This window comes from Halobaculum sp. MBLA0143 (genome assembly GCF_041361465.1).
Lineage (GTDB): Archaea > Halobacteriota > Halobacteria > Halobacteriales > Haloferacaceae > JAHENP01.
Window position 1 is genome coordinate 2710240 of sequence record NZ_JBGKAC010000001.1, and the last position, 56899, is coordinate 2767138.

Genomic DNA, 56899 nt, shown 5'->3' on the forward strand with positions numbered 1-56899 from the left:
CGCCCTCGAACTGCTGGACGTTCTCCGTGTTGGTGGACTGTTCGTCCGTGCCCGCGAACGTCCAGATGGCGTACGCCGCAGACGCCGGGTCGCCGTTCTCGTCGAAGTTGACCGCGGAGGAGGCGCCCTGGTAGTTCACGTCGTCGCCGTTGGCGGCCGCCTCGACCCCCTCGACGAGGTTGTCCGGAGTGACCTCCATCCCGCCGGGGTTGGCGACGCGGCGCATCTGGTCTTTCACCGCGCCACCGGAGTTCTCCCCGGCGGCGGCGTTCGCCAGCAGCTGGACCGCGACGGAGTCGTACGACTGCGAGGTGAACACGCCGGGTGCCTCGCCGTACTCGTCCTCGAACTTGGAGGTGAACGCCTCCTGTGCGGGACCGCCGGCGGCCGGCGCGGTTCCGGTGACGTTCGCCATGTCGTTGCCGACCTGCGCCGGCAGCGCGCCGTCGCGCAGGCCGTCCGGGATGAGGATCTCCTCCTCGCCGTCGCTGACGCCGTAGTAGTCCCGGAACAGCTGGGTTCCGTCCTCCGGGTAGCCGATGACGATCAGCGCGTCTGGACCGCCGCCGCCGCCACCACTGTCGCCGGCCGTCGTTCCTTCGGTCGATTCTCCGCCACCATCGCTGCCGCCGCCTTCCGAAGAGCAGCCGGCCAGAGCCGCGACTCCGGCGGCGCCAGTCGCCTGAATGAACCGTCGACGGTGTACCGTGTTGTCGTCTGCCATACGTACCGTCTTACGACACGCCTCTATTATAAGTGTACCTCCGTCCGCAATCCGTATTCGGGGGGTAGACCGCAAGAGAGTCGTGTGGTGGCGGCGGTGGCACGGCGGCGAACGAGGGGCCGGCGGGTCACGGGGTCGCGCGGGAGCGACGACGCTTTGCCGTTGGCCGTCCGACGGTCGGACGTGAGCAGTGACAGCAACGTCCCCGAGCGTCCGCCCGGCGGCGGCCTGATGGCCGCCTTGGACGTGCGGCGCAACGCGCTGGTCGGTGTCGTCGTCGGACTCGCGTTGGCGGTCGTCGTCTACCTCGTCCGTGTGTTCGAACTCCTGGGGCCGGTCGGCGGCGGCCGGAGCTACCCCGTCGTCGGCGAGGCGGGCTGGTTCGCCGTGTTGGGGTTCGTGCTCGCGGTGACGACCGCGTTGCTCGTCACGGCGTTGTTGACGGCGCTGCGGGTCTACCAGCTGGCGGCCGGGGAGTGAGCCGAGCGGCCGCCGTCGCCGCGTTTCGGCAGTCTGAAGGGAGACCCACGCCTCGCCAGAGACGAATGACCACCGACGACGGAGCCGCCGACGGCGACGAGCCGGCGGCGGAGCCGGAACGCGGGGAGGAGGCGCCCGACCTCGCGGAGCTCGCCGAGGGGTTGGACGACCTCCGAGAGTCCGTCGAGCAGTTGGACGACCGGACGGTGGAGAAGCCGACTCTGGAGGCAGAGCTGAAGCGGTACGTCCGCCAACAGACGACACGCCGCCGCGCCCGTGGGTGGGGGCCGTACCTCGTGCTGCTGTACGGCACCGTGATGACGGTCGCCGCCTTCCGGTTCCTCGACGGCTGGTTCGCCATCGGCGCGATGGTGATCCTCTTCCTGTCGACGCTGGGGCTGTACACGTTGTTCGTCGTCGTTGGACTCGGCTTGAACTTCCTGGGGCTGCCGCGGCGGGCGGTCGACGAGATCCGACGGCGGAGGTGACCGGTCGTGGTGGCCACCGCAGGCGTGGTGTTGTTCGACGCGACCGCCGCGGGCGGGGTGGTGCCGGGCGCGACTCCCGGCGACAACGGGTGGCTCGCCGTCCTCGCGGCGCTCGTGACGCAGTTGGCCGACGCCTGGTTCCTGATCTGTCTGTTGAGCCTGGGTTACTGGCTCGCGCCGCGACTCGCGGGCGACCCCCGAGCCGTGGCGGCGTCACTGGTCGGCGTCGCGCTGACGGCGCTCGCGGTGTCGCTGGCGGCGAAGGCGGTCGTCGCCGTCCCGCGGCCGCCGGGCGCCGCGGTCGCGACGGCGCCAGGGTGGCTCCCCGACCCGTTCGCCAGGGCGTTCCGGGACGCGGCGACCGACGGCGGCTACGGGTTCCCATCCGGCCACGCGCTGGCGGCGACGGCCGTGTACGGCGGACTCGCGTCGTTCCTCGACGTCGCTACCGCCCGTCGTCGTCGGGCCGTCGCGGCGACGCTCGTCGTCGCCGTCGGCGGCTCGCGGGTCGTGTTGGGACTCCACACCGTCGGCGACGTCGTCGGCGGGGCGGTTCTGGGGCTGGTGACGCTGTGGGGGTGTGCCCGGCTCGCCCGCCCGGGGCTGCGTCCGCGACCGGATCGGGTGTCGTTCCTGGCGGCGGTCGTCGGCGTCGTCGCGGTCGCGGCCGGGCTCGCACGCGGCAGCGAGCCGACGGCCGTCGGCGCGGCGGTCGCCGTCGGCGGCGGTGCCGGCGGCTACCTCGTCTGGCGGCTCCGCGGCCGCGACCGGACGCCAGTCGGCCCGGGTGGCGCCGCCGTCGGGCTCGCCGTCGCCGGCGTCCCGTTCGTCTACGCCGCGACCGTCGTCGAACGGGGTGTGCCGGTCGTGTTGGGGTTGTTCGCCGACACCGTCTGGCTGCGCGTCGCCGCCACGATCCCGACGGCCGCGGCGGCGGTCGCGCTCGTGGTGGCGTGGCCGACGGTCGTCGGTCGTCTGCGGGCCAGCCCGACGGGCGAGCGGTGACGAGCAGGGCGTCCGTGTCGCACCACGGCAGTTAACACTCGGGGGACCGGAGCGACGCGGGTCGAATGATCGAAGAACTCGTGGAGACGTGGCGTCTCGCAGACGCGCGGCTGTTCGCGGCCGAGGCGGACCGGGAGCGACACCCGGAGACGGACGTGGTCGGGGCGCTGGAGGCCGCACTCGACGAGCTCCAGGTGGAGACTGACGATCCGAGTGGCTACGCCGTCCCGTTGTTCGAGGCGGAGACGCCGACGCCCACTCGGGAGTACGTCGTCTACCGCCCGGACAGCGGCCAGGTGGGGTGGCGTGACACGGGGTTCGGCGTCTCCGGCACCGTACGGTTCACCGACGCCACGGACCACGCTCGGACGGTGCTCGGGCGACGACTCCGGTTCTGGCTGCCCGACGAGCGACCGGGCGTGGCGACGACAGTCGACGACGACGACCTGCCGCCACGGCGGCTCCCGCCGACGGACTCGGTCGACCCGGAGGCGTTGTTCGACACCGTCGCCGACGCCGTCCGGCGGGCCCGCGACCGAGAGCGGGCTGCCACGCGGACGGCCTACGAGCGGCGCGCACCGGCAGAGCGACGGCGGGGCGCCGTCGGCCCGTTCGCGCTCGCCGACGACGTGCGGGCGCCGACGGCCGACGGGGCCGTTCGCTACCGGTACGTCGGCGACGGCGACGGCACGGAGCTCCGGAGCGAGGGGTTGTACGCCGACACGCGGTGTCTCGCGGACGGCGGCGGCGACGGCTTCCCGCTCCCGGTGGACCTGACGGCCGTCGAGGACCCGTACGTCACGCTCCAGCCGGACTGGGCGGCCGTCGACGGGGCGACCGACCGGGTCCGACGGCGGTTCGCCGACGGGGTGCGGCTGTGGCTCGCGCCCGTGCTCAACCCCGTCCCGTTCGAGCGCCGGCTGTCGGCGGTGTCGTCGGTCCGGGCGACGCCGGACGACAGGGCGCTCGTCGCCGGACAGCGGTCCCTGACGTTCTCCGCGAACCGGTACGACCTCCCGGACGTTCGGGTGGATCTCGACCGCCACCAACGGGACGCGCTCGTGTGGGCCGACGGCGCGGACGACCTCGCGTTGATCCACGGCCCACCGGGGACGGGGAAGACCCGTACGCTCACGGCGGTCGTGCTCGCGGCGGTACAGAAGGGCCAGACGGTGTTGGCGACGGCCCACTCCAATCAGGCGGTCGACAACCTCCTGGCGGGCGAGTCGACGCCGGCGTCGCCGGCACCGGGGACGCTCCACGCCGCCGCCGAGCGGGACGACCTCCAGTTGGCCCGGATCGGCCGCAACAGCGACCACCCGGTCGTCACTCGGGAGTACACGGACGCGAGCGTCGCCGCCGCGGACGTGGTCGGGGCGACGACGAACGCCGCCGCGGCGTTCGAGACGGATCGGTTCGACCTCGCGGTCGTCGACGAGGCGACCCAGGCGAGTCGGGCGGCGACGCTGCTCCCGTTGGACTGCGCCCAGAAGCTGGTCTTGGCGGGGGACCACCGACAGCTGCCGCCGTACGCGCCCGGCGAGGACGGCCACGAACGACTCCGGCCGTCGTTGTTCGAGACGCTGTTGGAACGGTACGGGCGGACGGCGGCGACGCTGTTGGGGCGACAGTACCGGATGCACCCGGAGATTGCCGCCTTCCCGAGCGAGGCGTTCTACGACGGTCGGCTGGAGACCGCGCCGGCGGCCCGTGACCGGACGGTCGGTGACCGCCGGCCGTTGATCGGGCTGGAGACGGACGGGGAGGAACGCGCCGTCGGGGAGTCGTACGCCAACGACCGCGAGGCGACGGTCGTGGTCGAGGAGACGCAGCGACTGTTGGCCGCGGGGTTGGAGGCGGGAGAGATCGCGGTCGTGACGCCGTACAGCGGCCAGGCGACGGTCGTCGAGGAACGACTGGCAGACGCCGGCGTCACCGGCGTCGCGGTCGACACCGTCGACGCCTTCCAGGGGGGTGAGCGGACGGCAGTGATCGTCTCGTTCGTCAGGACGGACGACGACGGCCGGACGGGGTTCCTGACGACGGCCGGGGTCGGGCCGCGCCGGCTGAACGTCGCGCTCACCCGGGCGCGTCGACGGCTGACGCTCGTGGGCGACTTCGAGGCGTTGGCGACGAGTCCGCCGGGCGTCACCGACGACGCCTCCGACGTGTACGCCGACCTGGCGGCGTCGCTCCGGCGGCGAGGGCTGATGGAGTCGGCTCAGGGCTGAGGCGTCGAGCGGTGCCTCTGTACGCGCCCCCGCCACTTGGCGTAGAGGAGCCCCGTCGTAGAGATAGTGAGGAGGGTCGCGGTCGAGAGCAGAAACTCCGACATGGCGGTGTCGTACTGGAGCGCTGCGAGCCCGGCGTGCCACACGACAGCTGTGATGGCGGCGAGGCCGAAGGCTGCGTTCGTCGCAACGAACTCGTAGAACACGAGCGCGCAGATGGCGAGTCCAACCGCAGCCATTCCACTAACGTTCGGGAAGGCCCCAACGATCGGGGAAGACACCGTAGCGATACCCAGAAACGAGACGACGAGCGTGTACCCAGATAGATTCGCCAGGAGACGCCCCGCGTGCTGCTTCGTGGTGATGAGTGGGATGTCGGTGACTCCATCTGTACCGTGGTGTTTGTTGTCGACCGGTCTGGTGTCCTCCTCTCGTGTCAGTAGCTCAGCCGAGTTGCACAGTAACGCAGCAGCGACGATCAGTACCCACACTGGAAACTCGATGCCGAAGCTAGAGACGGTACACACCGGGCAGAGTGGCTTCGCCAGTGGTGTCAGAGATGGGGGAAGATATGCCGCGACTCCCGATTCGGCCGTTGCGAGGAATCCAGACAGTGTGACCAGTGTGAGATTTCGATTCCAGACTGCGTGGACGAACGCGACTGCGAGCGGAATCCGAAGTTGAGCTGTAAGAAGCAGTAGCGTAGGACTGTTCGTACCGGCGAGAAAACCGAGATAGTTCTCGGCCCAGCTCATCGACGTTCTACCGTAGTATGCATTTAAAGATAGATGCAATTCGCCGATTAGCACTAACAACCCTGCGACTGCCGCAGTTCCGAGGCTGAGGGCTCCAGCTGATCGAGAGACGGTACGACGGAGATTCATGTGATTGTGTCAGTAGTACTTACTGTTACCGAAGTCGAACCCCTCCTGTCTGTGCAGAATGTCTGCAGAGGAGCCCTGGGCGTACTTGTATTCCCCGTAGTTTCTCGTCGCCATATTCAGTAGATAGAGTTCGTCTGTGCCGGACGAGTTGTTGATTCGGTGATACACCGGACCACCGGAGTCACGCTGCTTCTGGGTCGCCGACGTGCGGACTTGACCGAGTTCGTCGACTGGAGTACCGAGTCCACACTTGTCTCTGAACGTCAGCCTCGCAGACACGATAACACCGGATGTCGCGCACGTATTCCGCCCTCGTTTGTACACTGTCGCAGCGGGATACGACGCCAGTGTGTCGATTCCGTCACCGGTTACCCGGCCGACGACTTCCGCTCCCGATTCGGCCGAGACCCTGGGGCTGAAGTCCTGCAAGTCCGAGGATGTGAGCGTCAAGAGCGCGGCATCGTAGCTGGTGAACGCCGCCGCGACGTAGCCGAAAGGCGTCACTGAGTCACTGTTGTTTCCGACTCGGCCCCATCCGTAGTCGCTCTCGGTGAGTCCTGGCCTGTTACACACGTCACCACTGATAACGTGGCGAGCAGTGAGCATGTATCTCCCACCGTTGTACTGTACGGGACAGCAGAGTGTCCCAGCCTCGACGGTGTCTTGGCTACTCTTGATGTTCTTCATGCCCTCGAACGCCATTCCGCCGAGGAACTCACTCTCGCCGTCACCGTCCACATCGTCCCGGCGACTGTTGTAACAGTCCGTCTGTCTGGGCCGTTCCGCTTCGACAGTCCGAACCGGGATTCCTTCGACAGAACTTGGGACCGCATCCAGTGCCGATACGTCACCCTCCGGGTCGGCAGCCACGCGGATGCGCTTCCCGCGAAGGTCGCCGACCGCGGTGTCACTGGACTCGATTCCGACAGAGTGGATGCTCCCCCGTCCGAGCTGCTGCCGGCTCAGCGCTTCTTTGACCGTGATCGCCCGTTCCTTGTGGCGGTACCACTGCTTGCTGACCGCCACGGTCTCACGGCTCTCGTCGCCGCTTGCGAGGATAGTGACCCGTTTCTTCCGGCCGCTGTCGCCGACGACTGTCGTCGGTACGCCCGCGAGCCCGGACACCGTCGCACCCGTCACCGCCGCCAGCGTCTGCCGTCGTGAGACCCCCGAACATGAGTTGTTTCGGTCGCTTATGTGTGGACGCTAGTCCACAACAGACAAATATAACTCTTGCTATAGCGTTGTGCTGACCTAAGCCGGGGCGGACTGATAGATCGCCAGCGCGCTGTTGACGACGTACGCGACGACGACGATCAGGGTGAAGTGCATCGTCGTCACCATCGCGGTGCGACGGTTGTCGAGGCCGTACGCGACCTTGACGGCGAGCGAGTCGACCACGAGCGCCAGGAGGACGGTGACGAGGATCGGGAGGACACTGGAGGCGATTCCGGCGAGCGCCATCGCCACGCCGGGGACGGCCGCCCGAGGGAGCTCTATCTCGCCGGTGACGTAGTAGGCGGCAGTGTTGGCCAACAGCGTCGACAGCACGGCCAGCAACAGGAGTCCGCCGGCGATCTGGACCCCGGACACCTGGAGGAGTGTCGAGTACACGGCTCACCCGACGAGCCCCAGCGCCGTCAGTCGCTCGGTGACGGACGCGACCGCCGTCGCCGGCGAAGTAGTCGCTTATACGCTCGGACGGTGTACTGGGAGCCGATGCCGATGAAAGGGAGCGGGACGGCGGAGCTACAGGAGATCGACCGACACGACCACGGCGTCGGCTGGCTGGCGTACCCGGGCGAGGAGATGCAACGGGCGAGCCACGCCGTCGTCCACGACGGGGAGGTGTGGGTGCTCGACCCGGTGGACGCACCCGGCGTGGACGACCTGCTCGCGGAGTTGGACGGCGAGGTCGCCGGCGTCGTCGTCGGACTCGACCGTCACAAGCGCGACTCGGCGGCCGTCGCCCGTCGACACGACGTACCGGTCTACGTCGCCGACTGGATGACGGGCGTGGCGCCGGAACTGGACGCGCCCGTCGAGCGGTTCGGCGAGGAACTGACCGACGGCGTCCGGGCGATTCGCGTGCGCGACTCCTCGCTCCCTCCCTGGCAGGAGGTCGCGCTGTCGTTCGAGTCGTCGCGGACGCTGTACGTCGCCGAGGCGCTCGGCAACACCGAGTACATGGTGACGAACGACGAGCAGTTGGGCGTCCACCCGATGCTGCGGCTCGTGCCCCCGCGGTCGGCGCTCTCTGGACTCCGGCCGGAACACGTCGTCGTCGGTCACGGGCCGGGCGTCCACGAGCGCGCCAGCGAGGTGACCGAAGAGGCGTTGTCCGTCGCGCGCAGCAACACGCTGTCGCTGTACGGTAAGACGGTGAAGTCGTTGCTCGGGTGAGGGGAAACCGGCACGGGTTTCCGTCCCGGTCACGCAGTGTGTGTGTGGTCACCATCACCCGCGGACTGCTGTCGGTGCTCCGCGAGCGGGCCGCGACCCGTGATCCCGACGGCGTCACGGTGGCGCTGGACGCCACGGCCGCGGGCGACCTAGACGGCGCACCGGGGCTGGAGCCGACGGAACCGGTACTGACACACTTCTACCTCCCGGAGGCCGGCGCGTCGGTCTCGGCCGTCTTCGGCGTCGACATCGGCCGCCCGAGCGGCGCCGCGTTGTTCGTCTCACACCCGACCGGCCGCCAGGGCGTGTCGGAGACCGACGACCTCGCCGCGGCCGTGCTCGTCGCCACCCCGCCGTACGAGGAGTCGGACGTGCAGGCCTACGACCGCCGTGGCCGTCGACTCGACCTCGCGGTCGTCGACGCCACCCCGCCCGAGGAGTCGCTGGCCGACGAGCGCCCCGTCGCCGACGGTCCGGCAGACGACCCGGCAGACGGTCCGGCAGACGACGACTGAAACCCGGAACGCTCAAGTATTTAGGCTCGCCTAAATCGTGCCATGACGACGAACGCCGGGCGAGCGGACGACCGGGACGCGGACGGCCCGGACGCCGAGAACCGGGACGCACCGACGCTGACTGCCTGTGACGCCGGCGCCGACCGGACGGTCCTCCTGGAGTCGGACAACACGGACGGGTGGATCGCGTCGGATCTGACGGTCGACGCGGACTCGTTCCGCTGACCGCGCCCCGAGTCAGCTCTCGAGTGTGTCGAGCAGCTCGTCGAGTGCCGTCTTCGCCGCCTCGTCGACGGGGCCGTGCGGGCGCCGTGGGTAGCCCGCGGGCGCCCCCCGTCGGCGCATGGCGTACTTCAGCCCGGCGACGCCGTGTGTCGCCGTGACGGCGTGGTTGAGTTCGACCAGCTCCGTCGCCGCCGCCCGGGCGGCCGCCGGGTCGTCGGCGTGCGTCTCGTACACGTCCGTCGCCGCCGCGGGGGCGACGTTCGCCAGCGCCAACACCCCGCCGGCGGCGCCCGCGTCCAGCGCCGGCGCGAGCACACTCCCGCTGCCCACTAGGAGATCGAAGTCGGCGTCTGTCGTCCGCTGCCGGGTCCGAGTGAACGACCCCACGTCGCCCGCGGAGTCTTTCATGCCGGCGACGTTCGGGTGGGTCGCCAGGTCGGCGACCGTCGCCGGCGCCAGCCGGACGCCGGTGTACTTCGGCACGGAGTAGAGGTACACCGGGAGTTCGGCGGCGTCCGCGACGGCACGGTAGTAGTCGGCGAGGGTCGCCTGGTCGTGCTCGTAGTAGAACGGCGTGACGACGAGTGCGGCGTCGGCGCCGGCGGCGGCCGCTCGGGCGGTCGCGTCCAGCGTCTCCCGCAGCCCGGGGTGGCCCGTGCCGGCCACGACGGGCACGCTCGCGGCGTCTGCGACGACCTCGATCACTCGCGTTCGTTCGTCGGCGGTCAACAGCTCCGCCTCCCCGTTGGAGCCGCAGGCGACGAGGAAGTCCACGCCACGGGTCTCCAGCCACGACACGAGTTCGCGGAGTCGGCGCTCGGACACGTCGCCGCCCTCGTCGAACGGGGTGACGAGCGGCGGCCCGATTCCCTCCATACCGGACGGCTCGCCGCCCGCCGACAAGAGCGTTGTCCCGCCGGCGTCTGACGGACGGCATACGTCTGACGCAGCTTTAACTTCACCCCGGCGTAACCGATAACTGGGCGCGCGAACCGGTCCGCCAGGACCCGAGGGTCACCCCACGACGGCCGCAGTTCGACTTTCGACCGCGCGCCCACACACCCGACACCCCACCCCTCTCGACGGCTGCGGCGACGGCCGGTCGTCACACCCACGCGGCCGGGCACCCCGTCGCCGCAGTACGTCGTCCCACTCTCGTCGCAGCTACGCCGACGCTCTCTCGATCCGTTCGACGGCGGCAGCCACGTGCTCCCCCCGTTCCGTGAGGACGTAACGGTCGCCACGCTTCTCCACGAGGCGGCCGCGGAGCCGGCCGAGGTGGTAGTTGAACCGTCCGGAGTCGCGGGCCCCGACCCGACGCCGGAGGTCGGAGAAGCGCAGTCCGTCGCCGGCGGCTGCCAGCGTCGCCACCGTCTCCACCCGGGTCTCGTCGCTCAACAGGTCGAACACGGCCGTCTCGTCAGTCACCGAACACCACCTCCCGGATCGTCACCTCGGCGACGGTCGGGTCGCCCTCCGCCGTCCGCCAGGCCAGCTCCGGCACCACCGCGTACGACTCGGCGCCGTCGCCCAGCGTCAGCCGCGCCGTCTCGCCGGTGGCGAACGACTCGGCGACGCTCTGGCGGGCACCGCGCTCGAAACGGTTGCGGTCGGCGACGCTGCGCCCGGTCCGGACGGCGACCACCTCGACGGACAGCCCGTCGGCGCTCGTCTCCAGATCCACCCGCAGCGGCACCGTGTTCCGCGGGTCGTCGTCGAGGAACGGGAACGTCAGGAGGGCGTCTTCGGCCGACTCCAAGCGCTCGACCGTCTCGTCTAGTTCCGTCGGCGCGGACGGCGCCGGCCCGCCGGCGCCTGGCGTCGGGTCGCCCGGCGTCGCCGTGCCGGCTGGGTCGACGCCGCCCGGCGGGTCCGGGGCGTTGCCGCCCGGCGCCGGACCGTCCGGCGGCTGCTCGGGCAGCCCGCCGAAGGCGCTCTCCAGCGAGTTCCGGATTCGCTGGCCGACGTGACGCTCGATCTGTTCGTCCAAGTCGAGGTCCGCTCGCGACTCGTCGGAGAGTCCGCGGTGGAGCACCTCCTCCCAGGAGAGATCCAACGCCTGCTTCCGTTCGCGCATCCGTTCGAACACCTCGTCGTCGTCGACGGTGACGCGAATTTCTCTCGCCATGTGAGTTCGTACACACACGCGTTCTCAAAACACTTGTGGCCGGGTGGAACTGTCACCTATCGACAAACCACCGTCTTGGCGGGTCGACCCCGGGTTTCGAGAGAGATCGATCCTCAGAGTCGGGGCGGTCTTCGATTGTCAGCCCGGCATAGTGTGAGTCGAGTGTGAGCCATGTGTGAGCCGCGTGCGAGTCGTCTGCGACACGGAGCGACACGGAACGAGACGGAACGGGAGGGTGAGGCGGGGAGTGACGGGGAGCGGTGCGTCGTGACGGTCGGTCACACTGACACACCGTCTTTATATCCACTCCGGGATACAGCCGGGTATGAGTGAGACGGACGGCTCCGACGCGCAGGAGCTCGGGATCACGGAGAGCAAGGAACACGCCACGGGCGAGTGGTACGCGGAGGTCGTCCGGAAGGCGAACCTGGTCAGCTACGGCCCGGACAACATGTCCGGGTTCGTCGTCACCCGACCCCGCGGGTACGCCCTCTGGGAGCGGCTCCAGGCGCACTTAGACGGGATGTTCAAGCAGACCGGGGTCCAGAACGCCTACTTCCCGATGTTCATCCCGGAGAGCTACCTCGAACGCGAGAAGGACATCGTGGAGGGGTTCGACCCCGAGGTGGCCTGGGTCGACGAGGCCGGCACGGAGGAGCTGGAAGAACGGCTCGCCGTCCGACCGACCAGCGAGTCGATCATCAACCCGTACCTCTCGCAGTGGGTGCGGAGTCACCGCGACCTGCCGATGCGGGTCAACCAGTGGTGTTCCGTCGTGCGCTGGGAGGCGACGGAGACGAAGCCGTTCTTCCGGACGAAGGAGTTCCTCTGGCAGGAGGGCCACACCGCCCACGCGACGGAGGCAGACGCTTGGGACGAGACGACGACCCGGCAGGACCAGTACGAGTCGCTGTACGAGGACGTGTTGGCGATGCCGGTGCTCCGGGGCCAGAAGCCGGACCACGACAAGTTCCCCGGCGCCGACACGACGACGACCGTCGAGGCGCTGATGCCCGACGGGAAGAGCGTCCAGGGCGGCACCTCGCACTACCTCGGTACCTCTTTCGCGGAGGCGTTCGACATCACCTACGCCGACGAGGACGAGGCGGAGAAGACGGCCCACACCACCTCCTGGGGGCTGTCCTGGCGCGCGCTCGGGGCGTTGGTCATGACCCACGCCGACGATCAGGGGCTCGTGCTCCCGCCGACGATCGCGCCCGAACAGGTCGTGATCGTCCCCATCTGGCAGGCAGACACCAAAGACGAGGTGTTGTCGTACGCCGAGGGGCTCGCGGACGACCTCGACGAGGCGGGCGTCCGGGTGGAGTTGGACGACCGCGACACGCGTAATCCCGGGTTCAAGTACAACGAGTGGGAGCTGAAAGGGGTCCCGCTGCGGCTGGAGGTCGGCCCCAACGAGGTGGCCGACGACGAGGTGACGGCCGTCCACCGACCGGACGGGGAGACGGTGACGCTGGACCGCGACGGCGTCCACGACGAGGTGGAGAGCCAACTCGACGAGGTGTACGCGAAGCTGTACGCGGACGCCGAAGAGACGCTGGACGACGGCGTCCGGGAAGCGGAGAGCCGTGACGAGATCCTGGGCACGATCGGTCGCCACGGCGGCTACGTCCGTGCCCCGTGGTGCGGCGAGGAGGCGTGTGAGGCGGAGATCAAAGACCAGATCGCCGCCGAGATCGTGATGGTGCCGTTCCCCGAAGACGACGACCGGCACGGCGGCTCCGAGGACGACTGTGCCGTCTGTGGGGAAGAGGCGGTCCGGACGGCCTACTACGCCAAGACGTACTGAGCTACGGTGACTCCGTGCGGTACCGGGTGGTCGCCCGGCCGTCGAACCGCGGACCGGCGCCGATCCGGTCGAACCCCGCGTCCTCGACGGCCCGACGGGCCGTGTCGTCACCGTCGACCACGAGCAGTTCCACGGCCATCCCCTCGCCGGCGGCGAACCGCATCGGCTCGCCGAGCAGCTGCTGGCAGGCGGCCTCCGTCCCGCCGAGTTGTGTGACGTGGACCGTCCCGTCGGTGGCGTCGAAGCTGACGAAGCCGACGAGCGGCGTCTCGTCGTCGCTCGTGTCGGCGTTCGGGTCGCTCACGGTGTCGTCCGCCACAGCCACCCGGACGGTCCGGTCGTGGATCGTTCGGCGCATCGCGTCCGCCGGGGCGTCTGCAATCTCCGCGATGGCGGGGGCGTCCGTCTCGACGGCGTCGCGGACCTCCATACACACTGCTACGACGGTCTCGAACCTAAACCTACGGGCCGCAGAGACCGTCGGACTTAGGCGGTGGCCGCCGTATGTCGACCGTGAGCGTCAGAGAGGAGTTCGACGCCTGGGCGGCCGACGGCCGCGACCGGGGAATGGAGGAGAGACACTGGCACACCGCCAGAGACGTGCTCGCTGCGATGCCCGTCGAGGACGGCGACCGGGTGCTCGACCTGGGCACCGGCAGCGGCTACGCGCTGCGTGCCCTCGCGGACACACACGAGCTGAGCCACGGGGTGGGACTCGACGGTGCCCCGGAGATGGCCGGCAACGCCCGCTCGTACAACCAGAGCGAGGGCGCCGAGACGCTGTCCGTCACCGTCGGCGAGTTCGGCAGCCTCCCGCTGGCCGACGACAGCGTCGACCACGTCTTCTCGATGGAGGCGTTCTACTACAGTTCCGACCCCGTCAAGACGCTACGGGAACTCCGGCGCGTGCTCGTCCCTGGGGGGACGGTCCACATCGCGGTCAACTACTACGAGGAGAACGTCCACAGCCACGACTGGCAGGAGAACATCGACGTGGAGATGACTCGCTGGAGCGGGCCGGAGTACCGCGAGGCGTTCCGCGAGGCCGGACTCCACGTCGCCAGCCAACGCAACGTCCCGGACCGGGAGACGGAGATTCCGGCGACGGAGGCGTTCCCCACGGACAACTGGGACACCCGCGAGGCGATGGTGGAACGCTACCGGGAGTTCGGCACGCTCGTGACGGTCGGCGTCGCGCCGTAGTTCGGTTACAGTGTCGCGCCGCAGTCGAGCTACAGCGTCCCTTTCGTGCTCGGCGCGTTCGACCGGCGTGGGTCGCGCCGCGTCGCGTCGTCCAGCGTCCGGGCGAGCGCTTTGAACAACGCTTCGACCTCGTGGTGGGCGTTCTCCCCTCGTTCGATCTCCGCGTGGAGCGTCACCCGGGCGTTCGTCGCCAACGACCGCGCGAAGTGTCGCGCCATGTCACTCGTGAGTTCGCCGACGGTCGGCTGTGAGAACTCACCACGGAACTCGACGTGTGGGCGGCCGGAGAGATCCACCACGACGGACGCGACCGCCTCGTCTAAGGGCACCCGGCGGTCCGCGAACCGCCGGACACCGACGCGGTCGTCGAGCGCCTCGTCGAAGGCGTCGCCCAGCGTGATCGCCACGTCCTCGACCGTGTGGTGGTCGTCGATCTCCAGGTCCCCGTCACACTCGACGCGGAGGTCGAACAGTCCGTGTCTGGCGAACGAGTCCAGCATGTGGTCGAAGAAGCCGATACCGGTGGACACGTCCGCGTCGCCGTCGCCGTCGACGGTGAGATCGACTTCGATCTCCGTCTCGGCGGTCTCGCGAAGGACGCTCGCGGTGCGGGGGGCGGGGGTGTCGTCGTCGGTCACGCTCGGGACTCCGGGCGGGGGCTACCTGACGGTTGTGCTCGGCCGGGCGAGGCAGTCCCGGACGGTCGTCGGTGTACAGTTCACTCCAACGCCGCACGCGCCTCGCTCAGCGTGAACTGCTCTTCGTACAGCGCAGTGCCGACGACGACCGCCGCGGCACCGGCGTCACGCAGCGCGACTACGTCGTCGACGCTCGCCACGCCGCCGGAGGCGATCACCGGGATCTCGACCGCCTCCGTCACGGCCCGAACCGCGTCCGTGTTCACGCCCGCGAGCTGCCCCTCTACGTCCACGTCGGTGAACAGGATCGCGCCGGCACCACGGTCCTCGTAGCGGGCGGCCGCCTCGGCGGGGTCGAGCCCGGTCGTCTCCGTCCACCCCGACACGACCACCTCGTCGTCTCTCGCGTCGAGACTCACCGTCACCGTGCCCGCCCGGCGGTCGTCGATCTCGCCGACGATCTCCGGGGTCTCGACGGCCGCGGTGCCGAGGATCACTCGGTCGACGCCGGCGTCGACCAACGCCACCGCCTCGTCTGCGGTCCTGATTCCGCCGCCGACCTGGAGGCTCACGTCGTCGCCGACGGCGTCGACGATCCTGTCGAGCGCGGTGTCGTTGACCCGTTCGCCGGTGAACGCGCCGTCTAAGTCGACGAGGTGGAGCGTCTCCGCGCCGGCGTCGATCCACCGGCGGGCCGTCTCGGCCGGGTCGCCGTAGGCCGTCCCCGTCTCCGGGTCACCGCCGACGAGCTGCACCGTCTCGCCGTCCTTCACGTCGACCGCCGGGATCACCTCGAACTCCGGGAAGTGCACACTCCGACGGGGACGCGCCGAGACGAAAAGTCACCCGGCTCGCTCGTGTGTATCCGCCAACTCCGCCAGATCCGCCGCGACGATCAGTTCGTCGTACTCCTCGCCGCCGAGAGTGGTCGTCTGGCGTCCCACCTCCTCGAACGTCCGGGCGTCGTAGAACACTCGCCCCAGTTCGTTGTCCGCGAGCACGACCGCCGAGACGCGCTCGTAGCCCGCCTCGTGGAACTCTGTCGCCACGCGTTCCAACATCGCCGTTCCGACACCCTCGCCCCAGTAGTCCGGGAGGACGTACACTCGACTCACGACGACGTTGCCGACGGACTCCCGGTAGTCGGCCTGGAGGTAGCCGACGACCTCGTCGGCCGTCTCGTCGTCCGCCTCCGCGACGACGAACGATCCCGTCTCGCGGTCGATGGCCGCGCGGAGCGACGCCGGCGCGTACCACTCGTCGACCGTCGCGTCGATGGCGCCGGCCGACAACACGTCGCCGTAGGCCGCGTGCCACGTCTCTCTGGCGACGGCCGCGATCCGCTCGGCGTCCCCGCGCCGTGCCGGTCGGATCTCCATACCGAGCGCTCGAACGCCCCCGACAAAGCTCCTCGGGTTCTGTGAGGTGTGTGAATACGGCCAGTAGCCGAGCGGTGACTACTCACAGTGTACTCACAGCACTGCCCGGACGACTGCCGTTCGCACCCGCTCGTCGTCTGCCAGTGCACGCGCCTTCTCGTCTCGTTCGTCCGGGCCGTCGGCGTCTCTGTCGATGCCGGCCGCGTGCTCCAGACTCTCTCGGAAGGCGAGCACAGTGAGTCGTGACACGCTCGTTCCGTCCGCGACGAGACTGTACTCCCGCGCGAGCAGGTGTTCCGACCGCATCGTCTCGCCGTCCGTAACGAGCCGTGCGTCTGGCCCGACTGTGGCGTCACCCAACCGAGTGTTCAGCGTCTCGACCAACGTCGAGAGGTCGTCACCGTCGAGATCGAGCAGGAACGTTCCGTCGACACCCATCCGACAGAGATCGCCGACGAGCGACGGAAACACCCGTTCGACGTTCGGCCGTCCACCCTCCGACTTCATCAACAGATCACACCGCCCTCACGCCTCGAACTTCGACAGTTCGTTCGACTCGTGCCGGTAGAGTGGATCGATCGGCTTGCTCTCGATATCGACGACACGTACCTCCCGACCCGTCGGAGCGAACACCGCCGCCAGAAACGTCGTGTCGCGTTCCCCTTCCGCGACGATCACCTGCCGTTCCCGCGTCGCCACGCCGCTCACATCCCACGTAGGTCTGTCTGCATCTCCTTCGACAACGACTCCGCCTCGTCGTAGTCGTACGACTCCGGCAGGGTTCGGTCCATCTGGACCAGCCGGAACTCCTCGCGCAAGAACGCCTTCTGTGACGGCTCCACGAAGTCGAAGAAGGACCGAATCGCGTCGATGTCGTGTGTCGTGAGAAACACCTGCACGTCGCGGTCCCGCACCACGTCGACGAACCAGTGGACGAACTCGTGGATGTACCGCGGGTGCATGTTCGTCTCCGGCTCTTCGAGTAACAGTAGCTCCGGGGTGTCCGCCCAGAGTTCCCACAACAGCCCTACGAGCGTCTTGAACCCCTCTCCGGTGAACTCGTAGGGGACTTGGTACTTCTCGCCGTCCTCCTCGTACACCATCTGGTCCAGCGAGAGCGTGTCGAGGTTGTCGACGAGTCCGTTGTCGATCAGGTACTCCTCGATGTCCGACAGTCGTACTGCCGCGCCGTTCTCGCCGAAATCGACATCCTCCGCGGTGAGCGCGAGGTCGTCGCGGAGACCGACGGTGCCAATCGACTCCGGGTCGTCTGGGAACAGGTGGCCATCGTGGAGAGTTTCTCGAAGAAGAGCCTCGAGCGGCGATTCGATCATGCTGCCGAAGTTCTCCGGAACTGCGCTCCTCTCGATAGCGGTCGCGTCTGCTATCTCCGCTGTGATCTCCGAGATGGCGGCTGTTGTTACTGACTCGACGAACCCCTGTGGCGTCTGTTCGACGTACAAGAACGTATGCGAGCTGTCGTCGACTGTGAGAGCAACTGATCGAGTCGAAACGGCGTCAGACCACTGCTCTCTGAGCCCCGACTCGACGTTCTTCTCTACGACACCCATTAGATCGAGGACCGTCTCCTCGCCCAATTCCGACTCGACCCCGTCGACGATTGATGCTACTCTGTAGCTTAGACTCCGGAATTCGTGACGAGCGACCAGATCCGCCACGAGCGCACCCTCGTCCACACTCTCCGGAACCCACATCTCCACCTCGCGCCGCCCAGTCTCACCCTCACTTTCGTACTCCAGCGTGATCTCCGCAGACTCCGCGCCGGCGGCGATCAGCGACTCCACGCGCTCGCTGTGGCGCTCGATCCGCGTCGGATCGATTCCGATCTCGGTCGCCTCCAGCAGCGAGGTCTTCCCAGAGTTGTTCCGGCCCGTCAGGACCGTCACCTGGCCGGGGTCGAACGCCAGCGAGGAGACGCCCTTGAAATCGGACACCTCGACGTGGGTCAGCTTCACGGCTGTTGTTCGGTACTCCGTCGTCGCACAGTGTAAACCTCGGCCCACGAGCGGAGGCAACGCGGCGAAACGGCAGTCACTCCCCGGCGCACTCGCTCGCCAGCCGCCCCAACACCGGAATCTCCTCCAACCGCTCGTCCTCCAGCGCGTCCCAGTCGATCCCGGTCGGCCGACAGAACTCGCGGTCGTCGTCGCCGGGCGTCAGCGTCCGCTCGGGCGTGCAGACCACGTCCACGGGTACGTCGTGACGGTCGAACGACGCCGCCGGCGCCGTGCGGACCTGCGACTCGTGGATCGTGGTGGCGACGGTCGTCTCGTCGTCGACGGCGTCGAACGCCGACAGCACGGCGAACTCCAGGTCGCTGTACCCCTCGCCCTTCCCGATCCGGCCGCCGTCGGGCGTCACGAGGACGCTCCCGGAGACGATCAAATCGACGTGTGACACCGCCTCCGGCGCGACCGGGTCGCCGTACTCGGAGATCCCCGAGACGGTCGTGGCGTCGTCGATCTCGTCGGGCGGGATCGCGGCCGGATCGAGTTCGAGGAACGGCTCCGGCTCGCGTAGGCGCGGGACGGCAGCGTAGACGGTCTTGCCCGCCCGCAGCGCCGCGCGCCGCACCGGGAGCTGCGGGGCGTCCGGGTTCGCCTTCACCGTCTCGGCCGTCTCCCAGGCCGTCGTCTCCTGGAGTCGGTCGGCGGCCGCGTCCGCCCCGGCGAAGTTCGGGATGCGGCCGTGTGGCGGGAACGGGAACCGCGCCTCGCCGGCGTCTTCGAGGTGGTCCCAGACGCGCTCGCGGAGGGTGTCTTTGTCCGTGGTGTCGTGGTCGTCGGTCACGGGTAATCTTCTGGGCGGGAAGTCATACGTACGCTGATCGAGTGCTACCACTCTACAGATGAACACCAACATCAGCGAGATTCACATCTACCCGGGCTATGCGATTGGGTTTAACAGTGAGTTTCGGCCAGATGAGTCGTCCACAGTGTTATGAATTAACTGGTGGACCGAACTTCAACGGTGGAGATAAGTGCGATGGCACATACAGTACGTGTATGCCGCGAACCGAAGAGATGGAGTTCGAGGTGGTGGGTAGTGAGAACAACCACCTGTGGTTCCGTGTCCTCTACGGATCAGACAAGGGGATGCGTGTCTCCGTCCCGGTTCGCCACCCAGAGTACGATACCAGTGAGATTTCGATCCTCAACAAACTCACTGAAGGAGACATTGTAGCTGCGACTCTGATCAACGAGAACGGAGAGTATGCCGGTTGGCGGGTCGAGTCGATTCGGACGACCTCGCCCGATTCGGACGTAACTGCCCCTTCGACCGCAGACTAACTACTTTCCCTCGGAGTCGTCGTGATTGGGTTCAGCGTTGCTGTCCAGCTCTGTCCGCTCGCGAGAGACACGGTGACGAAACTCCGTCGGGAGTTCACTCTGCTCCGACTCAATAGCAACCGCGTAGTCGGTAAACAGGTACTCAACGAAGTCCTCCGCCTGTGATTCGTACGATCGGTTTGCTAAGAGTGTAGCGAACACGGCAGGGACGAGTAGCTGCCACGCTTCCGCCCACGACTGGTATACGTTTGGAGTGTTGTATTTCCAGCAGATATCCGAGTTTCCGAGTAGTACAAAACATTTTGAGAATTCCGATCCCTCGAAACAGAAAACGAGTAGTGTCGAAAGAGCGATCAAACCACTGAACCACCACATGGCGATCCAACTGCCCCGGTAGAAGTTTCGCAGTGCTTGGATTCGAACTGCACGGTTGGGTGCGGCCTCCGAGTCGACCTTGCTGATCATCAGGTGATAAAGCACTTGAAAGTCGTCGAAGTCGGGCGAAACACCGTGTGCGTCGACGAGGTGTTGCCGGATGCTTCCAGTAAGCACTGCATCGTCTAGCTCTCGCCCTTCTGGAGGGCCTGCCCACCCGACGAGTGGGTCGAGAAGCGCCCTACTGTAACGACGGTGGGCCAACAACCCAACCTTCTCTTGCAAACCGGACCTGTCGGTCGTGTCGCCGGCATCGGATTTGTTCTCTTTGTTATCATCAGATTCGTTTTCTGTAGAGAGGTCTGTCGTGGAGTCGATTGTCAGGTCGAACGTCTCACGATTGCCAGTTGCGACAGAGGCGTGGCGCTGAATAAACCCACCAATCACGAATGCACCAATTAGCGACACCCCGATCGCAACGACTCCAACGTCCTGAACGCTGACGTGTGAAAATCCGTAGATCCCTCCGAGAAGAATCAGCCCGGGAATTAGATTCCCGAGAAGGTCGTATGCGGTCAGACCTCGAAAGTATCGCCCGAAAGTAGACACGTTGGATGTAATCTTACGTTTCTGCGTGTCAACAGTTTCGGTTCTGGTCGAGGAATGATTCTGATACGACACTTCTAGCACAGAGAGTGCACACTCGTCGTGGCACTTAACCACACGACACGCCACTGTACGTGCGTGACAGTAGCACGCGACGCGGCCGGTCCGGCCGCGGCTCTCCGCGCGTTCGCCTCGCAGGTCCACCCGGTGTTCATGCTGCCGCCGTTGGCGGGGTCGGTGTTCGGCGCGGTGCTGGCGGCGGGGACGGTGCCGGACCTGGGCGGGTCGTTCGAGCCGGTCGCGGCCGCGGTCCACGTCGCGGCGATGTTCTTCGCGGTGTACACCGCCCACGTCAAGGACGGCTACGTGGACTTCTACCGCCGCGAGGAAGACGACGACCACCCGTTGTCGGAGTGGGGCTGTCGGGCGGGGCTCGTCGGCGCGGCGGTCGGATTCTTCGCGGCGCTCGCGGGCGTGACGCTGTTGGGCGGCCCGGTCGCGGCCGCGCTCGCGCTGCCGACGTGGGTCGTCGGCTACCTCCACGCCCCGCAGTTGGACACGAATCCGGTGACAGCCACCGGGGGGTACCCGGTCGGGATCGCGCTGTGTATCCTCGGCGGGTACGCCGTCCAGACCGGCGGGCTGGCGGCCGCGCCGGTCGCGTTCGCGGGGGTGTTCCTCGCAGTTCTCACCGGCGTGAAGGTGATCGACGACGCGACGGACTACGAATACGACCGGTCCATCGACAAGCGGACGGTCGCGGTCGTGTTGGGTCGGGAACGGTCGCGTCGGCTGGCGTACGGGCTGATGGGGTTGGGACTGTTCGCCGTCGTCGCGTTCACCGTCGACGGACTGTTCCCGCCGGCGTCACCCGCGGGTGGGCTGGCGTTCGCCGTCGTGGCCGTGCTGGCGGCCGACCGCGACCCGAAGACGGCGACGATGCTGCTCGTCCGCGGGGCGTACCTCCTGTTGGCCGGGCTGGTCGTCGCCGTGTTCTTCCGCCCGCTCGCGGGCGTCCCGTTGCCGGACGTGACCGTCCTCGGACCGTACACCTACCTGGCGACGGAGGTCGTGTTCGGGAGCGCCGCGTTCGCGTTGTTGACGCGGGCGGGGGCCGTGCGGCGCGCCCTGACGACCGTCGCCGCGCTCTACCCGGTCGCGTACCTCTGGGACTGGTACACGCTCACCGTCGGTGTGTTCGCCATCCCGATGCGGACGGGCGTGGAGCTGTTGGGTATCCCGTTGGAGGAACACCTGTTCATGCTGGTGGTGCCGGCGTTCGTCCTCGGGATCCACGAGACGATCTACGGCGACGGTCGGCCAGAACGAGCCACCGACGACGAGCGAGAACGGGGGCCGGAGCCGGAGCCGGACGCTTCGGTGACGGAGACGCTGGACTGACTACCGGGGCGTCCACTCCTCGCAGGCGTCCATGTCCTCCATCACCTCGTCGTGGTAGCCGCAGTACGGCTGCATCCCGTCCTCGGTGCGGACGTACTGGAAGTGGGCGCAGCTGCCGCAGTAGGTGTCGGCCGGCGACCCCGTCGCGTCCGGCTCGCCGCTCGGGCCGCCCCTGTTCGTCGGACCACTCGGGGCGCCAGGACCGCCGGAGCCACCCGTCCCGCCGGTGTCCGTCGAACCGCTCGGACCGCTCGGGCCACGCGGACCGCCGGGCGACGACGCGCCGCCGACGCGGTCGACGCCCGTGTCGGTCGTGTCGTCGTCTCTCTCCCGGAGCCCGGTGATCCCCGCCGGCGTCGCGCCGCCGTCGCTGGCGCCGGCGCCGACCCCCCCGTCGTCCGCGACGTGGGCGTCGGCTCGGTTGGTCTGGGTCTCGACTTCACCGTCCGGGGTGTCGCCGAAGAAGCCGACGCCGCCGGTCGTCGCCGACTCCTCGTTCTCCAGCTTCGACTTCGACACCTCGATGGTCTTCGTCTCGCCGCCACGGTTCACCTCGAGCTCCACCGTCCCGCCGGGGTCGTTGCGGGACGTGAAGTTGGCGACGCCGACGAACAGACACCAGAACGCCGTGATGACGCCCAGGAAGTACACCGCGATGGTCTGGAGCGTGAGGTCGCCGGGCGCACAGTTGGCGCCGGCCCACCGACAGGGGTAGGCGTGTGCGAACAACGACACGCCCAACAACGAGACGCCGGCACCGACGACCGCCGCCGCCCGGGTCACCCGTCCGGCCGGCAACACGGCGAACACGCCCAGGAACACCGCCGGCACACCCACGCCGGCCAACACACCCGCGAGCCACCGCGCGCGTCGAATCGTCTCTATCGACCCCGTCTGTGTCGTTGCGGCGGCGATGGCGACGACGACGGACAACGAGCCCGCGAGGAACATTCCCACCCCGAGGTAGAGTCGGCGCAGGTCGGCCGTCTCGCCGACCTTCCCCTCGTACACGTCCGCGAGGCTGGTCATACGGTTCGATACGACTCCCTCCCACAAAACACTGCGTCAGACGCTCGCACGACACCGCCGACAATCCGGGTCGGCACGGACCGGAAGGCATTACACCGGGCGACCGCGAACCGCGAGGTATGAGCGACGACGACGGCGACGAGGCGGAGCCGGCGGTGGAACTCGGCGAGGGGCCGGACGTGGAGGGCGCTCCCGTCGCACGGGTCGCCTCCCGGCTCACCTGGCCCCAGGAGCGCTCCCGCATCGAAGACAAGGAGGGCGACGCCGTGATCCGGACACCCGACGGTCCACGGGAACTGTCGGCCGTGCTGGCGGACGTCGAAGAGACGTACTTCGACCGACGGCAGGCGTTCCTGGCCGAGGTACGGGACGTGATCGGCCACGGCCCCGTCGAGACCGCCGAGTGAGCGGGCCGAAAGAGCCGAGTCGTCCCGCGACGACCGACCACCGTGAGCGAGAAGGTGGACCTCGCAGACGGCTTCGACAGCTTCGACGAACAGTGGGCGCCCCGGCTCGCTGCCGCGCCGAACGACCACACGGTGAAGCTCGCCCGCATCGAAGGGGCGTTCGTCTGGCACAGCCACCCGGACAGCGACGAGCTGTTTCTGGTCCGGGACGGTCGCGTCAGGATCGAACTGCGCGACCGTGACGACGTGACCCTGGAGACCGACCAACTGTTCGTCGTCCCGGCGGGCGTCGAGCACCGTCCGGTCGCCGACGGGGAAGCGGAGATCCTCCTGTTCGAGGCGGCAGACGTAGTCAACACCGGCGACGCCGACACCGACCGGACGAGCGAGACCGTCCCGTTGGAGTAGCTACTCGCGGAGTCGGCTGCCGAGTCGGCGACGTTCTCGCCGGAGGAGCCCCTCCCAGACGGACAACAACGCCGAGTTCAGCCGGTAGCTGACGTTCACGTCCCGGACCCAGGCGTCGTCGCCGAACAACGCGAACTGCGCCCGACGGGCTCGCTGTGACAGGGTCTCCCGTCGGCCGGCGTACGCCGCGGCCGACTCGCGCAGCGTCTCCGTCAGGAGGTCGTCGGGGACGGACAGCCCACAGGTCGTCGCCACGTCCCGGAACCACTCGACGTGGAGCACGGCGTCCGCCAGGAGGAATCGCTCGGCGAACCCCAGTTCCGGGACGACACTCGACAGTCGTTCGTCGTCGACACGGACGGCCTCGGGTGTCGAGAAGGACGGGCGCGAGACCGTCCGGTCGGCGCGGTCGGCGTACGGGGCCGCGACCCGAGACAGCCGGCGGTCCGCGAGCGCGATCGGTCCGGCCAGCAGCGCCCGGTACCAGCCGGGCGTCCACCGGAGGAACGGCCGGGCGAAGGCGGCGTCACCCAGCAACACCGCCGCGATCGTCCGGGCGAGCGGCGGCGACACGTCCGTCCGGTCGTCGCGCATCGCCGCCGTTCCTCGTTCGAGGTGGTCCGGGAGCGGTCCGGGGTCGACGTCGAGCGCCCGGGCGACACGGAGCGTGTACTCCGTGCCGGCGCGGAACCAGTCGGCGAAGTCGGCCGGCGAGGTCAGCGAGACGAGCGGGCGGAGTGTCACGAGCGGGGTTGGCTCGCCGGCGTCAGGTGTCTGTCGATCCCTGGCCTCGCCCCGTGTCGGTGTCGTCGCGGGTCGTCGTGTCGTCGGTTGCGAGGTCGATGTCGTCACCGCTGTCGTCGTCCGTCTGCTCGTCTGTCGACGGGTCGCCGTCGGCCAACGGGTCGGTGCCGATCTCGACGCCCTCGTCGGACTCCGGGACGAACGCGGAGCCGTCCGCGAGATCCGGCAGAACGTGTTTGAGGAACTGGACGCCGGAGACGACGATCAACGGACCGAGGAACAACCCGTACCACCCGAAGTACGCCGCCCCGAGCACGTAGCCGAACAAGACGAGCCCGGAGTGGAGCGACCGGCCAGAGACGTACGGCCGGACGACCGTCTGCGGGAGGATGTCCAGGAACAGGAACGCGACGACCAGGAACGCGACGGGGAAGCCGAGCCAGGCGTCCGTGCGGAGCGCGTTCCAGAACAGGACGGCCGTGACGGGGACGTACACGAGCTTCCCGACGACGATGGGGACGAACGTGGCGAGCCCGGTGAGGACACCCAACAACGTCGGCACCGGCGGCGACACGGCCGTCGGCGCGATCAGGTCGTAGGCGTTGTACACCGCGACGGAGGCGATCGTCACGCCGACGACAGTGAGGACGTTCCCGAAGTACACCGTCTCCAGGTCGGCGTCGACCCCCCGGAGGAAGACGTGCGCCGTGGAGTCGCCGGCAGCCACCTCCGACCGGAACCACTCCTCGACGCGGTGCCCGTCTCGCAGCAGGAAGAAGGTGAGTGCCAGCGCGAGCGACAGGCGGAGCAACACGCCGCCGACGAACCCGACGGTGCCGAGCACGGTCGCCAGCCCGTCCTGGAGGTTGGCCACCTGGAACTGCGACAGCAGCGTCGTCGGGTCGTCGAGAGCGTTCGTGACCGCCGTCGGCTCGCGGACGAACTCCGACAGCACGCGCTGTGCGGTCTCCGTACCGAACGCCGCCAGCAGCCCCTGGACGGCCAGCCCGGTGCCGTACAGCAGGATCGCCAGGAGCGGTACCGCTGCGACGAGCACGGTCGCCACCGCCGTCTCGACCGTGCTGTCCGTGTACGGCGCCAACCGACGGTAGATCGGTCGGACGGCGTAGTAGACGAACAGCCCGAACACGAGCGTCCCGACGAACGCTCGGACGACGAAGCCGACGACGGCTGCCAGCACCAGCGCCACGATCCACCACCCCGCGCGCCGCCGGTCGATCCCGGCGCTCGTCACCGTGTCACCCATTCGCTCGACACGTCGACACCCCACCACTTCACAGTTCGGTCCGGCCGTCGCCGACTGTGACGGCCGGCGGGCTCACGCTCCGTGACGGGGGATCGACCCGAAACGGTGGGGCGGAGACGGGGGACTCCCGTCAGTTTTATTTTGTCGTGTTCGTCTACGTCCGAACGGGTGGTCACAGTGCCAGTCGCTCCGCACTACCCCTCCGACGAACCCGACAGAGAGCGTCGTGCGCCGGACATCGGCGACGTAGTCGATCGGATTCTGGATCGTGAGGACCCGTCGCCAGTGGTGGCTAGGACGTGACGGCCGGCCACTCCCGCCGGCTGTCTCGGAGCGTGACAGTCGGCCACTCCCGCCGGCTGTCTCGGAGCGTGACAGTCGGCCACTCCCGCCGACTGTCTCGGCCACCGACGACTCCGAACCCGACCGACAGCCGCCGCTCCGCGGCGAGTCGAAACGCTTAGCAGTCGACTCCGGCAACGCGCGAGTATGCGAAAGCTGATCGTCCGCGGCGACCCCGGGATCAGGCGGGACGCCGTCGTCGAGTACGACGGCCAGGAGCTCCAGGTCTTCTCCGTCCAGGTGCAAGGGGAGTTCCACGGCCCAGACGAGCCCCAGCTGTGGTGTACCGTCGGGACGGAAGACGAGCGGGAGACGTTCGAGCGCCGGCAGTTCGTCCCCCACTGGCTCGACGTGGAGAGCGTCGACGCCGAGGCCGTCACCGTCCTGCAGCGCGGCGGCGAACTCAACGTGTAGTCGGTCGTCGTTCGAGACCGACTCGACGCCCACTCTCTCGTCCGTGAGGCGTTCCTCGTCCCGTCGGGTGAAGGTCTCCACTAAGACTAAATATTTCCCACACGACCGGGATACTGTCGACGAGAGAAGACACGGACACAGCCCCCGAGAAAGCCGTACGTGACCAGTGTCGGTCCCGCCGAGGACCGCAGACGATAGCGATTGAGCCGTCACACCGGAAAGCTCTCGTCCGCCGGGCGACCCCCGGCGGCAACCGTTCCTCCCTTCCCCCACTCCCGACGAGACAGAGTGACCGTGCCGGAGAGTCACTCGTCTCCCGGCAGCTTCGACCGATCGACTCGGTACAGCGTGACGCCGTTCTCCTCGACGACCGGCTCGACGCCGGCGATCCGGTCGAAGTCGACCCGCGACATGCCGTAGCGGTTCCGTTCGGCCTGGCCGACCCAGACGTAGCTCACGTCGTGCTCTCGGAGCACGGTCACCGCGGCCGTCCGATCCGTGTACGCCCGGTCGACGATCCGTACCCGGTCGTAGAACGCCTCTCGCCCGCGGTATCCCACTTCGTGGCCCCAGCCGGCCAGCGTCGGCAGTCCGGTGAGACTCGCGGCCGGGCTCGACCTCCAGGAGTACATCCCCGGCGGATTGCCGAAGCCTTCTCCCGGCGACCAGCCCGCCCCCGGCGCCGACAGCAACACCGGTCGCCCCGGCCTGTCGTCGAGGTAGTCCACGCCGGCGGCGACTCCAGGGTGGAACTGCTCGACGTGTGCCGTGGCGTCCAGCGTCGGCTCCTGGGGGTAGTCGTAGTCGTAGGCGCTCGTCGGCGCGTCGCCGTTCCCGGCCGCGAACTGGTTCGGCACCGTCACGACGGCGTAGCCGCCGGCCCCACAGACGGCGATGGCCAGGACTGCGGCCACGGCCACGTGTCGCCCCCTCGCGGTCGGCCAGACTGCGAGGGCTGGCGTCTCGACGCGACGCCACAGCCCGGCGGCGGCGACGCCCGCGGCGACGGCCCAGATCGCCCACACCTGCGAGTACGTCTTGAACACGGTGTTGAGTCGCCCCGGACCGGCCTGTTCGGAGACGTACACCACCTCCACGATCAGCGCCAGCCCCGCGCCGCCGGCGAGCAACACCGCCTCGAAGCCGGCGCGGTCCGTCCGGGCGGCGATCCACCCGCCCAACAACACCGGGCCGATCAGCCCGACGGCGGGGAACGACAACTGCGCCGCGACGACCCACAACACACCGATCGCCGCCAGGAACTCCCAGGGACGACGGTCGCCGGTACGATCCAGGAGGTAGCTCCCGAACACGAGCAGGAACGCACCGTGGACGATCGCCAGCCCGCCCCAACTGCTCCGGTCTGCGGCCGCCAGCACCGCAATCTCCCGTGAACTGCCGGAGGCCGCCGTGCCGACGAGGAACGGCGCCGCGAGCACGGCCGCGAGCACGCCGGCGACACCGACCAGTCCGGTAGCGACGACCGGACGGGCGAGTTCCGCGCCGAGCCGTCCGTTCTCGCGTTCCGAACCCGTCGTCACGCCCCCGTCCGTCGCCGGCCGGCCGACGAGTCGCGCCACCGGCCCGCGGGCCGCCCGCGGCAACAGCCTCCACGGCGGCGTCGGCGACAGCGACAACGCCAGCCACGCCAGTCCGAACACGGTCGGAAACGCCCAGGTGTGGACGACCGCCTGCAACGCGCCGACGACCGGGACGAGCCCGAACAGGACGGCACGACGACGGCCCGTCGTCGGCGCGTCGTACAGCACGAACGCGAGTGCGGCCGCCAACAACAGGAACGTCGGCCCGATCATGTGAGCGTGGAGGTCACCGTTCAGGAACGCGAACAACGGGAACTCGTTGATCGTCCCCGGAATCACCCGGCTGGACGCCCACATCGCCCGCCTGGGGAACCAGTACCCGCTAGACAACCACTCCGTGACGTTCAAGCCGACGTGCGGCTGGATCTGGGCGACCGCCCACGACTGGAGGCCAGCCGGGAACGCCTGCAACAACAGCCGCCCGCCGGTCTGGACGTTGCCCGCGAGCCCGACCGCGAACGCCGCTCCCCACGCCGCCAGTCGCCGGCTGTACCCCCGCGCCGCCGCGACGGTCCCCGCCAGGTCGAACGCCGCCGTCACGTACGTGGCGAAGAACGTCGCCAGCGCCAGGTTGTACGCGAACCGTCTGGGCGTCCCGGTGAGCCGCGCCAACAGGTCGCTCAACAGGTGGCCGCCGTAGTAGTAGCTCACCGCCTCGCCCGCGAACCACATGTCCTCCGGCGGGAGCGTCTCCGTCCGCGCCAACGACTGCAACAGGCCGAAGTCCAAGAACTTCTCCCCGCCTCGCGGCACGATCGCCGGGTCGACCGCCCTGACCGCCACGAGGAACCCGAACGCCACCAGGAACACTGCGCCAGTCTCGACGACCGCCCGCCGGCGGACGCGCTCGTGGTCGATCCGCAGTCCCGCGACGACTGCCGTCACCACGCGCCCGACCGACAGCTCACCCTCGTCTAACGCCGCCCGCACCGCCTCTCGATCCAGCCCGACGGCGACCGTCGCCGTCGCCAGCACCACCAGCCCGGCGACGAGCGCCGGCGTGCCGTACGCGACTCTGCCGACCCAGAACGCCGTCACGCCCAACGTCACGAGCGCCACCGGCAGCGTGAACCCCACGCCGGCCGTCGGCCACCGTCCGAACAGTCGCGTCGCGAGCGGCGCCGCCAGCGCCGCCAGCGCGACCAGTCCCAACAGCCACACCGCGACGAGCCCGTACTCCATCGGCAGGAACCGCGTCCGCAGTGGACATACCTCTTACGACCGACCTTTTTCACTCCTCGGGTGGGGCGCGCTGCGCGCGCCCACCCGAGGAAAAAACGTCGATGAAAAAGTGCGAGACTCGACCGGACGGGAGAGCCTCGATGCGAACGGGGAGTGAAACGACCCGTGAGCAGCCGCTCCGTTCGGGCCTTCGGCCCTCACTCCGCGGTTCGGTGTGCTAGTGCCGGACCGCTCCGCGACCGCTCCGCTGCCGCCCCACCCCGAACTGTTTCGGGTCGGCGACGTTCCGCAACCGCCTCCGCGACCGCTCCGCTGCCGCCCCACCCCGGACTGTTTCGGGTCGGCGACGTTCCGCGGCCGCCGCCGCGGCCGCTCGGCCGTGAACTGCCTCGGGTCAGTGGTGGTCCGTGGCCGCCACGGCTCCGCCTCGACTCCAGCGCCGTCTGCTCGCCAGCAGTGGCGGTCGAACGGAGACGGACGGAGAGAGGCGTCGGCCGCTCACGCGAAGAAGAACTGTACGCCGATCGGGGTGACGACCGCAAAGAGGGCCTGGAGCGGGCCGCCGACGCGGACGTAGTCCGTGAAGCGGTACCCCCCGGGCCCGTAGACGAACAGATTCGTCTGGTAGCCGACGGGCGTCATGAACGCCGTGCTCGCGGCGAACGTGACGGCCATGGCGAACGCCAACGGATTCTGTCCCAGATCGACCGCCGCCTGGATCGCCACGGGGATCATCAACACGACACTCGCGTTGTTGCTGACGACGTTCGTCAGCGTCGCCGTGACGACGTAGAACAACGCCAGAATCGCCAACGGCGGCAACACCGCCGCGGCGTCGACCACGAGCCCCGCCAGTAGTCCGGCCGCCCCCGAGGTCTGGAGCGCGATCCCCAACGGAATCACGCCCGCCAACAGGAAGATCACGTCCCAGTGGACGGACTCGTACACCTCCTGCGGATCCAGACAGCCCGTCACCACCATCGCCAACGACCCCGCGAGCCCGGTGACGACGATCGGTGCCACGTCCAGCGCCGCCAGCCCGACGACCGCCGCGACGATCCCGACCGCGACCCGTGTCTTCCCGCTGCGTTCCGCCTCTCGGTCCGCCTGCGCCGCGACGATGAAATCCCGGCTGTCGTCCAACCGACCGATCGCGTCGACCGACGCCTCCACGAGCAACGTGTCGCCCGGCTCCAGTTGGACGGCGTCCAACCGCTCGCGGACCAGTTCCTGGCCCCGCCGAATCGCCAACACCGTCGCGTTGTACTGCTGTCTGAACGAGACTGACGCCAACGACTCCCCGACGAGCTCCGTCCCCGGCGCGACCACCACCTCGACGAGATTCTGACCCGACTCCGGCGTCTCCAACTCCGCGTCGTCCACCGTCGCGTCCGGCACCAGCTCCAGCCCCTCCACGTCCGACAGCTCCACGAGCGTGTCGCGGTCCGTCCGGAGAGCGAACACGTCGCCTCCGCGGATCTCCTTGGCCCCCAACGGCTCCACGAACACCTCCGCCCCGCGGATCAACTGCACCACGTCCAGATCGTACAGGGTCTCCCGCAGCGCGTCCGACACCCGTTGGCCCACCAACGGCGAGTCCTCCCGGACGACCACCTCCGTCAGGTACTCCCGGACCTGGTACTCGTCTGTCAGGTCGCCGCTGGGTTCGACCCGGGCGGGAGTGAGCCACCGTCCGACCGTGAGGAGATAGAGGGTGCCGACGATCAAGAGAACCGCGCCGAGCCCGGTGAACTCGAACATCCCGAAGCTGCGCGCGACCGCCTCCGGAGCCAGCCGGGCGTACAGATCCGACGCCAGGACGTTCGTCGACGTGCCCACGAGCGTGAGCGTCCCGCCGACCATCGAGGCGTACGACAACGGGAGCAACAGCTTCGACGGCGAAGTGCCTCCGCGGTCGGCGATCTCCGACACCATCGGCAGCAGGATCGCCACCGCGGCAGTGTTGTTGACGAAGCCGGAGACGGGCGCGACGAGCCCGATGGTGGCGCCGAGCTGCCGGGACTCGTCGTCGCCCGTCAGCTCCCGCACGCGGTCGCCCAGCCGCCGGACGAGCCCGGTCCGACGCACCCCCTCGCTCAACACGAACATCGCCAGCACGGTCAGGGTCGCGGCGTTGGCGAACCCCGACAGCCCCTGTTCGACCGTGACGAGCTGGATCGGCTCGGCCAGCAGCCCCAGGTCCGTCAGCGTCTCCGTGGCCGGGCCGACGAGCAACAGCGTCACGGCGACGCCGAGCGCGACCACGTCCGGCGGGTACGGCTCCGTGGCGAACAACACGAGTGTCACCACGACGATCAGACTGACGAGGATCACGGCCGGCGTCACTGCCACGCGACTCCAGTGTGTTCGGGCGGTCTTAAAGGGCCGCGTCTCTGTGAGCGTTCGTCTCGGCGGGAGCCCCGCTGTTCGTGTGACTCTCTGTCTGGATCGTGTCTGCGAACAGCCTGGAAGCCCCGCGATTCGGTCGATTCTCTGCTTTCATCGTGTCTGCGAACAGCCTGGAAGCCCCGCGATTCGGTCGATTCTCTGCTTTCATCGTGTCTGCGAACAGCCTGGAAGCCCCGCGATTCGGTCGATTCTCTGCTTTCATCGTGTCTGCGAACAGCCTGGAAGCCCCGCGATTCGGTCGATTCTCTGCTTTCATCGTGTCTGCGAACAGCCTGGAAGCCCCGCGGGTCTGCGCTCGGTACGCTCGCTGCGCTCCTCGGTCGCTCACGGCTCGCGGCTCACTACGTTCGCCGCTCGCCGTCGAGGCCTCCCTCCGGTCGGCCTCGCACTCGCTCCCTGCGGTGCTTGCATCGCGTGCCTTCGCGCAGACCCGCGCCCCTTCCAGTCCCACCCCGTGGAGAGTCGCAACGAGCGTTCGCTGACCCGACTGTCGACTGACAACATCCTGTTGGACAGTCGGGGCTCAGTACATCCCCACCCCTCCCCGCACGGCGGCCCCAGAGGGCCGCCGCGCGCGTCCTGTGGACTATCGGTGAGCGTGCGCTCGGTAGACAGTCATCCCGGGCGCGCGCCGCGCTCGCGGTTCTGCGAGCGCGAGCGCGCGAGGGACGAGCACCGCAGGGAGCGAGTGCGAGGCCGACCGGAGGGAGGCCTCGACGGCGAGCGGCGAACGTAGTGAGCCGCGAGCCGTGAGCGACCGAGGAGCGCAGGAGGCTGGGGAGGATTGAGGATGCGGTCTCGGGTGGGACTGAAAGGGGCGTCGCGTTGCGACCCTCCGACGACGCAAGCACCGCAGCCGAGTGACTGGAGGGAACGAGGCGAGGAGCACAGCGAGTCAGAGGGTCGCAACGCGACGGGGCTTTCGGCCTGTTCGCAGTTCCACGCTAAACGGAAGAGACGACTGACAGCGGGGCTCTCAGCCTGCTAGTAGCCTCACTTCAGACTGGAAGGAAGACACACCAGACCGATCATTCGATCTGTGACTGCCAGTCCGAGATCCGGTCCACACCGACCCCGTCGACCTCGTCGGCCAGCGTCTCGGGATCGGCGTCCGCCAGGTCCCCCACGTCCTCCACACCGGCAGCCTGGAGCTTCTCCGCAGTCTTCTCCCCGATCCCGTCGATCGTCTCCAGCTCCGAGCCGGCCTGGCGGGCCTGGTACTCTCGGTAGTTGCAGATCGGACACCCCAGCTCCCACGGGTCGTCCCCGTCCTCGACCACGAGGTGCGGGAGGTCGTGATCCGCGCACCGCTCCTCGGTCACCTCGATCTCTCCGCGGCGCGGCAGCGGCAGCGAGTACTCACAGTCCGGGTACCGGGTGCAGCCGACGAGTCGGTTGCCCGACCGGAGCTGTTTGATCGCCAGCTCGCCGCCGTCCGTCTCCCCGCAGTCCGGACAGGCGCCGATCACGACGTCGTCCGTCGCGTCCGCCTCCTCGGCCTTGCAGGCGGGACAGCCGTGGACGAACGTCTTCCGGCCCGCCAGCATCTTGACGTGCGCGAGGTCGTGGTCCTCGCAGCTCTCCTCCAACACGAGGGGCTTGCCGGTCGAGGGGAGCGGGAGCGTGAACTCACAGTCCGGGTAGCCGTCACAGCCGACGAAGTACGACCCGCCGCGGGCCTGACGGACGAGGAGGTCGTGGTCGCTCTCGGGACACGGACCGAGCCGTTTGTCCGCCTTCAGCGACTCCCGCAGGTGGTCGCCCACCTCCTCGCGGGAGTCGGTCAGCTCCTCGAACACGCGTTCGAGCATCCGACGAGACTCCGCGGAGACGCTCTCGAAGTCGGCCTCGCCGTCGGCGATGGCGGCCATGTCCCGCTCCAGTTGCGCGGTCATCTCCTCGGTGACGATCTGGTCGGCGAACTCCTCGGCGGCGTCGACGACCGCCTCCGCCAGCCGGGTGGGTCGGGGCGGGTCCGACTCCACGTAGTTGCGGTCGTACAGCTTCTCGATGACGTTGTGTCGTGTGGACTTCGTCCCGACGCCGAGTTCCTTCATCTTCTCGATCAGCCGGGACTGCCCGTAGCGGCGGGGCGGCTGGGTCTGTTTCGCCTCCGACCGGGTGTCCGCGACGACCAGTTCCTCGCCTTCCGACACGTCCGGAACGAGCGTCTCGGAGGCGGAGCCGTACGGGTAGACGGCGTGGTACCCCTCCGACAGCAGCCGTTGGCCGTTGGCCTTCAGCGACAACGGCTCGGAGGCGGCGGCTGGCGCGACGCCGCCGTCCGCCTGGGCGGTCCCCTCGCCGGCGCCAGCCCCCTCCGCGAGCGCGTCCACCTCGCCGACGACACGGAGGTGTTCCCACTCGGCGGCCGGCGCACACGTCGCCAGGAAACGGCGGACGATCAGCTCGTACACCTCCCACTCGTCTTCCGAGAGATCGCTGCGGTCGGGAATCTCCGTGGTCGGGTGGATCGGCGGGTGGTCGGTGGTCTCCTCGTCGCCGGCGGTCGGGTCGACGTCCGACTGTTCGAGCAACGAGGCGGCGTCGTCGGCGAACGGCCGTACGTCGGCGAACGTCTCCAGGAGATCGCGCTCGTCGAGATCTTCGGGGTAGACGGTGTTGTCCGTCCGGGGGTAGGTGACGTAGCCGGCGGTGTACAGCTCCTCGGCGACGCTCATGCCGCGTTGGGCGGAGTAGCCGAGCGAGCCGGCCGCGGAGATGAACGCCGTCGTGTCGAACGGCGCGGGCGGCGCGTCCGTCCGGGAGCGCCGGCGGACGGACGTGACCGGCGCGCTCTCGGCTGCACGCAGGCGGGCGGCGACCGTCTCGGCGGTCGCCTCGTCCCACACTCGTTCGGCCTCCGTCCCGTCGTCCGCCTCGTAGAAGTACTGCGCCTCGAAGGCGGCGGCGTCCGTCTCCGTCTCGGCGGCCGCCGACGACTGGAGGTCGGCGAACAGCTCCCAGTAGTCCTCGGGGTCGAACGCGCGAATCTCCCGCTCGCGGTCGACCAACAGCTTCAGCGTCGGGCCCTGAACTCGACCGACGGAGATGAAGTCGTCGCCGAGTTGGCCGGCAGAGAGAGAGAGGAACCGTGTGAGCGCCGCTCCCCACACGAGATCGATCACCTGACGGGCCTCGCCGGCGGCCGCGAGGTCGAAGTCGATCTCGTCGGGGTTCTGGAACGCCTCGTTCACCGCTCTGTCCGTGATCGACGAGAAGCGGACGCGGTCGACCGGCACCTCCGGGGCGGCCTCGCGGACGATCTCGTACGCCTCCTTGCCGATGAGCTCCCCTTCGCGGTCGTAGTCGGTGGCGATGACGACGCGGTCGGCCTCCGCGGCCAACGACCGCAGCGCCGCGACGATCCCCTCCTTCGTCGGTTCCTTCTCGACGGGCGCGTCGATCAACTCGACCGGCTCGACGTCCCGCCAGTCACTGTACTCCGGGGGGAAGTCCAACCCGACGACGTGGCCGGACAGACCGACACACCGGGTCACTCCCCAAGAGTAGACGTTCGTCCCGGCGCGTCGCTCCGTGTCGAAGGTGTCGTCGCTGCGGATCTCCGCCAGCCGCCGCGCGGCGTTGTCCTTCTCCGTGACGATCAGCTCCATTACTCGCCACGAGTTGACTCACCACCAGTCAAAAGGTTTCCGTGGCAACGGCCGTCAGTGTCGCCTCACTCCGCGCGCCGGTAGCGTCGCCGTCCGACTGTCAGTGTCGTCGTCTCGCCCGTCGTGTCGAACTGTGCCGTGGCGGCGCCCTCGCCCCCACAGATCGTGAAACGGTAGACGCCGTCGTCTGTCGCCGTCTCCTCGTCTGTCGCCGTCTCCTCGTCTGTCGCCGTCTCGTGCGTCGCTCCGGCGTCTGCCGCCGCCACCGCGGCGTCGTCCGGCGCCGCTCCGGGCTCGTCCGTCACCGGAGACAACGGCCGCACACTCGCCGTCAGCGGCCCGTCAGCCGCCAGCGTGAGCCGTCCGTCCTCTCGGGTGACGTGGGCCCGACGGACGCCACAGACGCTCTCGTATCGCCCGGTGAGCCGGTCGAGCCGGCGGCGCCGGGCGAGCGTCGGCGCGGCCGCGACCGGGTCCGTGCCGACCGTCGCGCCGAACACCCCCGCCCCCAGCGCCGACAACGGGTAGTCGGGCACCGCGTTCGCCGCGAGCGCGACGCCGGTGCCGGTCGCCGGGCAGTAGCCGACGTAGCCGCCCGACACCGCCACGTCCCCGGCGCGCTCGAAGGTCGTCCGACCGCAGATCTCCCGCCGTCGCCACCCCGGCGGGGGGCTGGGCTCCGTCGTGTCGGACCCACCCGCGGAGCCGTCGGGAGTGTCGCCGCCGACGGTGTCACCCCCGAGCCCGCAGGCCACCACCTCGCGGCCGTCGTAACGACCGTCGCCGAGACCGAGTCGGGCCAGCGCCGCCAGGTGACGGACGGACGCGAGCAGTCCGGTCGCCGGGCGGAGCCGTTCGTCCGTCGGCAACGACGCCGCCGTCGGCTCCCCGTCCTCCAGGAGGTACTGGGTGGCGTGGTCGTCGTCCATCGAGAACTGCGTGTCGTCGAACGTCGCGCGGTCGGCCGCCAGCGGCTCCAGGAGGTGTTCGTCCACGTACGCCGCGTACGACCGCCCGGTACACGACCTGACGACCCGTCCGAGGAGGACGTACCCGGCGTCGCACCGAGCGACACGCTCACCCGGGGGCGCCAGGAGGTCGGCCGTCTCCACCCGGCGCAGGTGAGCGCACACGTCGTCCCAGTCGGCCAACGGGAGCGTGTCCGTACCGATCCGGAGCCGGCGCGCCAGGAGCGTCTCCCGTAGCCCGACGGCCGGCAGCCCGGACGTGTGCGCGAGCAGGTGCCGGAGTCTGATCGGCTCGCCGTCCGGTCCGCGAGGCAGCCCCACGTCGACGTGGTCCGTCACCGGGTCGGCCAGGTCACACAGCCCCGCGGCCGACAGCTGTCTGACGGCCGCGGCCGTCAGCGGCTGTGTCACCCCGCCGACGGCGAACATCGTGTCCGGGCTCACCGGACGGTTGCCGGCCGCGTCCCGCGCGCCGAAGCCTTCGGCCCACGTCGTCGCCGTCCCCCCGTCCGTCTCGACGACCGCGACCACCACCCCCGGGAGCGAGTCGCGTCGTTGGACGCGCCGCAAGAAGCGCGCGACGACCCCCGCCGTCTCCGTGTCCATACAGCCTGCCAGCGGAGCCGCGGGTTTGAAACGTCCGGCCGCTGGAGGGAGGCAGGAACGACTACCGCTCGTCGTCGGGGCGCGACCGGGACGGCTACGACCCGTCGTCGCTCTCCCCGGTGCCGTGGACCGCCTCGCCGTCCGCGTCGACCACGCTCTTCCCGGTCGCCTCCGGCACCACCCGCCGGTCGGCGTCCGTCCACTCGCGGTCGAGTTCGCGTCCCTCGAACAGACGATCCAGGAACACTGCCAGCCCCGCGATCTCCGAGTGGGGTTGGTTCGTGACCGCGACGTTGTAGTCCGCCAGATCGTAGAACTCGAACGGCACCTTCTCGCCGCCGACGACGACCAAGACGGGCTCCGTCTCGTGAGCCTCGCGCACGTCCGCCGCCACGTCCTGAACCGGCAGGCCGTACATCGTCAGGTGAACCACTGTCCCGTCCCAGTTGCGGGCGATTCCCGGCCCCACGTCGTAAGTCTCCACCTCGAACGGGCCGCCGAACCGCTCGGTGATGTCCCGGACGGTGTCGGCCGACCCACTGGCCACCTCCGGGATCACGACCTTGTCGGCGCCGAGCGCCCGCGCCGTCAGCCCGACGTGGGTGGTCGTCCGGCCGTCCCGCCCCGGGCGGTGGCCGTAGCGGACGACTACGACCTCGCTGTCCTCGTTCACGTCTGCTCGTGACCGCGTGTGCGGGAGGGTGTTTCGCTTTCGGCGGCTACAGACAGCGGTCCAACTCCTTGCAGAACCGTCGAAAGCTCTTGGCGCCACACTGGTTTGCGATAGAGCGGAGTGTTCCCTCCGGCAGCGGGTCGGTCGTCATCGGGACGACGACCATCCGAACCTCGGACGTGTTGGGTGCCTCCCAACGGAATTTGGCGTGGCTACCGGTACGACCGGCAGGGTCGTAGTTCCAGTAGTTGATGAGGACCTTCGCGACCTCTCGGCCAGAGAACTGGGTCCGCATGTGGTAACAGATAACACCCTGCACAGGTAAATATGTTTCTGCCAACTAGAGTGGGCATAGCTATTTCTGTCGATTAAAAAAGTCTAGCTACCCAGAAGCACTTCAAAACGGATTGCCGTCGGCGCAGCCGTCGGTGTCGGAGTCTTCCAACTCCGTGAGCGCAGTACCGTCGAGGTCGTCTTCCTCGGCCACCTCGATGGCCTCTGCGAGGCTCCGGAGTGCCTCTGCCCGCGTGTCGCCAGCGCTGGCGACACCGACCTGGGTGTCGTGTGCGGAGTAGCCATCAGTCTCTGGACGAAGAACGACCACGTCCCGCTCGTGCCACCAGGCGATCTGCCGGTCGTTCATGCGGATCTGTTCGAGTTCGCCCGCGTCAGACAACGCCTCCAGCCGACGTTTCGCCTGCTCGTTCGAGAGGTCGAAGTTCTCCGAAACCTCCGCAGTGCCGTAGAACGGCCGGTCGCCTGTCTCGAAAAAGAACAGGATGTCGTCGTCGGACACTGACTCGACGAAGCGGCCGTCACTGCCACGTTGCTCTGGCATGGGATTCTGCGTACACTACGGGGCCACTTAAGCCACACGGTCTAGACTACATGGATAGAGACGGGGTCACAGGCCCTCAACCGTCTGTTTCGTCGCTTGCCGAACATCTGTACGTGGTGAGTCGAGCCGGTCAGCAGGTGGGTTCGACCGCGCTATCAGCGACGACCGCCGCGAGTCGTTCCTTCAAAACCGGTCTCGACCGAACGGCTATGTCGCTCGCGCCCCAGGAACACCCATGACGGATCGACCGGAGGCGGCGGCGGGCGTGACGGACGCGGACATGGGGGGAAAGACAGTGCTCGTGACGGGGTCGACGAGCGGAATCGGGCGCGAGGCGGCGTTGTCGTTCGGCAGACTCGGCGCGGAGGTGTTGGTCCACGGGCGCGACGAGACGGCGGGGGAGGCGGTCGTCGAGGAGATCGAGCGGTTGGGCGGGGAGGCACGATTCCTGCCGGCGGACTTCGCGGACGTGGAGGCGGTCCACACGCTGGCGGACGTGGTCGAGACCAGCGTGGACGAACTGGACGTGTTGGCGAACAACGCCGGGGGGTACTTCCGGGACGGGCAGCTGACGGATCTGGGCGTGGAGTACACGTTCCACGTCAACCACCTCGCGCCGTACCTCCTGACGGCGAATCTGTTGCCGGTGTTGGCCGACGACGCGCGGGTCGTGACCACCTCCTCGGCGGCCCACCGCGGGACACAGCTCGACGTCGACGCCGTCAAGTCCGTCGACGACTACCGCGGGATGCGGGCGTACCAGCGATCGAAGCTGGCGAACGTCCAGTTCACCGCAGAGTTGGCGCGGCGGTTCGACGCCGCCGACGGCGACCGCACCGCCAACTGCTTCCACCCGGGGGCGATTCCGGGGAGCGGCTTCTTCCGGTCGCTGCCGGGGCCGTTGCCGCGTCTGGTCCAGTCGTTGGACGTGTTGCCGTTCGTCCCGTCGCCGGCCGACGGCGCCGCGACGCTGGTCTACCTCGCCGTCTCCGACCGGGTCGCCGACAGTTCCGGGCGGTACTTCGCCGACTGCGCCCCCGAGACCCCGTCGGACGCCGCCCGCGACTCGGACGCCCAACGCCGGCTGTGGGAGGAGAGCGCCCGACTCCTCCGGGTCGACGAGCCGCTGGCGGACGCCGTCGCCGACCCCGCTCGTGCGGACTGAGACGACTCCCGTCGGTGGGGCGGGCGAGCGACGTGCGACCGCAAGAGACTTTCCCGAACCGGGTGACAACGGGGTATGGACCTGACGGACGCGACCGTGCTCGTCACGGGTGCGGCGGGGCTGATCGGCTCACACCTCGCCGAGCGACTCGCCGCGGACAACGAGGTCGTCGCCGTCGACGACCTCTCGAAGGGGACCCGCGACCGGGTGCCGGACGGTGTGGAGTTCCGCCAGGCGGATCTGACTGACCGGGAGGCGACGGAGCGGGTCGTCACCGAAGACGTCGACGTCGTCTTCCACCTGGCAGCGATCACGGACACGAACTTCGACGACGACCGCGTGTTGTTCGAGCAGAACACGTCGATGACACACAACGTCTTGGAGGCGGCCCGGGCGGCCGGCGTCTCGAAGTTCGCGTTCACCTCGTCGTCGACCGTCTACGGCGAGGCGCCGCGACCGACGCCGGAAGACTACGCCCCGTTGGAGCCGATCAGCGTGTACGGCTCCAGCAAACTCGCCGACGAGGGGCTCGTGTCGACGTTCGCACACAGCTACGGCGTCCAGTCGTGGGTGTTCCGGTTCGCCAACATCGTCGGGCCGCGCCAACGCGGCAACGTGATCCCCGACTTCGTCCAGAAGCTCCAGGAGGACCCGGAGACGCTCACTATCCTCGGGGACGGCCGGCAGGAGAAGTCGTACCTCTACGTCGAGGACTGCGTCGACGCGATGGTGCACGTCGTCGAGAACGCCGACCGGTCGTTGAACACGTACAACCTGGGCACCCGGACGACCACCTCCGTCGACCGGATCGCCGACATCGTGAGCCAGGAGCTGGGCGTCGATCCGGAGTACGAGTACACCGGCGGCGACCGCGGCTGGACCGGGGACGTGCCGCGCATGCGGCTGTCCGTCGAGAAGTTAGCTGCGCTGGGCTGGGACGCGCCCGGCACCAGCGACGACGCCGTGCGTCGGGCCGCCAGAGAGATCGTCGCGGAGCTGACGTAGCCGTCGCTCACGACACTGTCGCAGTCGTCGTGGCGTCGGCGTCGGCGTCGTTGGCGACGAGCTCGCCGCGGACGTGGTAGTCGCCGGCCGGTGGGTCGTCCCAGCCACCCTCGAACGTCGCCGTCTCGCCGGGTGCGAGGTCGACGCTCCCCAGCGCCTGGCCGAACATCCGGCCGTCGCTCCACCGCCACGCCGTCTCGCCGTCGCGTTCCACGACGAACTCCGCACGCTGGGTGTCGGAGAACTGGAGCGACACCGGGCCGTCGCCGTCGTTCTCGACGGTCAGTTCACACACGAGTGTGCCGTCCGTCTCCGTGGCCGCCAGCGTCGCCGTCACCATACCGAGCGTTCGACGCCGCCGAAGAAAAGTTCGTCGCCGAGCGACGGAAACCGCGTCAGTTGTCGCTGGAGTCGAGTCCGGCGGCGGCGGCCACGTCGAGCAGTCCGCTGCCGGTCTCGTTGCTGGCGAGTCCGATGTCTTCCGCGCTGGAGGTGAGCGTGCTGCGGACGTCGGAGGCGGTCGCGCCGTTGGCCATCAGGACGCCGGCCGCGCCGGCGACGTGCGGACACGACATCGACGTGCCGGAGTACTCGGTGTAGCCGCCCGGAATCGTCGAGAGCACGCCGACACCCGGCGCGGCGATCTCCACTTCCGACCCCGTGGAAGAGAAGCTCGCCAGGCTGTCGGTGGAGTCCGTCGCGCCGACGGCCACGACCTCGCTGTAGGAGGCCGGGTAGCCGACACACTCCGTACACGGTCCGGAGTTGCCCGCGGACGCGACGAGGAACACGCCCTTGTCCGCCGCGAACTGGACGGCGTCCTTCAGCGCCGCCGAGCCGCTGGAGGCTCCGAGCGACATCGACGCCACGTCCCAACCCTTGTTGGCGACGTACTCGACGCCGGCCGCGATGTCCGAGAAGGAACCGGAGCCACACGTCTCCAACACCTTCACGGCGTGGAGCGTCGCCTCCGTGGCGACACCGACCACGCCCTCCGTGTTGGCGGCCGCGTCCGCCGTCCCGGCACAGTGGGTGCCGTGGTTGTTGTCGTCGTCCCAAGACTGCTTGCAGGTGTTGTCTGCCGGCTTCGCGCCGTACCGGCAGCCGCCCTTCGTCGAACAGGTCGTGAACGCCTTCCCCTCGCCGACGTTGGCTTGGAGGTCCGGGTGGTCAGAGTCGATACCGGTGTCGAGGATCGCGACGTCGGCACCGCTGCCAGTGTCACCGTTGGCACGCGTCACGTCGGCGTCGACGCGGTCGATGCCGTACGGCTGGGTCTCCCCCAGCGCCTGCATCGTGCCGTTCTCCTCTACGTAGCGGACGTTCGGATTGTTGTCCAGCGCGTCCGCCGCCGCCCGTGGCATCCGTGCCGTCCCGGCGTCGAAGTCGAACTCCCGCACGACGTCGTCCGCCTTCCGTCGGAACGCGCGCGCCCCCGCGCTGTTGGCGAAGCCGACGTTCACCTCTACCTTCTCACCCGGGTGCGCCGACGCGAGTCCGGACACTCCGGCCGCCCCCGTCGCCGCTCCGATAGTCTTCAGTGCACCCCGTCTCGAGAGATCTGTGGGTTGGTCTGCCATTCCGTCTGTGAACTACACCCAAACACACTTGTAACTAATGGAGTATTACGAACAAAACACGCGTTGATACTGGATATTGAGTGGAAGTGTGTGAATTCCAGAGAGAAACGAACGTTCGTCTCGTGTCGGTCGAGCGAAACTTTCCCGGGAGGTGTCGTCCGGGCTCAGCCGGCCAGCCGGGTGAGCAGCCCCCACAGCCGGGTGCGGGCCCAGGCCGGGAGGAACCCCGACAGCGTCGCCGCCCGGGCGACCGGGCCGACCGGGTAGCGGGCCGCCGGGTCGGTGGAGACGGCCGCCTCGACGATCTCGGCCGCGACCGCCTCCGGCGGGACGGCCAGTGGTCCGCCGCCGCTGACGGCGTCTAAGTCCTCGAACAGCCCGTAGACGCTCTCGTAGGCGTCCGTCCGGTCGAGGTCGTCCGCCTCGGCGCTCGCGCGGTCGTCGAACGCCGTCGCCACCGGCCCCGGCTCCACCTCGACCACGTCCACGCCGTCGTCGGCCACCTCCGCCCGCAACGCCTCGCCGGTCGCCGACAGCGCCGCCTTCGAGCCGCTGTACACGCCGCCGCCGGGGAACGGCACCCGCGCGGCGACGCTCGTCACGTTCACCACGGTGCCGTCGCCACGGCGACGCATCTCCGGGAGCACCCGCCGCATCAGCCGGAGCGGCCCGTACACGTTCACGTCGTACTGCCTGACGACCCGCTCCGTCGGTACGTCCTCTACCGGTCCCAGCTGGGCGTAGCCCGCGTTGTTGACCAGACAGTCGACCCGCTCCGTCTCGTCGATCACCCGTTCGACGACCCGCGCCACGTCGTCCGCGACGGTCACGTCCAGCTCGTCGACTCGACAGCCGTCGCGTCCCTGGAACTCCGCGAGGTCGTCCGTGTCACGCGCCGTCGCGTACACCGTCCACTCCTCGTCTAAGAACGCCTCGACGGTCGCGCGCCCGATCCCCGACGAACACCCAGTGACCAACGCCGTCCGTTCCATACGAGCGTCTCCGGCCGGGTGGCGCTAAATCGTGGCGGATTCGCGCGGCGGATATATTACTTGCTTCTGTTTGCATACCATCTTATTTTGAAAAACGCTTATTATCAGTCTGCTGTACCTTTCGCACATGGCGGAAGATCAATCTGCCAACGAGACAGGACGGAGAGCAGTTCTGAGAACAGCCGGAGCCACAGGAGCAACGCTCTTGCTCCCATCTGTCGGAGCAGCAACTGGCTCCGGAGACACCAGAGGTCGTAGGGTGGACCGAACGGTCGTCGCGGAGACGCAGCAGAAGCTGCGTGTCAGAGTCGTTCTCAGGTACGACGCCGGGGAGGTGATCCGGAAGTCACTCTTCGATGTCGACAAGCGTGGCGGTAGTGTGACTATCGTCGACACTGCCGGGCCAGGTGAGGAACTGAGCAGTGTTGGGACAGACACGCACAAGAATTGGGTCGAGAAGTACGACGGGTGGTACGCAGACATCGGTGACTGTGGCGGCAAGATCGCCGATAATCACTACGTAGCCAACTTGGCGATCGAGACCGGCGACTCTCTGGAGGAGCACGAGGGTCAGCTTGCAATGCTCATAGGAGGAGTCGCCGGGGCGGCAATCGGAACACGTGGAGGACCGGCTGGTACCGTGGTTGGGGTCGCAGTCGGGTCTCTCGCTGGAATCGCAATCGACTCTGCGTTTCTCGAACACTTCGACCTGTCGGGACGAACCTTCACCTTCCAGTGTTGGGATGTCCACCCGACGGTCGAGGAGGTCCGGGTCGGAGCATTCCTGAGCTACGATCCGACAGCCGACGCAGGACGGTCGATATACAGGAAAGGGTTCCCAGGCCACCTAGGCGTAGGAGAAAAGATAGCTGATTACATCTGAGGACGGCCCGATGATCGACAGAATCGTGGAGAAGGTGCGAGAGCGGAGTGGGTGGGGGCTCGGAGCCTGGAACCACCCGCTCCGATTCGGGCTCGGTGTAACGCTCCTGCTAACACTGTCTGGTGTGTTCTACCTCCGGCTGTACACGGATCACTCGCCGGTTCCAATTTCTTATCAGTTGTTCGGGTTACTATACTTTCCAGCAGTGGCGTTGCTAGCGTCTGTTCTCCTTGCGATACTCGACTGAGACCGTGTCGGGCCGGGCCGCTCCCGCAGTTCGTGGGTCGTGTCTTCTCGCTGGAACTGACCACCTGCCGTCTCGGTCAGATTCATACCCACAGGGGCCCTGACTCCGGGTATGCAGTGTCACTACTGCGACCGCGACGCCGCCTACGCGGCAGAGTCGGAGGAGGTTCGCGTCGGACTCTGTGAGGAGCACTTCCGGGAGCGGGTCGAGGAACTCGCCGAGAACGAGGGGCTAGAACGGATCCGCGACCAGGTCGACGTGCGACAGCCCGACCACGAGTGAGCCGGACCGGACGGTGCCGGACTGTGGAGCACCAGCGACGAGCCCGGTCGTCTGTCGAACCCCTTCGAGCGTCTGCTGCAGTCGGGCGTGCGTCGTGTTGTCGATGTCCGTCGCGGCTGTTGGGTATCCGTCGTGGTTGTCGGGCACCCGTCGTGCTGCTTTCACGCGCGTGTGCGTGAGCGCGCACGCACGTGTCGGGTTGAAGTGCGTGGAGGCGGTAGTGTTGTTCTGTATGAGCTCCGTAAGCGACCTCGGCGAGATCTTCGAGTCGGTGACTGGTACTGACGAGATCACCGACGAGCAGGACTGTGACGCCGCCAACAGCGCTGACGGCGACGCCTCGGAGACGGGCGAGGACTTCAATCTCCAGTCCGTCCGCAACGACCTGTTGGCCGACGCCGCAGACGACATGGACGGCGGAACCCGGTAGACGGACGACTCCGTCGCAACGTTCGTACTGCTGGCCCTCCTACACGCGTCCGTGTCACACACCGCCGACGACCGTCCGCTCGCGGACCGGATCGTCGCTCTAGACACGGTCGAACTACACTCGTTACTCCGACTGCTGTACAGCGAGCGCGGCTACCACGTCGACGACGGGGTGTCCGCGCCCGACGGCTGGCGAACGCTCCGCGTGACGTCGTCGCGCGAGGGCAGCCACACCGTGTTCTGTCCCGTCGAGCCGTCGCCACCGACCACACCCTCCGTCGAGCCGGGCGACCGTCTGGTCCGGCTCGACGGCGACGACGGCGACGACGGCGACGACGACCCAGCCGTCCTGACGGCCGACGGACTGGCCGAGCGCGTGCGGTACGCGCTGTCGCCGGCCGCACAGCGTCACGTCGCGGAGACGGTGTTCGACACCGACCGAGAACGGCTCCTCGACACGCCCGCACGAGAGCGCGAGCCGCCGTCGCCGCCGGATCGAGTCGGGTCGCCCGGGCGCGACGACGAGAGCGCACACGACGGCGTGCGTGACGGCAGAACGCACGGCGGAGCGCGCGCACACGACGGCACGCACGACGAGAGCCGAGCCGGCGTGTCCGACGCCGAGACACCGGGCCGGGGTGAGTCGTTCTCCGGGGCGACGGCGACGCCCCGCGGCGAGTCGAGCGACGGAGTCGCCGCGGCGGGAGCGGACGAACACGCTGCGACGGTGGGTGACGACGCCGTCCGCGAGACGGAGTCGGTCGGGGAGACGGCGGTGGGGCCCGACGGGCCAGACGACACGACCGACGACGGGGCGACAGTCGGAAGAGCGACACGCCGGAGTCGGTTCGCGTTCGGGGGCGTCGCACTCGTCGGGGTGTTGGTGGTGGCGGCGGCGCTCGGTGTCGCCCCGTTGCCGCCGGGACTGGACGGCGGGACGGACGGACCGCCCGCGCGAGGGTTCCAGCCCGGTGGTCCGCCGACGGAGACGCTGACGGCCGGGGGTGGCGGGACGCCGGTCACGACTCCGACGCCGGTCTCGGACGCGACGCGGCTCCCGCCCGGCGTCGCCGCCGACGGAGCGATCGACGAGACCGTCGTCGCCGACGCCACCGTCGCGGCGCTGGAGAACCGGTCGTACCGACTCGTCGTCACCTACCGCGAACGGGTCGACGGGGAGCCGACCGCTCGGCTCCGCGAGGTCGCCCGAGTGGGCGGGGCGACACGGTACGCCTCGCGGGTGTCGGTGCTCGGTGATCCGGTCGGCTCGCCGTCGGCCGTCGACCAGACGGCCGTCTACGCCGCCGACGGACGGGTGATCGAGCAGTCGACCGTCTCGGGGGTCGTCGAACGCGGCACGCCGACCGCCCGCGACCCGTTCCTCGACCGGATCGAACAGTACACCGGCTGGTACCTCGGCGTCGAGCGCTCTCGGGTGGTGGATCGGGTCCGCGAGAACGGAGAACGACTCACGTTTCTCCGACTCCGGGGTGACCCCTGGCCGGGGGTCGAGAACACGACCGGCACCGCCGTGGTCACCGGCGAGGGCGTGCTCCGAGCGGTCCACCGCAGCTACACCCTCCCGGACCGGCCGTCCGTCCGCGCGACCGTCACGGTCCGGATCGAGGCGGTCGGCGAGACGGCCGTCCGCCGCCCGGCGTGGGCCGCCCCGTCGCCGTTGAACGGGACGGCGACCAACCGTTCCGACACCGCCGTCGGCGCCGCGACGACCGACGGCATCAACGGCACGACCGTGGTCGTCGGCTGAGTCGTTCGGCGTTCACCACTCGACGCGGTAGGTACACGCCTCCGCGCCGTCCTCGCGGCAGTCGTCGCCCACCTCCGTCAGGTCGGCGTAGCCGTCTGTGAACCGTTCGACCGTCGCCGTCAGGACCCCCTGGTCGTACACGCAGGGGTACGGTGTCCGGCAGCGAACTGTCGCGCTGTCGTCGCTCGTCTCGCGCAGTTCGTAGGCGCCGATGTCGCCGCCCCGGTGGTTGAGCTCGTAGGCGTCGTCGATCGACTCCAGTCCCGCCAACGGGCCGTCGACGTCCGGCGGCCACTCCGCGTTCTCCGGAACCGACTGCCCGGTCTGTCTGAGCGTCTTGTCCCCGACTCGACTGGCGATCTTCTCGTAGGCGTCCAGGTACGCCCGCTGGGAGTACCACTCGTCCGGGTCCAGCTCCTCGATTCCCTCCTCGGCCAGCATCTCTCGGGCGCGACCCTCGAACGCCGCGGGAACGCCTTCGACGATCGACATCACTGCTTGCCCTTTCACCTCGATTCCCTCCTCGAACGGCTCGAATACTACCATTATTTCGTCTAGGAGACGTTACTACTAGTAAGTTTTCACTGTTCTCGACGCGTGTAGGTCGTGCGGGGGGCTACGCGCCGTCCGAGACGACGTGTGCGGCCGACGGCGGGAACCCGACCGTCACCGTCGTGTCGACGGCCGGCGGCTCCGACACGCGCAGCGTGATCGTCCGGTCGCCCCAGTCGGCGCGGACCCGCGTCGTCTCGCCCAGGAACTCCGTCTCCCGTACCGTCGCTCGGATCCGGTTGTGTGCGGCGTCGGCCGCGAGCCCCTCCGGCCGCACGCAGAACGTGACTCGGTCGTCGGTCCGGAGTCCCTCGTCCGCGATCAGGAACTCCGTGTCGGCCACCGCGACCGTCGCGGTGTCGTCGTCACTCTCCGTCACCCGGCCGGTGAAGACGTTGTTGTCGCCGACGAACTCCGCGACGAACCGGGTCGCCGGCCGTCGGTACAGCCGGCGCGGGGGCGCGACCTGTTCGATCGCTCCGTCGGAGACGACCGCCACCCGGTCGGAGATCGCCAACGCCTCCGCCTGATCGTGTGTGACGTACACCGTCGTGATCCCGAGTTCTCGCTGAATGCGGCGGACCGTCCGTCGGAGTCGCTCGCGGAGCCGCGCGTCCAACGCCGACAACGGCTCGTCCAACAGGAGGAGTCGCGGACCGGGCGCCAGAGCGCGCGCGAGCGCGACCCGTTGCCGCTGGCCGCCAGAGAGGCTCTCCGGCTCCCGGTCGCCCGCGTCCGGCAGGCCGACCAGCTCCAACAGCTCCGTGACCCGTTCGGTCGTCGACACCCCGCCCGGTGGGTCGGTGAACCGGAGCCCGTAGCCGACGTTCTCCGCGACACTCATGTGCGGGAACAACGCGTAGTGTTGGAACACGACACCGACGCCGCGCGCCTCCGGCGGGACGCCCGTCACGTCCCGGCCGTCGATCCGGACCGTCCCTCGTGTCGGGCGCTCGAACCCCGCAATCGTCCGGAGTGTGGTCGTCTTCCCACAGCCAGACGGGCCGACGAGGGTGAAGAACTCTCCGGCCCCGATCTCCACGTCGACGTCGTCCAAGGCCACCGTGTCCCCGTACGCCTTCCGGACGCCGGACAGCGTGACCGTCGCGGGGTCGCTCACACCCCCTCACCTCCGACGCGGTCCAACACGACGAACGACACCGTCGTCACGAGCAACAACACCGTCCCCATCGCCGTCGCCGGGCCGAGCCGTCGCCCGACGTACCGCTCGACCGCCACCGGCATCGTGTACGTCCCGCCACCCTCCGCGAGAACGACCGTCGCGTCGAAGTCACCGACGCTGACCGCGAACGCGAACGCCGCACCCGCGAGCACCCCCGGCCAGATCAGCGGCAGTTCCACGTCGACGAGCGCACGAGCCCGGCTGGCGCCGAGGCTCCGTGCCGACTCCACGAGCTGTTCGTCCAGGTCGTCGATCGCGGGCGCGACGTTCCGGACGACGAACGGGTACGCCGCGACGGCGTGGGCGGCCGCGATTGCGGCCGGTCCCGACACCGTCACCCGGTAGCCGAACACGACGGTGCCGAACACGAGCCCGCGCAACAGCCCCAGCCCGACGACGATTCCCGACACCGCGAACGGTGCCGCAGACAACAGGTCGACGAGCGTTCCCCCGCGACCGCGCCGCGTCGTGACCGCGACCGCGACCCCCGCCGGCAGCGCGATCACCAGCGTCGCCACGCCGAACAACAACGAGTTTCGTACCGCCGGCCACGGCTTCACCTGGAACGCCGCCCCCGTCTGCTGGCGTCGGATCAGGAACTCGTAAGCGGTCGTCGTCACCGTCCCGTCGACCACCAAGCTCTCGTACACGACGCTGGCCAACGGGCCGACGAACACGACTGCGACGACCAGCCCGTACGCCACGACGGCCAGCCGCGACCCGAGTCGCCGCGCGGTCCACGTCGCCGGCGCCCGCCACCCCTCCGGGAGGAGCGACCGGCGCGGCAACGGCCGAACGGCACCGCGTTCCGTCCGCGCCCGCCGCTCGTAGCGGAGGTACGCCGCCGTCAGCACCAACGAGATCCCCGTCTCCAGCACCGCCAGCGCCGCCGCCTCGCCGTAGTCCAACTGCTCGATCGCCGAGAACAGCAACACCTCGACGGTGGCGAACCGTACCCCACCCAGCGCCAACACGATCGGGAAGGAGGCGAACGTGAACACGAACGTCAGTGTCGCGCCGACCAACACCGCCGGCAACAACTGCGGCACCACCACGTCCCGGAACGCTCGTCGGCGGGACGCCCCCAGCGCGCGTGCCGTCTCCACCGCCCCGGCGTCTACGCGCTCGTAGGCCGCCGTCACCACCCGTGTCACCAACGGCGCGTTGTAGAAGGCGTGTGCCACCACGACCGCCGGCAGCGACGGCACCAGATCCGGCGTCGACAGGCCTACCGCCGACGCCAGCTCGACGAGCGTGCCGTCCGTGCCGAACGCCGCGTAGAACCCCACGACGACCAACATCGACGGGAGGATGAACGGCAGAATCGTCACGGAACGGAGCGTCCGCCGGCCCCGAAACTCGAACCGGGACAACACCCACGCCCCCGGGAGGCCGAGCGCGACGCTGGCGAGCGTCGACAGGAACGCCTGCCAGGCCGTGAACCCGAACCGTCCGAGCTCTCCGACCGACCGGAGCGACACGGACGCCGGATCGGCCAGCCAGCCGACGTAAAACGAGTCGGACACGACACCCGAGAGCGGCGCCAGCGACACGCGTCCGTCGACGGTGACGGCGTCGACGAACACTGTCGCCACGGGGTAGTAGAACACGACCGCCAACAACGACGCCGTCGCCGCCGACAGCGCCGGCAACAGCAGTCGCTGTGGCCGGGCGGCGACGCGTCGGAGGCCGCCGGCGAGTCGCCCGACCCCGCGGCGCAGCCAACGGCTCAGTTGCCGGCGAAGCGTCGCGTCCACTGGTCAGTCCACCCGCCTACCTTCCCTTTCAGCTCTCGGTAGGAGAACGTCACTGGCTCCGGCGGTTCCTGCGCGTACTCGTCGTACGTCTCCGACAGCGGCGCGTCCGCGATCGCCGGGAACGTCACGTTCCGCTTGGCGACGCCCGCCTGGATCTCCGGCCGCATCAGGAACGAGAGGAACTCCTCGGCCAGCTTCGGCGCGTCGGTCTGCCGGAACAACGCCGCCCCCTCGGGGTTGGCGTACCCCTGGTCGTCCAGGAACCTGATCTGGTGGCGGTCCATGTTCTGGTCCGCGCGGTTGGCGTACACCTGGTCCGTGGAGTACGACACCACCATCGGCGCCTCACCGTTGCCATACGCCGCGTACGAGTCCGACCAACTCCCGAGGACGGTCACGCCGCCCTCGCGCAGGCGCTCCCAGTAGTCCAAGAACCCGTCCGGCCCGAACTTGTCGACCGTGTGCAGCATGAACGCCTTCCCCGTCGTCGACGACGCCGGGTTCTGTGCCAACAGCCGACCGGCCGCCCCGTCGGCGAGCCCCTCGAACGTCTCCGGCGCCGTGAACGTCCCCTCCTCGGCGGTCGCGTCCCACACCAGACTGATGTAGCCCGTCGAGAACGGAACCGCGCGGTCGTCCGGGTCGAACTCCAGCCCCGACCGCACTCGGTCGCGTCCCGACACGTCCGCCGCAGACCGGAACAACGGCTCCGTGTACTGCCCTTCGCCACGCCGGCCGTCCACCCGCAACAGCATCTCCGTGTCCAAGCCGACGTACACGTCCGCCTCGAAGTCGACCCCCTGGATCGCCCGCTCCAGGTAGTAGTTGATCTCGCTGTCCGGCGTCTGGTAGACGAGCGTGGCGTCGAACTCCGACTCGAACTCGCGTTTCAGCCACGCGCCCGGGCTCGAGCTCGGCGCGTTCACGAACGCCGGGTACGTCGTCACGACCAGCGTGTCTGCACGGTCCGTGGCAGTTCCCGTCTGTGCCCCCTGCCCGCTCGAGTCTTCTACCCGTTGCGCCTGACAGCCCGACAACAGCGCTGCCGCGCCACTGCCGACTGCTCCGAGGTACGCGCGTCGTCTCACAACTCGGTGGTTACACGCCGTGGTTCAAAAGCGACGCGAACCGTGACCGTGGCCGTGCAGTCCAGACTGGATCGCCGTCACTCCGCGTCACCGTTCCCCTCGTCCGCGTCTCCCTCGTCACCACCGGCCGTCAGCCCGTCACCCTCGGGCCTGTCGAGCGCCCGCTCCGCGTCGTGGTGCTCGGAGTAGCCGTCGAACCACCGCACGATCCGTTCGATCCTGTCGACGACGTGGTCTGGCTCCCCGGACCGGGACAGCTCGTGGCCCTCACGCGGGTACCGCACCATTCGCGTGTCCGTCCCGTGTTTCCGCAGAGTCCGGTAGAACAGCTCCGCCGTGTTCGCCGGCGTCCGGTAGTCCCGGTCCGAGTGGACGACCAACGTCGGCGTCTCCACGTCTGCGGCGTGGCCCACGGGCGACTGCTCCCACAGGAACTCCGGCTCCTCCCACGGTGTCGTGTCGTAGTCCCCCTCGACGAGCTTGTACGCGCCGTCCGTCGACCCGTAGAAGCCCGTCAGATCGTACACGCCCCGCTGGGCCACCGCCGCACGGAACCGGTCCGTCTGGCCGACCGCCCACGCCGTCAGGAACCCGCCGAACGACCCGCCCGTCAAGAACACGTTCGTCTCGTCGACGTACGACCGCTCCGTCACCTCGTCGGCGCCCGCGAGCACGTCGGTGAGCGTCACTTCCCCCCAGTCGCGGGCGATCGCTCCCTGGTACGCCTCGCCGTAGCCGGTCGACCCCCGCGGGTTCGACCAGAACACGACGTACCCCCGGGCCGCCAGCGTCTGGAACTCGTGCCACATCGTCCCCGCGGTCGTCCACATCGCGTGTGGCCCGCCGTGGACCTCCACCGCCAACGGGTACGTCTCCGTCTCGTCGAACTCGGGCGGCGTCAACACCCACCCCTCGACTTCCCTCTGTTCGGACTCGAAGGCGATCGACTCCGGCTCACTCACCGCCGTCTCCGCGAGGTACGACTCGTTGAGCCGCGTCAGCCGCCGCTCTTCTCCACCACCGACGACGAACAGATCTCCCGGGTGGTCCCACTCGCTGCGCGCGACGACGGTCGTCTCTCCCACCGTCGCGCCTCCGACCGCGCCGCCGCGGTACACCCGCGCCGGCGACGTGCCCCCGTCGCCGGGCGCACGCCACAACGCCGTCGCTCCCTCGTCCGGCGTCGTGAAGTACACCACTTCCTCGTTCGGTCCCCACTCCGGCGTCGCCTCGTACCCGACCGTCCGATCCAGATCGGCGGTGAGTTCCCGGCCCTCGCCCGCCTCCCGGTCGTACACGTGCAGCTCCGTCTGTCTGATCGTCGTCCGATCCGGCTCCGTGTGCGTGTGTGCGATCTCGTGAGCCGTCGTCACTGCCAGCGGTCCCGGCCACCCGCCCGCCCGGTGGACACCCGTCGTCTCCGCGCTCGTCGTGTCGTACGCGACGATGTCGTACTCGTCGCTGTCGTCCGGGTCCGAACCGACCCTGTCCGCTACGAAGTACACCGTCTCCGCGTCCGCCCACGCGGGCGAACTGTGGTCGTGTCCTCCGCTCGTCACCCGCGTCACCTCGTCCGCCTCTAAGTCGACGACGTACACCTGACTCCGGGCGCCGTCGCTGTACTGCTGTGCCGTCCGGTACACCGTGTCGTCGATCACCCGTGGGTCCGACTCTCCCGGCTCGTACTCCGCGTCGACCGCGAGATCACGGTCCGCGTCTCTGTCCGCGTCGTCGACCGACTGGACGAACGCGATCCGGTCGCCCTCGGGCCCCCACGCAATCTGTGAGACCCCGCCGACGACCTCGGTGACCTGCCGCGCCTCACCGCCACCCGTCGGGAGTACCCACAGCTGCCGGTCGTCACCCTCCCCACGTGTCGAGGTGAACGCGAGTCTGTCACCCGACGGCGACCACCGCGGCTCCGCGTCACTCCCTCCCCGGACCGTGTACCGCCGCGCACCACTCGCGTCCGTCGGGGCGACGTACACCGTCCGCTCGTCTGTCTCGCCGTCCCGCGGCTCTCGACGAACGAAGGCGACGTGCTCCCCGTCCGGCGCGAGCTGTGGATCCTCCGGCCGGGCGATCTCGTGGTGATCTGCCGCGGTGACCTGTGTCATGGTCGTGGCTGTGGCCCGTGTGTACTCGGTCTTTCGGTTCGAAGGAACGCCGGGCCAGATCTGGACCACGCTCACTCCGAATTCGCAGAAAGCCACGGGCCGGATTCGAACCGGCGTAGGACGGCTCTGCAGGCCGTTGCGTCTGACCAGACTCTGCCACCGTGGCGCAGTCAACACTCCCTCGTGGAGTGAATTAAGTGTAGCGGTCTGACCCGCTGCACATGCAAAAAGCCCGGCAGAGGGTATCCTCTGCCGGGCTCTGATGAGTGGTAGGCGGCGAACCGGTTTTCCCAGAGGCTCGCGCACTCCAGTACTCACTGGAACGCTGGCGGACTTAACTTCCGTGTTCGGGATGGGTACGGGTGTTTCTCCGCCGCTGTGGCCGCCCGAAGGCCGACCACCGGGAACGATCCGGTGAATGCCAACGTCGGTCTGAGACCGTGTGTTCGTGCAATCCAGAAACCGCCTGGGCCCGTCTCGCGGGCACAGTACATGAGTGTGGCTCAACCTGTTAGTTCTCGCGGGCTGAACGTCTCGTTGCCTCGACGCGTACACCCCGAGTCTATCGAACTCGTCTTCTACGAGTGGTTTCTACGGCACCTCTTTTCCAGGTGGGTTTCGAGCTTAGATGCGTTCAGCTCTTACCCCGTGTCGCGTAGCTTCCCGGCATATGCCCTTCCGGACAACCGGTACACCAGTGGCGACCGTTCGTAGTTCCTCTCGTACTATACGAACGTTCCCGTCAGGTGCCTCACACCCCCAATAGATAGCAGCCGACCTGTCTTACGACGGTCTAAACCCAGCTCACGACCTCCTTTAATAGGCGAACAACCTCACCCTTGCCCGCTTCTGCACGGGCAGGATGGAGGGAACCGACATCGAGGTAGCAAGCCACAGGGTCGATATGTGCTCTTGCCTGTGACGACTCTGTTATCCCTAAGGTAGCTTTTCTGTCATTTACCAGCCCCATTGAGAGGCTCGGTAAGTTCGCTAGACCACGCTTTCGCGTCAGCGTTCCTCGTTGGGAAGAACACTGTCAGACCACCTTTTGCTCTTGCGCTCTTCCGCGGGTTCCCGACCCGCGTGAGGTGATCTTGGGGCGCGCTCGATATCTTTTCAAGCGCGTACCGCCCCAGTCAAACTGCCCAGCTACCGGTGTCCTCCTCCCGGAGTGAGAGTCACAGTCGCTGACGGGTAGTGTTTCATGTGGGTCTGGGCGCCGTGCTGGCGCACGGGCCTCGGTAACGACTCCTACCTACTCTGCACATCAGCGACCATGTCTCAGCGACAGCCTGCAGTAAAGCTCTATAGGGTCTTCGCTTCCCCTTGGGGGTCTCCAGACTCCGCACTGGAACGTACAGTTCACCGGGCTCAGCGTTGGGACAGCGACGCTCTCGTTGATCCATTCATGCAAGCCGCTACTGAAGCGGCAAGGTACTACGCTACCTTAAGAGGGTCATAGTTACCCCCGCCGTTGACGGGTCCTTCGTCCTCTTGTACGAGGTGTTCAGATACCCGCACTGGGCAGGATTCAGTGACCGTACGAGTCCTTGCGGATTTGCGGTCACCTGTGTTGTTACTAGACAGTCGGAGCGTCCGAGTCACTGCGACCTGCCCCGTGGAGGGCAGGCATCCCTTATTGCGAACGTACGGGACTAAGTTGCCGAATTCCCTAACGCCGATTGGTCCCGAAGGTCTTGGCTTGCTCTGCCAGAGCACCTGTGTCGGATCTCGGTACGGACACTACGCTTCCCTTTTCACGGGCTCTAGGTTGAGCCAACTTTCGCTATCTCGCCGTTCGTCCGCTTCGTGCCGTTACGGCTTCCACGGATTTTGACGATTCGACCGGGCGAAAGCCCGGCTTGACCGACCCCAAAGCGTCGGGTTTCACTGCGTAGTGGTACTGGAATATTAACCAGTTGTCCAGTTGTCACATTCGAGTTACGGTGTGACTTAGGACCGACTAACCCTCGGCTGATCGACAGTGCCGAGGAACCCTTGCTCTTCAGACCCTCGGGGTTCGCACCCGAGTTTCGCTGCTACTGTGACCAGGATTTTCGTTTCTGTCCGGTCCACGCGAGCTCTCGCCCGAGCTTCCGTCCGAACAGAACGCCAACCTACAGGATCGCGGTTTCACCCGCGCCGCTGGGTCTCGGAGGTGGACTTGAGCCCCGATCATTTTGGGCGCCTCAAACCTCGGCCGGTAAGCTATTACGCTTTTCTTAGAGGGTAGCTGCTTCTAAGCTCACCTCCCGGCTGTCTATGGCTCGAGACAACCTTCAATCGCACTTAGTCCACACTTTGGGTCCTTAGCCCAGCTCTGGGTTGTTCCCCTCACGGTGCCCAGGCTTACCCCAGGACACCGGACTCCCCACGTCCACGGCGTCCGTACGTTCGGAGTTCGACAGGAAGGTCCACTCCTCTCGGGGTGGACGCTTCCAATCGGTAGCTCTACCGCACGGACTACCTCAGTGGAGGTCATGCTTCGACATGTTTCGGTTGGAACCAGCTGTTTCCAGGTTCGATGGGCCTTTCACCCCTATACGCAGATCACGGGAGGGTATTGTAGGACACCAACCCTAACGGGCCTCCACGCACCTTTCGGTGCGCTTCACCCTGTCCGCGCATAGATCACCTGGTTTCGGGTCGTACTCGTTCGACTCCCCGCGCTTGAACACGGTGGCCCTCGCAATGCTGCGGCCGTATCGGTTTCCCTGCGCCTTCCTCGATGATCGAGTTAGACTCGCCGGACGAGTACACTCCCTGGTTCGTTTTTCAAAACGTACGACGGAACACCGGCTTCCCGAGATCCCTACTGTGTCCTCGCGGACAGGTCGTTTCTCTCGGGACCTTTCGTGCCCCGTCGCTCCATCGCCAACTGATTTCAGGCCCTATTGCACCGCCCTTCTCGGGGTGCTTTTCAGCGTTCGCTCGCGCTACTTGTTCGCTATCGGTCTCGGAGAGTGTTTAGCCTTCCCAGTCGATGCCTGGGACGTTCACGAGGGATATCCAACCCCCGATACTCTGGGTACTGGTCCGCGTTCGACAACTACGGTACGGGGCTGTCGCCCTGTTTCGCGCTCCGTTTCAGGAGACTTCTCGTAGTCGTCGAGCGCTTGTTACCAGCCCGAACACCACATTGCTCGTGAGAGCTTCGGTTTGGGCTGTGTCGCGTTCACTCGCCGTTAGTAACGACATCGCATTCGCTTTCTCTTCCTGCCCCTACTGAGATGTTTCAATTCGGGGCGTTCCCCATTGCGCGTGGCAATTGCTGTGGGGATTCCCATTAGGAAATCTCCAGTTCTTAGCCTCCGTGCGGCTCCCTGGAGCTTATCGCAGCTTGGCACGTCCTTCGTCGGCATCCGAGCCGAGCCATCCACCAGCTGGCACAGTAGCCAGCAATGATGATACTGTAAACCCGTCGTGAGACGGGCCCAGTTAACGTCTGGATTGCACGTACACACGGTCTCATCACACACCCCAGTCGATTGCTGGGCGCGTGTTCGACCCTTCCCACCCACGTTCACACGGAGTGGTGCATCG

General features: G+C 68.2%; 55 protein-coding genes, 1 tRNA gene and 2 rRNA genes (1 of these 58 cut by a window edge). 21 read left to right on the top strand and 37 right to left on the bottom strand.

From position 1 onward, the window contains the following. A protein-coding gene (locus RYH79_RS14050; protein WP_370900171.1) for an ABC transporter substrate-binding protein crosses the window boundary here: on the bottom strand, positions 1 to 724 show its 5' portion. 638 nt of this gene lie to the left of the window's left edge; only the first 724 of its 1362 coding nucleotides appear in the window; it begins with the start codon at positions 722 to 724; its stop codon lies off the left edge, out of view. Between the two features lie 183 nt (positions 725 to 907). Here RYH79_RS14050 and RYH79_RS14055 point away from each other — a divergent pair, with 183 nt between their 5' ends. The 4 genes from RYH79_RS14055 (at position 908) to RYH79_RS14070 (ending at position 4928) form a co-directional block, all read left to right on the top strand. Then, on the top strand, positions 908 to 1204 hold the full coding sequence (locus RYH79_RS14055; RefSeq protein WP_489753355.1) for a DUF7536 family protein: 297 nt from the start codon (positions 908 to 910) through the stop codon (positions 1202 to 1204). A gap of 65 nt (positions 1205 to 1269) precedes the next feature. Next, complete coding sequence (locus tag RYH79_RS14060) at positions 1270 to 1692, top strand: hypothetical protein (RefSeq protein WP_370900173.1); 423 nt, start codon at positions 1270 to 1272, stop codon at positions 1690 to 1692. A gap of 6 nt (positions 1693 to 1698) precedes the next feature. Next, the gene (locus RYH79_RS14065; protein WP_370900175.1) at positions 1699 to 2697 is read left to right on the top strand and encodes a phosphatase PAP2 family protein; all 999 of its coding nucleotides are present in this window, start codon (positions 1699 to 1701) and stop codon (positions 2695 to 2697) included. Between the two features lie 65 nt (positions 2698 to 2762). Beyond that, on the top strand, positions 2763 to 4928 hold the full coding sequence (locus tag RYH79_RS14070; protein ID WP_370900177.1) for an AAA domain-containing protein: 2166 nt from the start codon (positions 2763 to 2765) through the stop codon (positions 4926 to 4928). On the opposite strand, the gene RYH79_RS14075 is transcribed toward RYH79_RS14070, so the two are convergent. The 3 genes from RYH79_RS14075 to RYH79_RS14085 form a co-directional block, all read right to left on the bottom strand. Next, positions 4919 to 5683 (bottom strand): hypothetical protein, encoded by a 765-nt coding sequence (locus RYH79_RS14075; protein ID WP_370900179.1) that lies wholly within the window; start codon positions 5681 to 5683, stop codon positions 4919 to 4921. The genes RYH79_RS14070 and RYH79_RS14075 overlap by 10 nt on opposite strands. A gap of 138 nt (positions 5684 to 5821) precedes the next feature. Continuing rightward, a complete protein-coding gene (locus RYH79_RS14080; RefSeq protein WP_370900181.1) occupies positions 5822 to 6937 on the bottom strand; it encodes a chymotrypsin family serine protease in 1116 nt (371 codons plus the stop codon). Positions 6938 to 7066: 129 nt separating this feature from the next. Beyond that, the gene (locus RYH79_RS14085; RefSeq protein WP_370900183.1) at positions 7067 to 7426 is read right to left on the bottom strand and encodes a DUF7473 family protein; all 360 of its coding nucleotides are present in this window, start codon (positions 7424 to 7426) and stop codon (positions 7067 to 7069) included. A 105-nt stretch (positions 7427 to 7531) separates the two neighbouring features. On the opposite strand from RYH79_RS14085, the gene RYH79_RS14090 reads away from it, so the two are divergent. From RYH79_RS14090 to RYH79_RS14100, 3 genes are read left to right on the top strand one after another with little or no spacing between them, the layout of a single operon-like run. Then, a complete protein-coding gene (locus RYH79_RS14090; RefSeq protein ID WP_370900185.1) occupies positions 7532 to 8215 on the top strand; it encodes a hypothetical protein in 684 nt (227 codons plus the stop codon). Positions 8216 to 8259: 44 nt separating this feature from the next. Then, positions 8260 to 8730, top strand: a complete 471-nt coding sequence (locus RYH79_RS14095) for a JAB/MPN domain protein-containing protein (protein ID WP_370900187.1) — start codon at positions 8260 to 8262, stop codon at positions 8728 to 8730. Positions 8731 to 8772: 42 nt separating this feature from the next. Then, positions 8773 to 8955 (top strand): hypothetical protein, encoded by a 183-nt coding sequence (locus tag RYH79_RS14100; protein WP_370900188.1) that lies wholly within the window; start codon positions 8773 to 8775, stop codon positions 8953 to 8955. 12 nt (positions 8956 to 8967) lie between these two features. On the opposite strand, the gene RYH79_RS14105 is transcribed toward RYH79_RS14100, so the two are convergent. From RYH79_RS14105 to RYH79_RS14115, 3 genes are all read right to left on the bottom strand, one after another. Beyond that, on the bottom strand, positions 8968 to 9831 hold the full coding sequence (locus RYH79_RS14105; RefSeq protein WP_370900190.1) for a dihydrodipicolinate synthase family protein: 864 nt from the start codon (positions 9829 to 9831) through the stop codon (positions 8968 to 8970). Positions 9832 to 10119: 288 nt separating this feature from the next. Beyond that, the gene (locus RYH79_RS14110) at positions 10120 to 10383 is read right to left on the bottom strand and encodes a DUF7347 domain-containing protein (RefSeq protein WP_370900192.1); all 264 of its coding nucleotides are present in this window, start codon (positions 10381 to 10383) and stop codon (positions 10120 to 10122) included. Further along, positions 10376 to 11083, bottom strand: a complete 708-nt coding sequence (locus RYH79_RS14115) for a hypothetical protein (RefSeq protein WP_370900194.1) — start codon at positions 11081 to 11083, stop codon at positions 10376 to 10378. Before RYH79_RS14115 ends, RYH79_RS14110 begins: the two co-directional genes overlap by 8 nt. A 325-nt stretch (positions 11084 to 11408) precedes the next feature. On the opposite strand from RYH79_RS14115, the gene proS reads away from it, so the two are divergent. Continuing rightward, a complete protein-coding gene (gene proS, locus RYH79_RS14120) occupies positions 11409 to 12893 on the top strand; it encodes a proline--tRNA ligase (protein WP_370900196.1) in 1485 nt (494 codons plus the stop codon). A 1-nt stretch (position 12894) separates the two neighbouring features. Here the strand turns inward: proS and RYH79_RS14125 are convergent, their stop codons facing one another. Beyond that, positions 12895 to 13323, bottom strand: coding sequence for a hypothetical protein (locus tag RYH79_RS14125; RefSeq protein WP_370900198.1), 429 nt, complete (start codon positions 13321 to 13323; stop codon positions 12895 to 12897). Positions 13324 to 13406: 83 nt separating this feature from the next. Between RYH79_RS14125 and RYH79_RS14130 the strand changes: the two genes are divergently transcribed. Then, positions 13407 to 14096, top strand: coding sequence for a class I SAM-dependent methyltransferase (locus RYH79_RS14130; RefSeq protein ID WP_370900908.1), 690 nt, complete (start codon positions 13407 to 13409; stop codon positions 14094 to 14096). Between the two features lie 29 nt (positions 14097 to 14125). Here the strand turns inward: RYH79_RS14130 and hisB are convergent, their stop codons facing one another. From hisB to RYH79_RS14165, 7 genes are all read right to left on the bottom strand, one after another. Further along, positions 14126 to 14734 carry an imidazoleglycerol-phosphate dehydratase HisB gene (gene hisB, locus RYH79_RS14135; protein ID WP_370900200.1) on the bottom strand — a complete coding sequence of 203 codons (609 nt, stop codon included), beginning with the start codon at positions 14732 to 14734 and terminating at the stop codon, positions 14126 to 14128. Between the two features lie 80 nt (positions 14735 to 14814). After that, positions 14815 to 15546, bottom strand: coding sequence for a 1-(5-phosphoribosyl)-5-[(5-phosphoribosylamino)methylideneamino]imidazole-4-carboxamide isomerase (hisA, locus tag RYH79_RS14140; protein ID WP_370900202.1), 732 nt, complete (start codon positions 15544 to 15546; stop codon positions 14815 to 14817). 30 nt (positions 15547 to 15576) lie between these two features. After that, a complete protein-coding gene (locus tag RYH79_RS14145; RefSeq protein WP_370900204.1) occupies positions 15577 to 16113 on the bottom strand; it encodes a GNAT family N-acetyltransferase in 537 nt (178 codons plus the stop codon). Positions 16114 to 16206: 93 nt separating this feature from the next. Beyond that, positions 16207 to 16620: a hypothetical protein gene (locus RYH79_RS14150; RefSeq protein ID WP_370900206.1), complete on the bottom strand. Its 414-nt coding sequence runs from the start codon at positions 16618 to 16620 to the stop codon at positions 16207 to 16209. Between the two features lie 18 nt (positions 16621 to 16638). Continuing rightward, a complete protein-coding gene (locus RYH79_RS14155) occupies positions 16639 to 16812 on the bottom strand; it encodes a hypothetical protein (RefSeq protein ID WP_370900208.1) in 174 nt (57 codons plus the stop codon). A gap of 5 nt (positions 16813 to 16817) precedes the next feature. Continuing rightward, positions 16818 to 18089 carry an AAA family ATPase gene (locus RYH79_RS14160; protein WP_370900210.1) on the bottom strand — a complete coding sequence of 424 codons (1272 nt, stop codon included), beginning with the start codon at positions 18087 to 18089 and terminating at the stop codon, positions 16818 to 16820. 76 nt (positions 18090 to 18165) lie between these two features. Next, on the bottom strand, positions 18166 to 18924 hold the full coding sequence (locus tag RYH79_RS14165) for a 5-formyltetrahydrofolate cyclo-ligase (protein ID WP_370900212.1): 759 nt from the start codon (positions 18922 to 18924) through the stop codon (positions 18166 to 18168). Between the two features lie 215 nt (positions 18925 to 19139). Here RYH79_RS14165 and RYH79_RS14170 point away from each other — a divergent pair, with 215 nt between their 5' ends. Then, on the top strand, positions 19140 to 19424 hold the full coding sequence (locus tag RYH79_RS14170; protein WP_370900214.1) for a hypothetical protein: 285 nt from the start codon (positions 19140 to 19142) through the stop codon (positions 19422 to 19424). Here RYH79_RS14170 and RYH79_RS14175 read toward each other — a convergent pair whose 3' ends face one another. Further along, positions 19425 to 20408, bottom strand: a complete 984-nt coding sequence (locus RYH79_RS14175) for a hypothetical protein (RefSeq protein ID WP_370900216.1) — start codon at positions 20406 to 20408, stop codon at positions 19425 to 19427. Between the two features lie 135 nt (positions 20409 to 20543). Here RYH79_RS14175 and RYH79_RS14180 point away from each other — a divergent pair, with 135 nt between their 5' ends. After that, a complete protein-coding gene (locus RYH79_RS14180) occupies positions 20544 to 21806 on the top strand; it encodes a UbiA family prenyltransferase (RefSeq protein WP_370900218.1) in 1263 nt (420 codons plus the stop codon). Here the strand turns inward: RYH79_RS14180 and RYH79_RS14185 are convergent, their stop codons facing one another. Further along, entirely contained in the window at positions 21807 to 22835 is a 1029-nt protein-coding gene (locus RYH79_RS14185) for a cell division protein CdpA domain-containing protein (protein ID WP_370900220.1), read from the bottom strand. A 119-nt stretch (positions 22836 to 22954) separates the two neighbouring features. Here RYH79_RS14185 and RYH79_RS14190 point away from each other — a divergent pair, with 119 nt between their 5' ends. Then, the gene (locus RYH79_RS14190) at positions 22955 to 23242 is read left to right on the top strand and encodes a DUF5789 family protein (protein ID WP_370900222.1); all 288 of its coding nucleotides are present in this window, start codon (positions 22955 to 22957) and stop codon (positions 23240 to 23242) included. 42 nt (positions 23243 to 23284) lie between these two features. Beyond that, entirely contained in the window at positions 23285 to 23650 is a 366-nt protein-coding gene (locus RYH79_RS14195; protein ID WP_370900223.1) for a cupin domain-containing protein, read from the top strand. Here the strand turns inward: RYH79_RS14195 and RYH79_RS14200 are convergent, their stop codons facing one another. Together RYH79_RS14200 and RYH79_RS14205 are read right to left on the bottom strand one after the other, a co-directional pair. Then, positions 23651 to 24394, bottom strand: coding sequence for a DUF8116 family protein (locus tag RYH79_RS14200; RefSeq protein ID WP_370900225.1), 744 nt, complete (start codon positions 24392 to 24394; stop codon positions 23651 to 23653). A 22-nt stretch (positions 24395 to 24416) separates the two neighbouring features. Then, entirely contained in the window at positions 24417 to 25661 is a 1245-nt protein-coding gene (locus RYH79_RS14205) for an AI-2E family transporter (protein ID WP_370900228.1), read from the bottom strand. 489 nt (positions 25662 to 26150) lie between these two features. On the opposite strand from RYH79_RS14205, the gene RYH79_RS14210 reads away from it, so the two are divergent. After that, positions 26151 to 26417, top strand: a complete 267-nt coding sequence (locus RYH79_RS14210; protein ID WP_370900230.1) for an HAH_0734 family protein — start codon at positions 26151 to 26153, stop codon at positions 26415 to 26417. 305 nt (positions 26418 to 26722) lie between these two features. Here the strand turns inward: RYH79_RS14210 and RYH79_RS14215 are convergent, their stop codons facing one another. From RYH79_RS14215 to RYH79_RS14245, 7 genes are all read right to left on the bottom strand, one after another. Next, positions 26723 to 29200 carry a DUF2298 domain-containing protein gene (locus tag RYH79_RS14215; protein ID WP_370900232.1) on the bottom strand — a complete coding sequence of 826 codons (2478 nt, stop codon included), beginning with the start codon at positions 29198 to 29200 and terminating at the stop codon, positions 26723 to 26725. 498 nt (positions 29201 to 29698) lie between these two features. Next, a complete protein-coding gene (locus RYH79_RS14220; protein ID WP_370900234.1) occupies positions 29699 to 31552 on the bottom strand; it encodes an SLC13 family permease in 1854 nt (617 codons plus the stop codon). Positions 31553 to 32637: 1085 nt separating this feature from the next. After that, positions 32638 to 35223 (bottom strand): DNA topoisomerase I, encoded by a 2586-nt coding sequence (locus RYH79_RS14225; protein WP_370900236.1) that lies wholly within the window; start codon positions 35221 to 35223, stop codon positions 32638 to 32640. Positions 35224 to 35288: 65 nt separating this feature from the next. Then, a complete protein-coding gene (locus tag RYH79_RS14230) occupies positions 35289 to 36797 on the bottom strand; it encodes a serine hydrolase domain-containing protein (RefSeq protein ID WP_370900238.1) in 1509 nt (502 codons plus the stop codon). A 94-nt stretch (positions 36798 to 36891) separates the two neighbouring features. Next, positions 36892 to 37470 carry a tRNA (cytidine(56)-2'-O)-methyltransferase gene (locus RYH79_RS14235; RefSeq protein ID WP_370900240.1) on the bottom strand — a complete coding sequence of 193 codons (579 nt, stop codon included), beginning with the start codon at positions 37468 to 37470 and terminating at the stop codon, positions 36892 to 36894. Between the two features lie 46 nt (positions 37471 to 37516). Next, positions 37517 to 37765, bottom strand: a complete 249-nt coding sequence (locus tag RYH79_RS14240) for a type II toxin-antitoxin system HicA family toxin (protein WP_370900242.1) — start codon at positions 37763 to 37765, stop codon at positions 37517 to 37519. 102 nt (positions 37766 to 37867) lie between these two features. After that, positions 37868 to 38308, bottom strand: coding sequence for a type II toxin-antitoxin system HicB family antitoxin (locus RYH79_RS14245; protein WP_370900244.1), 441 nt, complete (start codon positions 38306 to 38308; stop codon positions 37868 to 37870). 235 nt (positions 38309 to 38543) lie between these two features. Between RYH79_RS14245 and RYH79_RS14250 the strand changes: the two genes are divergently transcribed. Then, positions 38544 to 39473, top strand: coding sequence for an SDR family NAD(P)-dependent oxidoreductase (locus RYH79_RS14250; RefSeq protein ID WP_370900247.1), 930 nt, complete (start codon positions 38544 to 38546; stop codon positions 39471 to 39473). 75 nt (positions 39474 to 39548) lie between these two features. Further along, positions 39549 to 40478: an NAD-dependent epimerase/dehydratase family protein gene (locus RYH79_RS14255; RefSeq protein ID WP_370900249.1), complete on the top strand. Its 930-nt coding sequence runs from the start codon at positions 39549 to 39551 to the stop codon at positions 40476 to 40478. A 7-nt stretch (positions 40479 to 40485) separates the two neighbouring features. On the opposite strand, the gene RYH79_RS14260 is transcribed toward RYH79_RS14255, so the two are convergent. From RYH79_RS14260 to RYH79_RS14270, 3 genes are all read right to left on the bottom strand, one after another. After that, positions 40486 to 40818 (bottom strand): BsuPI-related putative proteinase inhibitor, encoded by a 333-nt coding sequence (locus RYH79_RS14260; protein ID WP_370900251.1) that lies wholly within the window; start codon positions 40816 to 40818, stop codon positions 40486 to 40488. 55 nt (positions 40819 to 40873) lie between these two features. Continuing rightward, positions 40874 to 42058 (bottom strand): S8 family peptidase, encoded by a 1185-nt coding sequence (locus RYH79_RS14265; protein ID WP_370900253.1) that lies wholly within the window; start codon positions 42056 to 42058, stop codon positions 40874 to 40876. A gap of 164 nt (positions 42059 to 42222) precedes the next feature. Beyond that, positions 42223 to 43050, bottom strand: coding sequence for an SDR family oxidoreductase (locus tag RYH79_RS14270; protein ID WP_370900255.1), 828 nt, complete (start codon positions 43048 to 43050; stop codon positions 42223 to 42225). Between the two features lie 127 nt (positions 43051 to 43177). Here RYH79_RS14270 and RYH79_RS14275 point away from each other — a divergent pair, with 127 nt between their 5' ends. From RYH79_RS14275 to RYH79_RS14295, 5 genes are all read left to right on the top strand, one after another. Next, positions 43178 to 43933 carry a hypothetical protein gene (locus RYH79_RS14275; RefSeq protein WP_370900257.1) on the top strand — a complete coding sequence of 252 codons (756 nt, stop codon included), beginning with the start codon at positions 43178 to 43180 and terminating at the stop codon, positions 43931 to 43933. Between the two features lie 10 nt (positions 43934 to 43943). Further along, positions 43944 to 44180 (top strand): hypothetical protein, encoded by a 237-nt coding sequence (locus RYH79_RS14280; protein ID WP_370900259.1) that lies wholly within the window; start codon positions 43944 to 43946, stop codon positions 44178 to 44180. Between the two features lie 111 nt (positions 44181 to 44291). Next, positions 44292 to 44462: a DUF6757 family protein gene (locus RYH79_RS14285; RefSeq protein WP_370900261.1), complete on the top strand. Its 171-nt coding sequence runs from the start codon at positions 44292 to 44294 to the stop codon at positions 44460 to 44462. 232 nt (positions 44463 to 44694) lie between these two features. After that, entirely contained in the window at positions 44695 to 44892 is a 198-nt protein-coding gene (locus RYH79_RS14290; RefSeq protein WP_370900263.1) for a hypothetical protein, read from the top strand. Positions 44893 to 44943: 51 nt separating this feature from the next. After that, the gene (locus RYH79_RS14295; protein ID WP_370900265.1) at positions 44944 to 46659 is read left to right on the top strand and encodes a hypothetical protein; all 1716 of its coding nucleotides are present in this window, start codon (positions 44944 to 44946) and stop codon (positions 46657 to 46659) included. Positions 46660 to 46671: 12 nt separating this feature from the next. On the opposite strand, the gene RYH79_RS14300 is transcribed toward RYH79_RS14295, so the two are convergent. The 8 genes from RYH79_RS14300 to RYH79_RS14335 all read right to left on the bottom strand — a co-directional run bounded on the left by RYH79_RS14300 (position 46672) and on the right by RYH79_RS14335 (position 56760). Continuing rightward, a complete protein-coding gene (locus RYH79_RS14300; RefSeq protein ID WP_370900267.1) occupies positions 46672 to 47205 on the bottom strand; it encodes a hypothetical protein in 534 nt (177 codons plus the stop codon). 70 nt (positions 47206 to 47275) lie between these two features. Next, on the bottom strand, positions 47276 to 48331 hold the full coding sequence (locus tag RYH79_RS14305; protein WP_370900269.1) for an ABC transporter ATP-binding protein: 1056 nt from the start codon (positions 48329 to 48331) through the stop codon (positions 47276 to 47278). Continuing rightward, the gene (locus RYH79_RS14310) at positions 48328 to 50115 is read right to left on the bottom strand and encodes an ABC transporter permease (RefSeq protein WP_370900910.1); all 1788 of its coding nucleotides are present in this window, start codon (positions 50113 to 50115) and stop codon (positions 48328 to 48330) included. The genes RYH79_RS14305 and RYH79_RS14310 overlap by 4 nt, the downstream gene beginning before the upstream one ends. A gap of 8 nt (positions 50116 to 50123) precedes the next feature. Continuing rightward, complete coding sequence (locus RYH79_RS14315) at positions 50124 to 51239, bottom strand: thiamine ABC transporter substrate-binding protein (protein WP_370900271.1); 1116 nt, start codon at positions 51237 to 51239, stop codon at positions 50124 to 50126. 77 nt (positions 51240 to 51316) lie between these two features. Further along, a complete protein-coding gene (locus RYH79_RS14320; RefSeq protein WP_370900273.1) occupies positions 51317 to 53356 on the bottom strand; it encodes a S9 family peptidase in 2040 nt (679 codons plus the stop codon). 90 nt (positions 53357 to 53446) lie between these two features. After that, a tRNA-Cys gene (locus RYH79_RS14325) sits at positions 53447 to 53522 on the bottom strand. 102 nt (positions 53523 to 53624) lie between these two features. Then, positions 53625 to 53746: ribosomal RNA gene (gene rrf / locus RYH79_RS14330) — 5S ribosomal RNA — on the bottom strand. Between the two features lie 103 nt (positions 53747 to 53849). Further along, positions 53850 to 56760: ribosomal RNA gene (locus RYH79_RS14335) — 23S ribosomal RNA — on the bottom strand. Positions 56761 to 56899: the final 139 nt, after the last annotated feature.

Excerpts from the sequence above, each read along its gene's own strand:
- RYH79_RS14060 (WP_370900173.1), top strand. The coding sequence starts at position 1,270 with ATGACCACCGACGACGGAGCCGCCGACGGCGACGAGCCGGCGGCGGAG.
- RYH79_RS14070 (WP_370900177.1), top strand. The coding sequence starts at position 2,763 with ATGATCGAAGAACTCGTGGAGACGTGGCGTCTCGCAGACGCGCGGCTG.
- RYH79_RS14075 (WP_370900179.1), bottom strand. The coding sequence starts at position 5,683 with ATGAGCTGGGCCGAGAACTATCTCGGTTTTCTCGCCGGTACGAACAGT.
- RYH79_RS14090 (WP_370900185.1), top strand. The coding sequence starts at position 7,532 with ATGCCGATGAAAGGGAGCGGGACGGCGGAGCTACAGGAGATCGACCGA.
- RYH79_RS14100 (WP_370900188.1), top strand. The coding sequence starts at position 8,773 with ATGACGACGAACGCCGGGCGAGCGGACGACCGGGACGCGGACGGCCCG.
- RYH79_RS14105 (WP_370900190.1), bottom strand. The coding sequence starts at position 9,831 with ATGGAGGGAATCGGGCCGCCGCTCGTCACCCCGTTCGACGAGGGCGGC.
- RYH79_RS14115 (WP_370900194.1), bottom strand. The coding sequence starts at position 11,083 with ATGGCGAGAGAAATTCGCGTCACCGTCGACGACGACGAGGTGTTCGAA.
- proS (WP_370900196.1), top strand. The coding sequence starts at position 11,409 with ATGAGTGAGACGGACGGCTCCGACGCGCAGGAGCTCGGGATCACGGAG.
- RYH79_RS14125 (WP_370900198.1), bottom strand. The coding sequence starts at position 13,323 with ATGGAGGTCCGCGACGCCGTCGAGACGGACGCCCCCGCCATCGCGGAG.
- RYH79_RS14145 (WP_370900204.1), bottom strand. The coding sequence starts at position 16,113 with ATGGAGATCCGACCGGCACGGCGCGGGGACGCCGAGCGGATCGCGGCC.
- RYH79_RS14150 (WP_370900206.1), bottom strand. The coding sequence starts at position 16,620 with ATGAAGTCGGAGGGTGGACGGCCGAACGTCGAACGGGTGTTTCCGTCG.
- RYH79_RS14170 (WP_370900214.1), top strand. The coding sequence starts at position 19,140 with ATGCCGCGAACCGAAGAGATGGAGTTCGAGGTGGTGGGTAGTGAGAAC.
- RYH79_RS14185 (WP_370900220.1), bottom strand. The coding sequence starts at position 22,835 with ATGACCAGCCTCGCGGACGTGTACGAGGGGAAGGTCGGCGAGACGGCC.
- RYH79_RS14190 (WP_370900222.1), top strand. The coding sequence starts at position 22,955 with ATGAGCGACGACGACGGCGACGAGGCGGAGCCGGCGGTGGAACTCGGC.
- RYH79_RS14205 (WP_370900228.1), bottom strand. The coding sequence starts at position 25,661 with ATGGGTGACACGGTGACGAGCGCCGGGATCGACCGGCGGCGCGCGGGG.
- RYH79_RS14210 (WP_370900230.1), top strand. The coding sequence starts at position 26,151 with ATGCGAAAGCTGATCGTCCGCGGCGACCCCGGGATCAGGCGGGACGCC.
- RYH79_RS14215 (WP_370900232.1), bottom strand. The coding sequence starts at position 29,200 with ATGGAGTACGGGCTCGTCGCGGTGTGGCTGTTGGGACTGGTCGCGCTG.
- RYH79_RS14225 (WP_370900236.1), bottom strand. The coding sequence starts at position 35,223 with ATGGAGCTGATCGTCACGGAGAAGGACAACGCCGCGCGGCGGCTGGCG.
- RYH79_RS14230 (WP_370900238.1), bottom strand. The coding sequence starts at position 36,797 with ATGGACACGGAGACGGCGGGGGTCGTCGCGCGCTTCTTGCGGCGCGTC.
- RYH79_RS14240 (WP_370900242.1), bottom strand. The coding sequence starts at position 37,765 with ATGCGGACCCAGTTCTCTGGCCGAGAGGTCGCGAAGGTCCTCATCAAC.
- RYH79_RS14245 (WP_370900244.1), bottom strand. The coding sequence starts at position 38,308 with ATGCCAGAGCAACGTGGCAGTGACGGCCGCTTCGTCGAGTCAGTGTCC.
- RYH79_RS14250 (WP_370900247.1), top strand. The coding sequence starts at position 38,544 with ATGACGGATCGACCGGAGGCGGCGGCGGGCGTGACGGACGCGGACATG.
- RYH79_RS14255 (WP_370900249.1), top strand. The coding sequence starts at position 39,549 with ATGGACCTGACGGACGCGACCGTGCTCGTCACGGGTGCGGCGGGGCTG.
- RYH79_RS14260 (WP_370900251.1), bottom strand. The coding sequence starts at position 40,818 with ATGGTGACGGCGACGCTGGCGGCCACGGAGACGGACGGCACACTCGTG.
- RYH79_RS14265 (WP_370900253.1), bottom strand. The coding sequence starts at position 42,058 with ATGGCAGACCAACCCACAGATCTCTCGAGACGGGGTGCACTGAAGACT.
- RYH79_RS14270 (WP_370900255.1), bottom strand. The coding sequence starts at position 43,050 with ATGGAACGGACGGCGTTGGTCACTGGGTGTTCGTCGGGGATCGGGCGC.
- RYH79_RS14275 (WP_370900257.1), top strand. The coding sequence starts at position 43,178 with ATGGCGGAAGATCAATCTGCCAACGAGACAGGACGGAGAGCAGTTCTG.
- RYH79_RS14280 (WP_370900259.1), top strand. The coding sequence starts at position 43,944 with ATGATCGACAGAATCGTGGAGAAGGTGCGAGAGCGGAGTGGGTGGGGG.
- RYH79_RS14285 (WP_370900261.1), top strand. The coding sequence starts at position 44,292 with ATGCAGTGTCACTACTGCGACCGCGACGCCGCCTACGCGGCAGAGTCG.
- RYH79_RS14290 (WP_370900263.1), top strand. The coding sequence starts at position 44,695 with ATGAGCTCCGTAAGCGACCTCGGCGAGATCTTCGAGTCGGTGACTGGT.
- RYH79_RS14300 (WP_370900267.1), bottom strand. The coding sequence starts at position 47,205 with ATGGTAGTATTCGAGCCGTTCGAGGAGGGAATCGAGGTGAAAGGGCAA.
- RYH79_RS14320 (WP_370900273.1), bottom strand. The coding sequence starts at position 53,356 with ATGACACAGGTCACCGCGGCAGATCACCACGAGATCGCCCGGCCGGAG.